The following is a 57,671-nucleotide window of genomic DNA, read 5'->3' as shown; positions in this document are numbered from 1 at the left end:
CGATCGATGCCGCCGAAACGATCCTCTCGCTCGCGCCCGAGACCAACGGCGAAGTCGCCGTGAAGGCGTGGGAAGCGCTCGGCAGGATCACGGGCCTCGAGCACGCGCATCTGGCCGAGGCGCGCGCCGACGAGAAGATCCGCTTTCGCGACATCCAGGCCCAGCCGCGCAAGATCATTTCGTCTCCCACGTGGAGCGGCATCGAGTCCGAGCACGTCTCGTACAACGCGGGCTATACGAACGTGCACGAGCTGATCCCGTGGCGCACGCTGAGCGGCCGGCAGCAGCTCTACCAGGATCACGAATGGATGCGTGCATTCGGCGAGGCGCTGTGCGTCTACAAGCCGCCCATCGATACGGGAAGCTACGCGCGCATGATGGGTTCGCGCTCGAACGGCAACCCGGAGATCGTGCTGAATTTCATCACCCCGCATCAGAAGTGGGGGATTCACAGCACCTATACCGACAATCTGCTCATGCTCACGCTTTCGCGCGGCGGGCCGATCGTCTGGATTTCGGAGCTGGATGCGCAGGCGATCGGCGTGGCCGACAACGACTGGATCGAGTGCTACAACCTGAACGGCGCGCTGTGCGCGCGCGCCGTGGTGAGCCAGCGCATTCCGCGCGGCATGGTGATGATGTACCACGCGCAGGAAAAGATCGTGAACACGCCCGGCTCCGAGATCACCGGCACGCGCGGCGGCATTCACAATTCGGTCACGCGCGTTTCGCTCAAACCCACGCACATGATCGGCGGGTATGTGCAACTGGCCTACGGCTTCAACTATTACGGCACGGTCGGATCGAATCGCGACGAGTTTCTCATCGTGCGCAAGATGAAGAAGGTCGACTGGCTCGATGCGGAAGAGACGCCGGCGGAGGCGCTGCCGTCCGCTATCCGCGAAGGAGAAACGTCATGAAGGTACGCGCGCAGATTGGCATGGTGTTGAATCTCGACAAGTGCATCGGCTGCCATACGTGCTCGGTCACTTGCAAGAACGTCTGGACGAGCCGAGAAGGCATGGAATACGCGTGGTTCAACAACGTCGAGACGAAGCCCGGCATCGGCTACCCGAAGGAGTGGGAGAACCAGGCGCGCTGGCGCGGCGGCTGGGTGCGCAAACCCGACGGCAAGATCGAGCCGCGTCTGGGCAACAAGTGGCGACTGCTCGCGCAGATCTTCGCGAATCCGCGTCTGCCCGAGATCGACGATTACTACGAGCCTTTCACCTTCGACTACGCGCATCTGCAGGATGCGGGCAACACGCGCGCCGCGCCGGTCGCGCGGCCGCGTTCGCTCGTGAGCGGCGAGCGCATGGAAAAGATCGAGTGGGGGCCGAACTGGGAGGAGATTCTCGGCGGCGAGTTCGAGAAGCGCGCGAAGGATTACAACTTCGAGAGCGTGCAGAAGGAGATTTACGGTCAGTTCGAAAATACGTTCATGATGTATTTGCCGCGCCTGTGCGAGCACTGTCTGAATCCCGCCTGCGTGGCCGCCTGTCCGTCCGGGTCGATCTACAAGCGCGAGGAAGACGGCATCGTGCTCATCGATCAGGACAAGTGCCGCGGCTGGCGCATGTGCGTGTCGGGCTGCCCGTACAAGAAGATCTACTACAACTGGCATAGCGGCAAGGCGGAGAAATGCATCTTCTGCTATCCGCGCATCGAGTCCGGACAACCCACCGTGTGCTCGGAAACCTGCGTGGGCCGCATCCGCTATCTGGGCGTGCTGCTCTACGACGCCGATCGCATCCGGGAAGCCGCCGGCGTGGCCGACGAGCAGGACCTGTATCAGGCGCAGCTCGACGTGTTTCTCGATCCGTTCGACCCCGAGGTGATCGCGCAGGCCCGGCGCGACGGCGTGCCCGCTTCGTGGATCGACGGCGCGCAACGCTCGCCGGTCTACAAGATGGCGCTCGACTGGCGCATCGCGTTTCCGCTGCATCCCGAGTACCGCACGCTGCCGATGGTCTGGTACGTGCCGCCGCTTTCGCCCATCAACGCCGCCGCGAACAGCGGCGAGCTCGGCATGAACGGCTGGCTGCCCGACGTGCAGTCGCTGCGCATTCCGCTGCGCTATCTGGCGAATCTGCTCACGGCCGGCGACGAGCGGCCCGTGCAGGCGGCGCTCGAACGGCTGCTCGCGATGCGCGCATTCATGCGCGCGCGCCACGTGGATCGCGTGGACGCCATATCGGTGCTCGATCAGGTGGGGCTTTCGCTGCATCAGGTCGAGGAGATGTACCGCTATCTCGCGATCGCGAACTACGAAGATCGCTTCGTGGTTCCGACGACGCATCGCGAGTATGCCGAGAACGCGTTCGATTTGCGTTCGTCGTGCGGTTTCTCGTTCGGTAACGGCTGTTCCGACGGCCGCAGCGAGGCGAGTCTGTTCGCGCCGAAGAGCGGCCGTCGCCGGATTCCGATTCAGGAGGTCTGAGATGCTCGTGTCCTTTCCCGATAGCCGGACGTTCCGGCTGCTTGCCGCGTGCCTCGAATATCCGGACGAGGCAATGACCGCCTCGCTCGACGAGGCGCGTACCCATCTGCAAGGCGACAGCGCGATACCGCGCGGGACGCGCGAGCGTCTGCTGCGCTTTCTCGATTATCTCGGTTCGCGCGATCTGCTTGCGTTGCAGGAGAACTACGTGGCGCTTTTCGATCGCGGCCGCGCGACGTCGCTGCATCTGTTCGAGCACGTGCACGGCGAATCGCGCGACCGAGGTCAGGCGATGATCGACCTGAAGCAGATGTATGAGCAGCATGGGATGCTGCTCGGCCCGGGGCAGTTGCCCGATTATCTGCCGGTGTTTCTCGAATATCTGTCGATACTCGAGGCGAACGAAGCACGCTCGCTGCTCGGCGAAACCGAAGCGATCCTGCAGTCGATCACGACGGCGCTGAGCCGCCGCAAGAGTCACTACGCCTACGTGACCGGTGCCGTACTCGCGCTCGCGGGCAATACCGATCCCGCCCTGCCGGAGGACGCGCACGACGACGATGCGAACGCACCGCACGACAGCGAGGGGCTGAACGCGCTCGACGCCGACTACAGCGAAGAGCCCGTGCGCTTCGTGGGGGCATCGCAGCCTGCCGTGGCGCCGGTGCAGTTTCATGCCGCGCCGCCGGGCCGGGCGTCGGCGTAGTCGCGATAAAACTCACGCGCGGCGCGAAATACAGTGCAAATCAGCAAGGAGCAGTCATGGGTCACTATTTCCATCAATTCCTGTTCGGTATCTATCCGTACATTTGTCTCTCGGTGCTGCTGCTCGGATCGCTTGCCCGTTTCGATCGCGAGCAGTACACGTGGAAGAGCGACTCGTCGCAACTGCTGCGGCGCGGTACGCTGCGCATCGGCAGCAACCTCTTTCATTGGGGCATTCTGGTTGTGGTGGCCGGGCATTTCGGGGGATTTCTTGCGCCGCATTGGCTGGTCGCCCCGTTCATCTCCGCCTCCGCGCACCAGTTGATCGCGATGGTCGCGGGCGGCCTCGCGGGCTTGTTCGCGATCGTCGGCCTTTCGATGCTGATCGTGCGGCGCCTGGGCGACACGCGCATTCGCCGCAACAGCAAGGGCTCGGACATTGTCATCGTGCTGATGCTCTGGGTGCAACTGGCGCTAGGGCTCGGCACCGTGGTGCTCTCGGCGCACCACACGGACGGCGCGATGTTCGAGCAGCTCACCGACTACGTGAAGGGCGTGGTGACCTTCCAGGGCAACCTCGCGAGCCTGCTCGACGGCGTGCCGGTCGTCTATCAGACGCATATCGCGCTGGGTTTCACGATTTTCCTCGTCTCGCCGTTCACGCGCATGGTGCACATCTGGAGCGGCATCGCCTCTGTTGCCTATCTTCTGCGCCCGTATCAACTCGTGCGCAAGCGCTGATCGTTCCGGGAGCCGCGCGATGAACGTCGAGCAGCCAGCCATGGCGGGCGACTTGCCTGCCCGCGTGAACCATGTGGAAATCGATCGTGAAGCCATTGCCTCGGAGAGCCGCCATCATGCGGACGAGGCCGATCCGCTGCTTGCCGCGCGTCGCGCGCTGGTCGTGCGCGAGCTGTTTCGCCAGCGTGCCGCCGAACTGGCGCTGATCGATGCCGATGCGCCGCTCGAGGACGATGCGCTCGAGGCGCTGCTCGAACGCGAATTGCGCGTGCCCGAGCCCACGACCGGCGATTGCCGGCGCTTTTACGAGCGGCGTCCCGAGCGCTTCGTGCGCGGCGAAATCGTCTACGCAAGCCATATTCTCTTTGCCGTAACGGAGCGGATGCCGCTCGCGCAACTGCGCGGCAAGGCCGAGGCGACGCTCGGCGCGCTGCTGGGCGAACCGCACACTTTCGAGGCGCGCGCGGGCGAACTGTCGAATTGCCCGTCGGCGCGCGTGGGCGGCAGCCTCGGTCAGTTGATGCGCGGCGATACCGTGCCCGAGTTCGAGCGCGCGCTGTTCGGTAGCGACGAGCTGGGCGTGCTGCCTCGACTGGTCAGCACCCGCTTCGGCTTTCATCTCGTGCGCATCGAGCGCCGCGAGGCGGGATACCCGGTTGCGTTTGAGGTTGCCGAACGCGACATTGCCCGCTTTCTTGCGGAGCGCGTGCGTCATGAGGCCATCCGGCAATACGTTGCGATCCTCGCATCGGAGGCTTCGCTGGAGAATGCCGCAATCGACGCCGCCACGAGCCCATTGCTTCAATAGCCGCCGTGCCGGCAAGGGGGAGACCGCATGAGTCGGCCTGACAAAGCGCTTCGGACGGTTGCTTCCGCGTCCGTCGTTTCGGACGCGAGAGCGTGGTCCGTGCTGCTCGCGAGCACGCTCGCGTTTCTGGTCTGCTTCGTCGTGTGGATGATGTTCGGCGTGCTGGGCGTGCCGCTGCGCGACGAACTCAAGCTCAACAGCACGGAGTTCGGCCTGCTCACGTCGACGCCCGTGTTGACGGGCGCCGTGATGCGTCTGCCGCTGGGCGCGTGGACCGACCGCTACGGCGGACGCAACGTCATGACGGTCCTGCTCGTGGCCTGCGCCGCGCCCGTCTATGTCGTCAGCTACGCGGACCGGTTATGGCAGTTCCTCGCGATCGGCCTCTTTCTCGGCTGCGTGGGCGCCTCCTTCGCGGTGGGCACGCCCTATGTCGCCCGCTTCTTTCCGCCCGCCCGACGCGGGTTCGCCATGGGCTTTTTCGGCGCGGGCACGGCGGGCGCCGCCGTCAACCTGTTCGTCACGCCGGTGTTGCAGTCGCTTTATGGCTGGCGTTTCGTGCCGCGCCTCTACGCGGCGGCGTTGCTCGTCACCGCGGTGATCTTCTGGTTCGCTTCCGCGCGCGATCCGGGTGCGGGCAAGAGGGGCGGATCGTGGCTCGACGCGTTCAGGGTACTGGGCGACGCACGCGTCTGGCGGCTGTGCCAGTATTACTCGATCACGTTCGGCGGCTTCACGGCGCTTTCGCTATGGATGCCGCAGTATCTGAAGGCCGAATACGGCATGTCGCTCGTGACGGCCTCGGCATTCGCCGCGGGTTTCTCGCTGCCGGGTTCGGTGTTGCGCGCCGTGGGGGGCATACTCGCAGACAGGTTCGGCGCGCAGGCCGTCACGTGGTGGGGCTTGTGGGTCGCGTGGATTGGCCTGTTCATTCTTTCGTATCCGGCCACCGATTTCGTGATCCACACGTTGGACGGTACGACCACGCTGCATATCGACATGCCGCTCGCGGGTTTCGTCATCCTCACGTTCGTGCTCGGCGCGGTGTTCGCGTTCGGCATGGCCTCGACTTTCAAGTACGTCGCCGACGATTTTCCGGAGAACATGGGTGTCGTGACCGGCGTTGTCGGTCTCGCAGGCGGGATGGGCGGATTTTTGCTGCCGATCCTGTTCGGCGTGCTTCTCGACACCCTCAAGATCCGTTCGAGCTGTTTCATGTTGCTCTATGGTGTTGTGTGGGTTTCGCTTATCCTGATCTATGTTTCCGAAGTGAAGCGCGCGCCGATTCTCGGCGACAGGTCACGCTGAAGCGTTTTGATCGAGGGAGTTCCAAAGTGAAAAGACATGTTTCCTTTCTATTCGCCGTGCTTCTCGTCGGTAGCGCACCCGTGTTCGCGGCGACGTCCGGCGCGAGTGCGCCCGAGCCTTCGTTACAGGAGGCGCAGTCGGCGGCGGCGAAGCTCGGGCAGCTTTACGACAGCAACTATGCGACCAAAAATGCCGATGCGATGGCGCGGCTCTATGCCGAGGACGGCGTGCTGGTGTCGCCGGCCGGGAACGTCATCAAGGGACGCACGGCACTGAGGCAATACTATGAAAAGCGCTTCAGCTCGGGCGCGAAGGCGCATCACATTCAGGTGATCGAGGCCGGCGTGCAGGGCAACGGCGGATTCAGCATCGCGAATTTCTCCGTCGAAGTTCCGAAAGGCGACGGGACGTTCAGGCAGGAGAGCGGACACATCATCGCCGTGTACGTGAGGGACAGCGATGGCTGGCATTTCCGGGCGCTGGAGCCGAGCGTAGCCGCGAGAGAATAGGGTGCGAACATTCCGCTTCTGTTCGGACCGATGGTCGGACAGACGGCCGGACCGCCCGGCAGCCCCGTCACCTGTTCCCTTGCGTATTGGCCGCCAGGGCGAGCAACGCATCGGCAAACGCGCCGGGCGCTTCCTGAGGCAGGTTGTGCCCGGCGTGCTTCACGAGGCGATATTCATACGGGCCGGTGAAGCGGGACGCATGATGCGCCGTGCCGCCGACGGCCAGGACGCCGTCGTCTTCGCCGTCCAGCGAGATCGTCGGCACCTCGATCGCCGGCAGCTTCGCAAGCTGCCGCTCGATGGCTTCATAGCGCGCATCGCCGGGCACGAGCCCGTACCGATGCCGGTAAGAATGAATCACCACGTCGACGAAGTCCGGATTGTGGAGCGCGGCGGCCGTATCGGCGAAACGCGCGTCGTCGAAGTGCCAGGTGGGCGACCAGAGTCGCCATAGCAGCCGGCAAAGCGCTTCCCGGTTTTCGGACAGTCCCGCGCGCCCGCGTTCGCCGTGAAAGTAATACTGATACCAGTAGCGATATTCGTTTTCCGGCGCGGCCGGCCGACCCGACGCGGCGATGTCCTGGATGTTGTAGCCGTTGACCGTCGCCAGCGCCCTGACCCGTCCGGGGTGCAGCGCGGCGACGATGCATGCCGCGCGTCCGCCCCAGTCATAGCCGCCCAGCATCGCGCGTTCGATGTGCAGCGCGTCGAGCAGCGCGAGCAGGTCGGCGCCGAGCGCCGCCTGCTGGCCCGAGCGCAACGTCCCGGCGGACAGGAACTGCGTTTCTCCGTAGCCGCGAAGGTAGGGCACGATCACGCGCGCGCCGGCCGCCGCCAGCCGGGGCGAGACTTCGTCGTATGCGTGTATGTCGTAGGGAAAGCCGTGCAGCAGCACGACCGGCCATCCCTGCGGATGGCCGGTTTCCACCAAGGCCACGTTCAGCAGGTCGGTACGAATGTGCTTGATCGTCATCGCTCCTCCTTCCTTGACGGATTGTGCTCCGGCGGTTCCGTTAACTGCGCGGGCCGATGCAATGTCCCCACGGGTCCTCCAATCGGCGAAAATCCGCCCGATACCCGTCCAGTGCAGCCGGCACATCGGGCACGTAAATGAGCACCGCAGATATGAGGGCGTTCATCGAGGCATTCCGTCGAGCCGTTAGTGGGATGATACAAGTCGCACGGGCAAGCGGCACGAACCGTCGACCGACAGACTTGGAGCGATAGAAACGCTTGCGCCCGCCCGGGAAGCGGCGCGATGAATACTGCGGTCGTCATCGCGCCTGTCGGCCTGGCTGGAACGCGAGGATGTCGTGTCAGCCGGCCGTTCCTCTGAGTCGCCTGACAAACCTGGCCGGGCGGCCGACTTCGGGACACGAGAGTCTACGCGTCGATTCGTTGAGGCGAGGGCGCCGGCCGGGGATCGCTGCGCAGCAGTCCGTACAGGGCGCTGTCCGACACTTCGTCGCCGATTATCCAGCGCTCGCGCAGCAGGCCTTCGCGGCTGAACCCCAGCCGTTCGAGGAGCCGGGCTGACGCGAGGTTGCGCGGGTCGATGTCCGCCTCGATTCGATTCAGAATCACGGTATCGAATGCGTGCGCAATGAGCGCGGACGCCGCTTCGGCCATGTAGCCGTTTCCCCAGTGCCGGCGTTTCAGGCAGAAACCGAGTTCGGCGCGCCGGCATTGCGCATCCGCATGGAATAAAGCGCAATCGCCGAGTGCTTCGCCCGTGGCCTGTAATTCCACGGTGCAAACCAGGTCTTTGCCTTCGGCGCACGTCTTCAGCAGACGGGCCAGGCGATCCGTTGCCTGACCGATGCCGGTCATGGCCGGGAACGAGAAGTAACGCATGGCCTCGGCATCGGACCAGATTTCGAAAAAGGCGTGAACGTCGTCGTGGCGAAGCGGGCGAAGTTTCAGGCGCGCAGTGGTGAGGATGACGGGTTCAAAAAGGCGCATGTCGGGCGGAATGCGGGAATAAGCCCGATTAAACCACGAAGTATTTTCGCTAACCGGAAAGATTTTGAATTCCGGAATTTTTATGGAAAACGGAAATCGGTTATCGTTCGCCCAATGACGACCGACTTGCACAATCCGTTGCCGATACAGATATGAGCCTGATCCAACTCAATCGCGTAGTTCGCGGCGACGCCGCCGACCTGATCTCCGCCAACCGCGAAAATCGGCATTACCACCTGCCGTGGGTCGTCGCTTTCACGGATCGGGCGGGTTTCGACGCCTGGTTCGCGCGCTGCCTGACCGGACCGAACGTCGGCTTCGTGGCCCGGGAGCGGATTTCCGGGCAGATCGTCGGCGTCGTCAATATCAACGAAATCGTTGCGGGCGCTTTCCAGAGCGCTTATCTCGGGTATTACGGAATGTCGAAATTCAGCCGGAAAGGGCTGATGACCGAAGCGTTGCGTTTCGCGGTCGACCATGCGTTCGACGACCTCGGATTGCATCGGCTGGAAGCCAGCATCCAGCCGGAAAATCGCGCGTCGATAGCGTTGGTGCGCCGGCTTGGGTTTCGGAAAGAAGGCTTTTCGCCGCGCTATCTGCGCATCGACGGAGAATGGCGGGATCACGAGCGATGGGCATTGCTCGCCGACAGGCCCGAATCACGGTGAGAGGCGATTGCCGGGCGCCTCAACGTGCCCGCGCGCGCACGAGGCGCAATCCCCAACCGGTATGGACGCGTCCCTGATCGTCCGTCAAATCAGATAATGCGGGAATCGATTCGTCCGGCAAACGGGCGACGGGCACCAGTGTCTCCGATGCGGCCGGGCTGGCCGAAGCAGCATGAACGCCATCGGCTTTCGGCACCAACCACGCGCCGCCCCCGCGCAAAACCGTGCAAATCCGAAAGCCGCCCGCACGCGGAATCTTCAGACTTGGCCGTGCGTTCCGGGCAGTCCCGTCCGGCGCGACCTCCAAGGAGACGAAAGATGGCCAAAGTTCTATGCGTGCTCTATCCGGACCCGGTCACCGGCTATCCGCCGCGCTACGCGCGCGACGACATTCCGCTCATCACGCGCTACCCGAACGGGCAGACGGTGCCCTCGCCCGAGGGCACGCTGGGCTTCAAGCCGGGCGATCTCGTCGGCTGCGTGTCCGGCGAACTCGGCCTGCGCCAGTACCTGACGAGCCTCGGCCACGAGCTCGTCGTGACGAGCGACAAGGAAGGGGCCGACTCGACGTTCGAGCGGCATTTGCCGGACGCCGACGTCGTCATTTCGCAGCCGTTCTGGCCGGCGTATCTGAGCCCCGAGCGGATCGCGAAGGCGAAGAAGCTGAAGCTTGCCCTGACGGCCGGCATCGGTTCCGATCACGTCGATCTGAAAGCCGCCGCGCAGCACGGCGTCACGGTGGCCGAAGTCACGTTCTCGAACAGCATCAGCGTGGCCGAGCACGTCGTGATGATGGTGCTCTCGCTCGTGCGCAACTACCTGCCGTCGCATCAGTACGCGGCCAACGGCGGCTGGAACATCGCGGATTGCGTGAGCCGCAGCTACGACCTCGAAGGCATGCATTTCGGCACGATCGCCGCCGGGCGCATCGGTCTCGCGGTGCTGCGCCGGCTCAAGCCGTTCGACGTGCATCTGCACTATTACGATCCGCACCGTTTGTCGGCCGACATCGAGAAGGAACTGAACCTCACGTATCACGACACGCCGCAGTCGCTCGTGAAGGTCTGCGACGTCGTCAACCTGCAAACCCCGCTCTATCCCTCGACCGAGCACATGTTCGACGACCGGATGTTCGCGCTGATGAAGCGCGGCACTTATCTGATCAACACCGCGCGCGGCAAGCTTTGCGATCGCGATGCGGTCGTGCGCGCGCTCGAATCGGGGAAGCTCGCCGGCTATGCGGGCGACGTCTGGTATCCGCAGCCTGCGCCCGTCGATCATCCGTGGCGCCGGATGCCGCATGAAGGGATGACGCCGCACATCTCGGGCACTTCGCTCTCGGGGCAGGCGCGCTATGCAGCCGGCACGCTCGAGATTCTGCAATGCTTCTTCGGCGGCAAGCCGATCCGGCCGGAATACCTGATCGTCGACGGCGGCAATCTCGCCGGCACGGGCGCCGGTTCGTACAAGCTCGACTGAACTGCGCGGGCGACGTCTCAGGCGACGGGCCGCGTATTGCGCCCGTCGCCGGTTTCATCGCATCGGGGAACCCTGTGCCGACGTTCCGTGCGCCAGCGTCCCGGCGGCATGCCGATGAGCGAGCAGAATACGGTCGTGAAATGCGCCTGCCCCTGGAATCCGACTGCCTGCGCAACCTCGGCGATCGTCATGCCCTGCGATATGAGCGATTTCGCGCGTTCGATGCGCCGTTCCATCAGGAACGCGTGGGGCGTTCGGCCCGTCGCCAGCCGGAACTGCGCCGCGAAATGCATGCGGCTCAATCCGGCGTGCAACGCGATGTCGTGCAGCGTCAGGGGTTCGGCGAGATTCGCGTCGATGTAGTCGACGACCCGCCGCAGCCGCGGTCGGGACAATCCGCGCGTCTGCGTTGCGCGCGCGGATTCGCGGACGTAGCGCGACAGTACGTGATGCAGGATTTCGCGTACGGCGTCGTTGCCGTCGGGCCGCGAGCCTGGCCGAAGACCGCCGCGCTCGCGCGCGGACGCGCAGCGCTGCGCGAACGGCACGAGTAGCGGATCGACGCGAAACGCGGGGTCGTCAAGGCGCGGCGCCGCGCCATGCTCGGCCTCGACGAGAACGGCGGGAAAAAACAGATGCAGCGCTTCGTTCTCGCCGCGAAAGGCGCAGACGACCCGTTCGCCGGGCGCGGTCAACTGCAGTCCGCCCGGGCCGCCGGTGCCGCGGGCGAGGAGGCGTCCGTTCTTGTAGCAGTCGACGCTCGCGCGGCCCAGCAGAATGCTGACGGTATAGTGCCCGTCGAAGACGGGCGCCGTCAGCTCGCGCCGCCCGATCCGCCCGTCGGCCCAGTGCCCGATCGCGACGTGATCGAGTGCCCGGTGGGACGAACGGTACGGCAACTGTCGCCAGGCCGGCTCGTCCGCCAGCACGCTTGGCAATCCGGCAGCGGTGTGGCAGGCATTCGCGTGCATGGGCGTCTCCTTCCTGTTTCCGGGCGATCCCGATTCGGGAACGGGTGTCCACGCAGAATACGGACCCGCCCGGGCGGGCACGAAAACAGTTTTCGTGTGCCGTCCGGAGCACAGTTCGAACGGTCGGCCAAGGGCGGCCTGTGCTGCTTGAAACTGGCTTGAACCCCGCCTGAAACGCGCAGCGCGTCAGGCGAGCAGATCCTCGTAGAACGCGCCGAAAGGCCGGGTCGGATGAGCGAGCTGGATTTCCAGAATCCAGAGCCCGATGTCGGGACAGGCATCGAAATCGCCGAGATCGCCGGCCTGGTATATCGCGTGCGGAAAATCCGACACGCGATGCCCCTTGACGTCGAGATTGAGCCGCCAGCCGAGTTCCGCCGCGCGCTGCTCCGCAAACGCGTACAGTTCGACGCCCGCCACGCCGCCCGTCTGCCAGCGGCGCTTCACTTCCTCGAACAGCGTTCGCGCGGCTTCGGCGCAGGCTTTCATCCCGGCGTCGTCGCCCACCACGAACGTCGCGCCGGCGTCGCCTTCGTGTCCGTGCCAGACCACGCCGAGATCGATGAAGAAGATGTCGTTCTCGCGCAGGCGCGGATCGCCGTCCGAGCGCTGCCTGAACGTCTTCAGCGTGTTCGGTCCGAAGCGGACGATGGCCGGATGCCATATCCGGTCCATGCCGAGCTCCTGCAGCATGACCCGGCAATGGGCGACCGCCTCGGATTCGCACATGCCCGGCTCGATCCGTCTTGCCGCCCAGTCGATGACTTCCCAGGTCCTGTCGCGGGCGTACAGCATCTGCTCCAGCACGTATCGGCTGCCCACCGCCTGCCTTGTGTCTATGTCCACGAACCGCTCCACAACCGTTATATCCGTAAAAATATAACGATGTCCGGCGCGTGTCCATAGCGGTGCCGGGACGGCCGGGGGTCGGCTGGCCTGTGCCACGTTGGACGGATGCCGCCGTATGATGCCGTACGCCTCCGCCAACGCGCGGCCGCCGGCACGGGCTGCCCGCCGCCCGGTCGCGGGGCGGGGGCGTCTTTTACGGAAATTGGGGGGATCGGTGTCGTTCGAGAAAATCAGTCGTCGTTTTCGTTTTCATGCCGCTGCGGCGTCGATATGCCTGCTCGGGCATTGCGTGGTCGTCGCCGCGCAGGCGGCGCCGGCCGTCGCGGACAGCCAGGCCGTCGCCGCGCCGGCCGACGCCCGGGAAATCGTCGTCCGCGATTTGCCGCTGGCGGACGGGGCGCGCCAGCGGGTGCTGTTCTATGGCCCGAGGACCGCGCTGCGCGGCATCATCGTGATGTTTCCGGGCGGCGCGGGCGACATCGGCATCGGGCGCGACGGCGACATCCGGCACGGCGAAAACTTCGTCGTGCGCACGCGCGAGCTATGGGCCCGGCGCGGCTATGGCGTCGTGATCGTCGACGCCATCGGCCATCGGTCGATGCGCGGGCAGCGCAGCACCGCCGCGTACGCGGCCGTCATCGGGCAGATTCTGGCTTTCGCCCATTCGCTATCGGATGTCCCGGTCTGGGCGATGGGCACGAGCCAGGGATCGATTGCCGCCATGAGCGCGGCTTCCCACGCCGGGCCGGATCAGTTGGCCGGCGTCGTCCTGACCGAATCGGTTTCGATCCTGGGCCACTCTCACGAGACCGTGTTCGACGCGCAGCCGGCCGACGTCCGCGTACCCGCGCTCGTCGTGGCGAACCGCGACGACGCCTGTCGCGTCGCGCCGCCTTCGATGGCGGCCGACATCGCGCGCTCGATGAGCCATGCGTCGACGACGGTGCTGCTGGAGCAGGGCGGTACGGCCGAGTCCGCGAACGCCTGCGGTTCGTTATCGCCGCACGGCTATTTCGGCATCGAGGAAAAAGTCGTCGACGATATCGACGGCTGGATGCGCCGCGTAGGCGGGTCCCGTCCTTGAGCGACCGGACGGCGCGATGCGCGCGCGCTTTTCCGGCCCCGGGGTCGCAACGCTGCTTTCGACGCCTCAGTCGGCCGCGACGCTCTCGAGCACGAAGTCCTTGATGTCGCGCCGGACTTCGTCGGACAACTGCACGATTTCGAGCCCGTACTTGAACAGGTCGCCTTCCTGCCGGCGGTTCCGGACTTCCACGACCACCGAAACGAGCCGATGGCGGTTGTCTATCGGGAGGTTCATCGCCAGGTGAGCGTTCTGTCCCACGGAAAGGCAATCCTCGCCCGTCGAAATACCCACGCCGACCGAACTCATGTCTTCGACGACGACGTCCACGATCGGGCGCTGGTATTCGTTGGTGCGCAGCTTGCCGGCGATCGAGGTCGAGACGCGGTGATGCTTGCGCACGACGGCATGGGAAACGGATTCGGGGTATCGGAGGAAATAGCAGCCCAGCGGGCCGGCGCTGTCCGGCAGCAGCGCCGTCGAGAACTTGAAGACTCGCGAGCCGGTAAAGAGCCGGGCCTCGTAGACCGTTCCCGCCGCCAGCATCGGCGCATCCGGCCTCGCGTGGCGGGCGATCAGCGCCGCGTCGGGAATGACGCCGGCGAGTTCCATGCGCAGGGCGTCCGCGCTGCCTGCGCGCGTCAGATGGAAGAACTCCACTTTCTCCTGGAGATTGGGCAGCGTCGCGGTTTTCTTCGGCGCGGCCGGCGTCTTGTCCGGTTGCACGGGGTCCAGATGGGCCGTGCCGAAGAGCAGCGCGTTGGGATCGGCGCCGCCCGGGTACGCATGGGCATGCGCGTGCGCCGCGCCGCCGCCGCCGGCTTCCGTGTCCTTACGGTATCCGAGACGATAAAGCTGCTGAAGCAATCCCTCTGAGTCGATGACATGCCCCTTCTGAAGCAGGAGCTTGCCGTCGTTGCTGTAGACCGCAAAGTCGGTTGGCTGGCCAAGCCCAACGTCGCCGGTGGAGAGTTTGATGAGCATATTTTTTAAGCACTCTGTCGGGACAATGTCCAGATTCGCCGCGTCGCCACAGGTGCGGCACTGCGCTTCGGCTGGACCGTCCATGTCGAACCGATCGTACTCCTTCAGTTAATCGGGTTTGCACTGCTGCACGCCGCCGACCGGGCTTCGTCACGGTCCGTCCTCTTTGCCCCGGAGGCCGGCCCGAGTGTCGGCTGGCGTGAATTTTTCGCCGGCGCTCCCGCGCCAGCGGCGCAAGCATACCTTCATGCTGTTTCGCCGTTGTGACGCGGATGCCGGCATTACGCCGCCTTGCTGCTAAATCCAGCCGTAAATCCTTAAAGTTATTCCGGACTTATTTTCCGTAAAATCGGAAAATATCCGATCCGGAAATCAGGACTGTTTCAGAAAGGGAGATATATCGAGTTTCGCCGCGCGGATTCCGATGGCGGCGAGTCGGTGAAATATTCCGGCTTCCGGGATGCTGTGAATTGCCGTTCGCAATGGCAAGGCATCGTTGGGGACCCCCGATTAAACCTTCGTCTCTCGTTCTAAAAATTCCATCATGTCGCCGCATGATAGTCCAGAAAGCTATGCAAAAACAATTTTCCGGCGCCGCTCGTCCTGTCGTCGAATTAAAGTGGCAGATCAATTGCCGGTTTTCATTCGAAGCTGGCAATCGTGACAGGATCGGCTATGCGCCAGTAGGGGTAGATCGGGAGTGTCGGTCCCCTTATGGCCTGCCTATAGTGACGTGTCCACGCAGTCGCGAGCGAAGCAGCGAAGCGCGGGCCGTGCCGCGCGCACGCTTGGGCATTCGCAGGAATTAAACAGCACAAGGAGAGCTTTGATGGCGGGAGACAACGTCAGCCGACGCGAAATGCTGGCCCTGTTGGGAGGGCTGGCCCCGTTGCTGTTGACCGGCACGGCCGAGGCCAGTCCGATCAACACCAGCGAGACGATGTACACGCTGCCCAACGACATCGAATTCACCCGGCAGGCCGGCTCGCCGCCGAAGAGCGTCGAGAACGCGCTCCTCTACAGCAGCCCGACGAAGGAAGGCATCTACTACACGTTGTTGCGCTGGTATCCCGGCTACATGAGCGCGCCGCACAGCTACGCGTCGGACCGCCTGTGCGTGGTGCTCTCCGGCACCTGGTGGATCAACAGCGGCGCGGACTTCGACCCCGGGCACACCGTTCCGGTGAAGGCCGGCACGTTCGTGCGGCGCATCGCGCGAACCTGGCATTACGACGGCGTGCGTCGCGGCGAACCGGAGCCCGTCGTCATTGCCATCTGCGGGATCGGTCCCGTGGACATCCGTCTCGCGGAGCCGGACAAGCCGCTGGTTCGGGCCGTGTGACGCAACGGCGCGACCGCGGGCAGACGAACGGCGCCGCGTTCGCGCCGGATTTTCCGGGTCAGGGCAGATTCCCGGGATTTTCCCGCGTGAAGAAATCCGCCGCGTGCCGGCGCGTGGGCAAAGCGTCGAGCGTCGCCCGCGGGTCGAGGCCGTAACGGCGGGCCGCGCCCGCGACGAGGCTCTTCTGCAGATCGTTGAGCGGCTGCGAAAGCGCGTCGGCCAGCAGGTCGGCGAGCAGAGGGTTCGCCGGTTTCGCGATTGCGGGCAGGTCGCCGCGCGGCGCGGCGAGCGTCAGGATCTGCTCGAACGTCGGCGCCGCGGCGACGCGCGCGCTCGGCAGCATGTCCGCCGCCGGAATGTCGAGCCAGTCGCGCAGGGTGGCGAGAAGCGACGCGTGATCGTACGGCGTGTCCGTCGGCGAGCGGAACACGGTGCCCGGCGCGATGTACGGCGAGACGGCCACGAACGGCACGCGCACGCCGAACCGGTCGAACCCGAATCCCTCGTCGCCGGGGGCGCTGGCCTTGTCCGGCGCTTTTGCGCGGTCGGGCGGCCGCACGTGGTCGAAGCAGCCGCCGTGCTCGTCGTAGGTGATGAGCAGCAGCGTGTCGGGCCATGCCGGGGACTGGCTGACCGCCGTCCAGATGTCGTGGAGGAAACGCTCGCCCGCGCGGACGTCGTGGGGCGGGTGCTGGTCGCTGGGATCGATGAGAAAGCGCGGCTCGAGGAACGAATACCGCGGCAGCCGGCCCGTCGCGCAGGCGTCGACGAACGCGTCGAAGCGCTGGAAATTCGCGGAAAACCGCTCGTCCCACAACGTCGGGAACATCGTTCGCGTCAGCGACGGCCCGACGAGCGAGTCCGAATACACGGCCCAGCTCGTGCCGATCGCACCGAGCACGTTGAAGATCGTCGGCACGTTCCAGACGAGCGGATCGGGCACGTCCCCATTGTTCACATGACCGTTCGACGTGCCGGCGTGCGCGAACGACCGGTTGGGCCAGGTCTGGCTCGGCACCGAGGCGAACCAGGCGTCCGATACCGCATACGCGCGCGCCAGCGTCGAGAGCACCGGCAATTGCGCGGGCGTATGGATCTGCATGATCTGGCTCGCGTCCTTCGTGGAGGTCGTCTCGTAGTTGACGACGAAGCCCGACATCGGCGGCCACGGCGCGTCGGGCGCATTTGCTGCGGGGCCGAATATCTGCGCGGTGACGTTGTCGAAGGTTTCCTGCGGGTCCGGGTTCGGCACCGTGGGGCCGGTGGCCGGAAACGAGACCGGCACCGGCTGTCCCGAGCCGGACGGATTCCACATGCCGGGCCGGATGCCGTCGAACGCGGGCGGACTGCCGGCCGGCAGCACCCGCTCCGGCAGCGCGCCGTCCGGATACAGCAGGCCGAGCATCGTGTCGAGCGAACGGTTCTCGAACATCACCACGACGATGTGCCTGACGTTCTGCAGGATCTTCGGCATGTCGGCGCCTCCTTGCCCGGTTCAAACGGCTAGTGTATCGGCCGGTCGGCGGCAGGACTGTGTCACGGTCGCGCCCGTCGATTTTCTCCCCCGGCCGTTCCCGCGGGTCCTGCCCGCCGTCCTCCATCGGTTGCCGCGATCGTCGCGGGGCTTCGTCGGTCTTTCATGGATGTTTCGTGGGTTTTCGCGGATCGTGCCCCGTCGCGCGCATCGCGGCCTCATTTCGCGCAGCGATACCGGCACCTGGCGCAGCCAAGCCGCCGTTCGGGAAAACGCGTTGAATTGCTGCGTTGCATTGTGAAATGCTCGGCATCAGGCGGACGACAACAAGGAGACAGCGGTGATTCCCCGGCCATTCGAATATCACGCTCCGCGGACCCTGCCCGAAGCGCTCGCGCTGCTCGGCACGCACGGCGACACGGCCAAGGTGCTGGCCGGCGGCCACAGCCTGCTGCCGATGATGAAGCTGCGCTTCGCCGAGCCCGACCACCTGATCGACCTCGGCAGGCTCGAGGAGCTCAAGGGCATCCGCGACGACGGCGACACGATCTGGATCGGCGCGATGACGACCGAGAACGAGCTGATCTGGTCGCCGGTGCTGCAATCGCGCTGTCCGCTGCTCGTCGAGGGCGCGCGGCTCATCTCCGATCCGCAGGTGCGCTATCGCGGCACCGTCGGCGGCGACCTCGCGCACGGCGACCCCGGCAACGACCACCCGGCCCTGATGATCGCGCTCGACGCCTCGTTCGTGCTGAAGGGCGGCCAGGGAGAGCGCACGGCGCGCGCCGACGGCTTCTTTCTCGGCACCTACGCCACGCAGATCGAACCTGGCGAGATTCTGGCCGGCATCCGCGTTCCGGTGCCGCCGCCCGGCACCGGCTACTGCTACGCGAAGCTCAAGCGCAAGACCGGCGATTTCGCGACGGCGGCGGCGGCCGTGACGCTGCGCATGGCGAACGGCGTCGTGAGCGAGGCGCGCATCGCGCTCACGAACGTCGGCGACACCGTCATTCATGCGACCGACGCCGAGGCGGCGCTGGTCGGTCAGCCGTTCGACGCGCAGTCCGTCGACGAGGCGGCGCGTCGGGCCATGGCCGTCTGCAATCCGGCGCCGGACCTGCGCGGCGACACCGAATACAAGACCGCGATGGCCGGCGAGATGACGCGCCGCGCGCTGCACACCGCGTATTCGCGTTCGGCGCATTGAGCGTGCCGGCGGGCATCGGATGCCTGCGGGAAGAGATTGGGGGAGACCCGGGAGAAAGCGAGATGGTCAAGAAAGTCATGGTGTCCTTCATGCTGAACGGCAGCGAGGCCGACGTGGTCGTCGAGCCGCGCGAGCTGCTCATTCACACGCTGCGCGAGAAGTGCCTGCACACCGGCCCGCACATCGGTTGCGACACCTCGCATTGCGGTGCCTGCACGGTGGATTTCGACGGGACGTCCGTGAAATCCTGCACGGTGCTGACGGTGCAGGCCGAGGGCGCTTCGATCGTTACCGTCGAAGGGCTCGCGAAGGGCGGCGAGCTGCATGCGATACAGGAAGGCTTCATGCAGGAGCACGGGCTGCAATGCGGCTTCTGCACGCCGGGCATGCTGACGCGCGCCTGGCGCCTGCTGCAGGAAAATCCCGATCCGTCCGAGGAGGAGATCCGCTACTGGATGGCCGGCAACCTGTGCCGCTGCACGGGCTACCAGAACATCGTGAAGGCCGTGCAGTACGCCGCGCGCAAGCTGCGCGGCGAAGCGCCCGAAACGTCGCATCCGCTCATCGAAGCGGCCGCGCATTGAGGCGAGGGAGACAATCATGGGCCATCTCGATGCCGATCTCGAACGTCTCGCCGCGCTGGAAGGCATGGGCTGCTCGCGCAAGCGCCGCGAGGATCCGCGTTTCATTCAGGGCAAGGGCACCTACGTCGACGACGTCAAGATGCCGGGCATGCTGTTCGGCGTCATGGTGCGCAGTCCCTATGCGCACGCGCGCGTAAAGAAGATCGACAAGTCGCGCGCGCTCGCGTATCCCGGCGTGCACGCGGTGCTGACGGCCGACGACCTGAAGCCGCTCAAGCTGCACTGGATGCCGACGCTCGCCGGCGACGTGCAGGCCGTGCTCGCCGACGAGAAAGTCTGCTTCCAGAACCAGGAGGTGGCGTTCGTCGTCGCCGACGACCGCTACGTGGCCGCCGACGCGGCCGAGCTGGTCGAGGTCGAGTACGAGGAGCTGCCGGCCGTCGTCGATCCGTTCAGGGCGCTCTCGCCCGACGCGCCCGTGATACGCGAGGACATCCGCGACAAGCAGGCGGGCGCGCACGGCGCGCGCCGGCATCCGAACCATATCTTCACCTGGAACGTCGGCGACAAGGACAAGACCGACCGCGCGTTCGAGAACGCCGAAGTCACGGTGAAGCAGGACATGCTCTACCCGCGCGTGCATCCGTGCCCGCTCGAAACCTGCGGCTGCGTCGCGTCGTTCGACAAGGCGCGCGGCGACCTGACGGTCTACATCACCTCGCAGGCGCCGCACGTCGTGCGCACGGTGGTCGGCATGCTCTCGTCGATTCCCGAATCGAAGATCCGCATCGTCTCGCCCGACATCGGCGGCGGCTTCGGCAACAAGGTCGGCGTGTATCCGGGCTACGTGACGGCCATCGTCGCCTCGATCGTGCTCGGGCGGCCCGTCAAGTGGATCGAGTCGCGCTCGGAAAACCTCAGCAGCACCGCGTTCGCGCGCGACTATCACATGACGGGCGAACTGGCCGCCGATCGCGACGGGCGCATCAAGGCGCTGCGCGTGCACGTCACGGCCGACCACGGCGCGTTCGACGCCTGTGCCGATCCGAGCAAGTGGCCGGCGGGCATGTTCCACGTCTGCACGGGCTCGTATGCGATACCGAACGCGTTCGTCTCGGTGGACGGCGTCTACACCAACAAGTTTCCGGGCGGCGTGGCCTATCGCTGTTCGTTTCGCGTGACCGAGGCCGTCTATCTGATCGAGCGGATGGTGGACGTGCTCGCGCAGAAGCTCGGCCTCGACAAGGCCGAAATCCGGCTGCGCAACTTCATCCGCAAGGAACAGTTTCCGTACGCGACGCCGCTCGGCCTCGAATACGACTCCGGCAACTACGAGCCGGCGTTGCGCCAGGTGCTGGCCGCCGTCGACTATCCGGCGCTGCGCGCCGAGCAGGCGAAGCGCCGGGCCGACCCCGACGCGGAATGGCTGATGGGCATCGGCATCGTGAACTTCACCGAGATCGTCGGCGCGGGGCCGTCGAAGATGTGCGACATCCTCGGCGTTGGCATGTTCGACTCGTGCGAGATCCGCGTGCATCCGGACGGCTCGGCCGTGGCGCGGATGGGGACGATCACGCAGGGGCAGGGCCACCAGACCACCTACGCGCAGATCATCGCCTCGGAGGCCGGCATTCCGGCCTCGCAGATCGCGGTCGAGGAGGGCGATACGTCGACGGCGCCCTACGGCCTCGGCACCTACGGCTCGCGTTCCACGCCGGTGGCGGGCGCGGCCGTCGCACGGGCCTCTCGCAAGATTCGCGAAAAGGCCCGCAAGATCGCGGCCCATCTGCTCGAAGCCAGCCCCGACGACGTGGAGTTCGACCTCGACCGCTTCGTGCTGAAGGGTTCGCCCGACCAGTTCAAGACGTTGAAGGAAGTCGCCTGGGCCGCCTACAACAACGTGCCCGAGGGGCTGGAGATGGGCCTCGAGGCGGTCGACTACTACGACCCGCCGAACTTCACGTTCCCGTTCGGCGCCTACGTCTGCGTGCTCGACGTCAACCGCTACACGGGCGAAATCCGCGTGCGCCGGTTCTACGCGCTCGACGACTGCGGCACGCGGATCAATCCGATGATCATCGAAGGGCAGATTCACGGCGGGCTGACCGAGGGTTTCGCGGTCGCGCTCGGCCAGGAACTGCCCTACGACGAGTCGGGCAACCTGCTCGGCGCGACGCTGCTCGACTATTTCGTGCCGACTGCCGTCGAGACGCCGCATTGGGAAACCGATTACACGGTGACGCCGTCGCCGCATCACCCGATCGGCGCGAAGGGCGTGGCCGAGTCGCCGCACGTCGGCTCGATCCCGTGCTTCACCTCCGCCGTCGTCGACGCGTTCGCGCATCTGGGCGTCACCCACATGAACATGCCGCACAACGCCTGGCGCGTCTGGCAGCAATGCCGCGAGCTTGGGCTCGCGCGGCCGTAACGCCGGCCGCGCCCGTTTCGGGAGCGCAAGGAACCGGCAAGGGATGGTTCGATGAAAGTCACACTCGACAAGGTTTATCCGCTCGCCGCCACGGCGGACAACGCGTGGCGGCTGATGCAGGACATCGAGGCCGTGGCCGGCTGCATGCCGGGCGCGCAGATCACCGAACGCGTGGACGACACGCACTACCACGGCACGATTACCGTGCGGCTCGGGCCGGCGACGATGTCGTTCAAGGGCGAGATCGAGGTGCTCGCGCTCGACGGCGCGCTGCGGCGTCTCCATCTGCTCGGCAAGGGCACGGACACGACCGGGGCCTCGGCGGCGTCGATGGATCTCGAGGCCCTCGTGCGCGAGGCCGGCGAAGCTGGGGCGGCCTGCGAGCTGGCCGGCAAGAGCGAAGTGACGATGACGGGCAAGGCCGCCGCGCTCGGCGGGCGGTTGATGGGCCCGGTCGCCGAGCAGATGCTCAAGCAGTTCGTCGCGAACTTCTCGGCGCGGCTCGACGCGGCGCGATCTCAGGACTCGCAGGCCCCACAGGGCGCGGCGACGACGACCGGCGCCCGGGCCGCCGGCGCGACGACGGGCGACGCGGCCGGTTCGCCCCGTTCTCCGGCCGACCGCGAAGCGGAAAGCACGATGTCGGCGCCCGCGTCCCCGGCGCCCCGCGCCGAACTGAACGGCCTTGCGTTCGCCTGGGCCATCCTGCGCGACTGGTTGCGCGGGCTCTTCTCGCGCAAGGCCGCGTGAGCGGCGGCGAGAGGCGACCATGGCGACCGACCGGATGCCCGACGTCGTCGATCTGCAGGCGAAGCTCGCCCTTCACGGCTTCATCGCCGAGCGCAGTTTCGCCGCCGCGCTGCTCCTGACGATGGAGATGCGCCGGCCGCTGCTGCTCGAAGGCGAGGCCGGCGTCGGCAAGACCGAGGTGGCGAAGGCGCTCGCGCGGTTGCTCGACACGCGGCTGATCCGGCTGCAATGCTACGAAGGCCTCGACGCCCACGCGGCGCTCTACGAGTGGAACTATCAGCATCAGCTTCTGGCCATCAAGCTGCTGGAGCAGGACGCGCGGCCCGTGCCCGAGAAGGAGCGCGACATCTTCTCCGAGCGCTATCTGCTCAGGCGGCCGCTGCTCGAGGCGATCACGACCACGCCGGCGCCCGTGCTGCTCATCGACGAGATCGACCGTACCGACGAAGCGTTCGAGGCCTATCTGCTCGAGCTGCTCTCGGACTTCCAGTTGTCGATTCCCGAGCTCGGCGTCATTCGCGCGACCGAGCGTCCCTACGTGATTCTGACCTCGAACGCCACGCGTGAAATTTCCGACGCGCTGCGCCGCCGCTGCCTGTATCAGTACGTCGATTACCCGAGCTACGAGCGGGAGCTGCTGATCGTGCAGACCCGCGTGCCCGAGGTGCCGCAGCGGCTCGCGCGCCAGGTGGTCGAGTTCGTGCAGTCGGTGCGGCAGATGGAATTGCGGCGCAAGCCCGGCCTCGCGGAAACGCTCGACTGGGTGGCCGCGCTGCTGCGCCTCGGCATCGGCGGGCTGGAGGAGGACGGCGTCGAGCGGATCATGGACTCGCTCGCCGCGCTCGTGAAAACGCGCGAGGACCGGGCGGGCTTCACGCGTCCCGTCGTGGAAAAACTGGTGGCGTCATGTTGACCGGCATCGATTGCGGGATCGAAGGCAGACCGCGGCGCGCGCCGGACGCGAGCCTCGAGGAGACGCTCGTCGCGCGCTATGCGGGTTTCGCGGGCTGGCTGCGCGCGAACGACTTCGGCGTGACGAGCGGCGACGTGGCCGCGTCGATGGAGGTCGCGCACCGGATGGGCCAGCTCGACCGCGACGTGTTGCGCTGGAGCCTGCGCGCGCTGCTGTGCTCGCGCGCGAGCGAATGGCGGCGCTTCGACGAACTGTTCGACGCGTATTTTCTCGCGCCGAACCGGCGCCGGCTCGTGCGCACGCAGGCCTCGGGCGCGGGCGCGCTCGAACGCGACGAGGCCGCGTCGTCGGCGCCGGACGCGAGCGAAGGCATGCCGGTGGCGCTGGCCGCGCGCGACGACGACGGCGGCTCGCCCGGCGAAGGCGGGGCCGCCGACGAGGGCGCGAGTTCGGCGGCTTCGCTCGCGCAGGCCGACTTCCGCCATCTGAACGAACCCGACGCGCTCTTCGCGATCGACGACGCGATCCGGCGTTTCGCGCAGCGGCTGCGCGGCATCCAGATGCGCCGCGAGCAGCGCGCGAACGCGGGCCGCTCGATCGACCTGCGCCGCACGATCCGCCGCAGCCTGTCGCACGGCGGCCTGCCGCTCGACCTCGCCTGGCGCCGCAAGCGCCGGCAGCGTCCACGCCTCGTGCTGCTGCTCGACGTGAGCCGCTCGATGAGCCTCTACAGCTTCTTCTATCTGCGGCTCGCGCGCGTGCTGGGCGCGCGCGTCTCCGACGTCCACACGTTCATCTTTCACACGCAGCTCGTCGGCGTGGACGCGGCGTTGCGCGACCCGGACCCGTGGCGCTCGCAGGAGCGCCTGCAATTGCTTTCGGCGGGCTGGGCTGGCGGCACGCGCATCGGCGAGAGCCTGGAGGCGTTCGAGCGGCTCCACGCGGCGCGCCTGCTGCACGCGCGCACGGCCGTCGTGATCGTGAGCGACGGCTACGACGCGGGCGACCCTGCGCGGCTGCAACAGGCGCTCGCGTCGATCCGGCGGCGTTGCCGCGCGCTCGTCTGGCTCAATCCGCTCGCCGGCCGGCCCGGCTTCACGCCGGCGAGCGCCGGCATGCAGGCCGCGCTGCCGTATCTGGACCTCTTCGCCGGCGCGCGCGACCTCGCGAGTCTCGAGAAAATCTTTCCCCAGGTGCTGTCCGTCCTGCAATGAAATGAATACCGAAACCGACACCGATACCCTGCTGCAACTCGAACAGCGTCTCATCGACGCCGCCGAGCCGTTCGCCGTCGCGACCGTGATCCGTGCCGCGCCGCCCACCTCGACCTGGGTCGGCGCGCAGGCGCTCGTGGAGGCCGACGGCACGCTGCACGGCTGGATCGGCGGCGGCTGCTCGCGCGCCATCGTGATCGAGGCCGCGCGGCAGGCCATCCGCGCGGGCCAGCCGCGGCGCGTGCGCATCAGCAACGAGCCGCAGGCGCCGGACGAAGGCGTCGAGTCGCACGCGATGCCGTGCGCGAGCAACGGCGCGCTGGAGCTGTTCATCCAGCCGACCGTGCCCGCGCCGCTCGTGCTCGTGCTGGGCGCCACGCCGGCCGCGCTCGAGGCGTGCATGCTCGCGCAGCGCGCTGGGTTGCGCGTGGGCGCGGCCGTCGGTTCGGCGCTCGGCGTGGCGACCCAGTCGTTCGCGGCAGCGGGCGTGTCGCACGTGATGCCGGGGTTCGACGCGGCGGCGATGACGGCGATGGCGCCGCTGCTGGCCCTCGTCGCGACCCAGGGCGACGGCGACGAGGACGCGCTCGAAGCCGCGCTGCATAGCGGCGCCGCGGCGGTCCTGCTGATCGCGAGCCGCCGCAAGGCGGACCGGTTGCGCGAGACGATGCGTCTGCGCGGCATCGACGAGGCGCGGCTGGCGGCGCTCCATGCGCCGGCCGGGCCGCCGATCCACGCGCAGACGCCGCAGGAGATCGCGCTCGGGGCGGTGGCGGGGCTCGTGGCGATGCGCCGCGAGCTAGAGCAGGCCGAGGCGGGCGCCGCCGGGCAGGCGGCAGGCCCTGCTGCTTCCGGCGGGGCCGCCCGTACGCACGCCGCGCTCGCGAGCGAGCGCGTGCCACCGCTGATGCCGTGCGGCGAGGTGAGCGAGCCTGGCGAATCCGGCGACGAACCGGCTGCCAAACTCGGCGGCGTGCCGCAGGCCGCCGGGGGACGCTACGTGAACCCCGTCTGCGGCATGAGCGTCGAGATCGCGTCGGCGAAGCACGTGATCGAGCACGGCGGGCAGAAGGTCTATTTCTGCTGCGACTGCTGCAAGGTCGAGTTCGAGAAGACGCCCGAGCGGTACATGAGCATTGCCGCAACGGCGTCCATGGGAGCCGGACGATGAACGCATGCGCATCTTCCCCATCCCCCGCCGCGACGGCGTTTTCGGCCGTGGTGCTGGCGGCGGGACTGTCGAGCCGGATGGCGGGCCGGCACAAGCTCCTGCTGCCGCTGCGCGGCGAGCCTGCCGTGCGGCGCACCGTGCGGGCCGTGCTCGACGCCGGGCCGCGGGAAGTCGTCGTCGTGACGGGCTTCAACGGCCGCGCGATCTTCGAGGCGCTCGACGGCCTGCCCGTCACCTTCCGCGGCAACCCGCGCTACGCGCAGGGGCAGATGACTTCGGTCGCGGCGGGCGTGGCCGCGCTGCAGTCGCCCTGCGATGTGGTCATGATCTGCCTCGCCGACCAGGTGCTGCTCGAAGCCGCCGACTATCGCGAACTCGTCGAAGCCTGGGCGGCGAGGCCGCGCGGCTCGATTCTCGTGCCCATGTCCGGCGGGGAGCGCGGCAATCCCGTGCTGTTCGCCGCGAGCTACACGCCCGAGGTCGTCAACGGACACGTCAATCCGGGCTGTCGCAAGCTGATCGCCGAGCATGGCGACGAGGTGTTCGTCCACGAGGCGGCGCACGATCGCTTCACGACCGACATGGATACGCCCGAGGACTACGCGCGCATCGTCGCGCGGCTCGGCGGGGAGGCAGGCGTCGGTGAGACCGGCGCTGCGTCGGGCGGCGCCGACCCGACGGGACGCATGCCGGTTGTCTCCGCTACCGAACACGGTTGAGTCGTCTCGCGCGGGGCGTCATCTCCTCGCCGCCGCCGCAAGCCTATCCGCCGTCACGCACAACGGCTGTGCCGCGTTGCACCATAGTCGGGACCGAATCCCGCGCGTCGGGCGGCCCCGTTTTGCTTTTCCGTGCGCGTTCTTTCGCGCCGCCCCGGTTCCCGGGCGGTTTGTCCGCATGGCTCGAATGTTGCTTTTGATCCTCCGGCCGGAGCCAGAGTCGATTCCGGTTGTGCAGACATTCGTAGCGACAGCTTGAGCAGCTTGAGGACAACGGCGTCCTGCCCGTTCCGTCATTCCGACGGAGCCGGCAGGACGCTTTTTTTATTGGCGGGACGGAAAGCAAAGTGACGGCATGGGCAATTCGACGGCGCGAGCGGGCGGAGCGGCGGGCATGAGCGGCGAGACCGTCCATACCGTCTGTCCGTACTGCGGCGTGGGCTGCGGGATGGTCCTGCACGTCGAGGGCGGCGAGGTCGTGCGGATCGCTGGCGACCGCGATCACCCCGCGAACTTCGGGCGGCTGTGCACGAAGGGCTCGTCGGCGCACGTCGCGCTGCGCCGCTCGGGCCGGCTCGAACACGCCTTCGTGCGGCGCGCGCGCGAGGCCGACCCGGTACCGCTGGCGATGGACGAGGCGATCGCCGACACCGCGCGCCGCCTGCGCGCCGTGCTCGACGCGCACGGCCCCGACGCGCTCTCGTTCTACGTCTCGGGCCAGATGTCGATCGAGGCCCAGTATCTCGTCAACAAGCTCGCCAAGGGCTTCGTCGGCACGCGCCACATCGAGTCGAACTCGCGGTTGTGCATGGCGAGCGCCGGCAGCGGCTACAAGCTCTCGCTGGGCGCGGACGGGCCGCCGGGCTCGTACGGGGATCTCGACCGCGCCGACCTGTTCTTCGTGATCGGCGCGAACATGGCCGACTGCCATCCCATCCTGTTCCTGCGCATGATGGACCGCGTGAAGGCCGGCGCGCGCCTCATCGTCGTGGACCCGCGGCGCAACGCGACGGCCGCCAAGGCCGATCTTTACCTGCCGATCAAGCCCGGCACCGACCTCGCGCTGCTCAACGGCCTGCTGCACCTGCTGCATCGCAACGGCCATACCGATGCGGCCTTCATCGAGGCGCACACCGAGGGCTGGGACGCGATGCCCGCGTTTCTCGACGACTATCCGCCCGAGCGCGTCGCGCAGATCACGGGCCTCGCCGAGGCCGACATTCGCCAGGCCGCGCAATGGATCGGCGAGGCGCCCGAGTGGACGAGCCTCTGGACCATGGGCCTGAACCAGAGCACGCACGGCACCTGGAACACCAACGCGATCTGCAACCTGCATCTGGCGACGGGCCGGATCTGCCGTCCCGGCAGCGGGCCGTTCTCGCTGACGGGCCAGCCCAACGCGATGGGCGGGCGCGAGATGGGCTACATGGGGCCGGGGCTGCCGGGCCAGCGCTCGCTGCTCGTCGACGAGGACCGCGCGTTTGCCGAGGCGCAATGGGGCCTCGCGCCCGGCACGCTGAAGGCCGAGGCGGGACAGGGCACCATCGACATGTTCGGCCGCATGGCGGCGGGCGAGATCAAGGCGTGCTGGATCGTCTGCACGAATCCGGTCGCGACGGTCGCGAACCGCCGCAACGTGATCGCGGGCCTGCAGGCCGCCGAGCTCGTGATCTGCCAGGACGCGTTCCTCGACACCGAGACGAGCCGCTACGCCGACGTCCTTCTGCCCGGCGCGCTCTGGGCCGAGGCCGAGGGCGTGATGGTGAACTCCGAGCGCAACCTGACGCTGATGCGTCGCGCGATCGCGCCGCCCGGCGACGCGCTGCCGGACTGGCAGATCATCGCGCGCGTCGCCTGCGCGATGGGGTTTGCCGACGCGTTCAGCTACGCGAGCGCTGAAGAAGTCTTCGCCGAGCTCGCGCGCTTTTCGAATTCGAAGACGGGCTACGACCTACGCGGCGTGAGCCACGCGAGCCTGCGCGACGCTCCGCAGCAGTGGCCGTGTCCGCCGGACGATGCGCAGGCTCGCCACCCGGTCCGCTATCTGAACGACGGCGTGAGCCAGACGCCGAAGCAACGGGAGGACGGCAGCCGTCCTGCGCTCGCGTTTCCGACGCCCAGCGGCAAGGCCGTCTTTTTCGCGCGTCCGCACGTCGAGCCGGCGGAAATGCCCGATGCCGCGTTTCCCGTCGTGCTCAACACCGGCCGCCTGCAACACCAGTGGCACACGATGACGAAGACGGGCAAGGTTCCGATGCTCAACAAGCTCAACCCGAGCCCGTTCGTCGAGCTGCATCCCGAGGACGCCGCTGCGCTCGGCGTCGCGCCGAAGGACAGCGTGGAAATCCGCTCGCGGCGCGGGCGGGCCGTGCTGCCCGCCGTCGTGACCGACCGCGTGCAGGCGGGCCAGTGCTTTGCGCCCATGCACTGGAACGACGTGTTCGGCGACGACCTCTGCATCAACGAGGTCACGCACGACGCCGTCGATCCGGTTTCGCAGCAGCCCGAACTCAAGTTCTGCGCCGTCGCGCTGAGCCGCGTCGAGGCGGGGCCGGCCGGCGCGCCGGCAAACCGCGCCGATGCGCCGGCGCGTGCCGCGGCCGAACCCGTTCTCCGGGGGCTCGCCCAACCCGATCAATTGCCCGCAAACCTCGACCAGGCGCTCGCAGAACCCGCTCGGGAGACCGCGCCATTTTCCGGGGAACAGGATATGTCCCGCATCGATGCTTTCATGACCCTGCTCGGCATGCAGGAGCGCGCCGCGCCCGAACTGGACGACACGGAGCGCGCCTACGTTTCCGGCTTCGTCAGCGGCCTGCGTCTGCCGCAGGCGCGCCGGACCGGCGTGCCGACGCTGCCCGCCGACGCGCCGCTGCGCCCGTTCGCGCGGGTGTGGATGAACGGCGTGCTGGCCGGGCTGTTCAGCCGCGGCGAGGCTTCGCCGGCAGACAATCCGGCGTTGCCGCAGGACACGGAGCATCCCGTGACGATCGGCCATGCGCGGCCGCGCGTGACGTTGCTCTGGGCGTCGCAGACGGGCAACGTCGAATCGCTGACCGAGCGCTACGCCACCGCGCTCATGGAGGCCGGCTTCGAGATACGTATGGCCTGCATGGCCGACTACGACGTCGCGCTGCTCGCGAAGGCACAGTTCGTTCTGCTGATGACGAGCACGTTCGGCGACGGCGATCCGCCCGACAACGGCCTGGACTTCTGGCAGGCGCTCAGGGACGGGAACGCGCCGCGTCTCGACGGCGTGCATCACGCCGTGCTCGCGTTCGGCGACCGCAACTACGACCAGTTCTGCGGGCACGGCCGCCATCTCGACGCGCGCATGGCCGAACTCGGCGCGACGCGCCTGCTCGTTTGCGCCGAATGCGACACCGACTTCCAGGGGCCCGCCGACGCCTGGCTCGAACGCGTCGGCGCGCGCATCAAGGAAGTGGATGCCGAGCTTCACGCCGTGCCCGCGGGCGGCAGGGTGCCCGAGCGGTCGTCCGGCGCCGCGCCGACCAAGGCGCGGCCCGCGGCCTCGCGGCTCGTGACGAATGTGCGGCTCAACGGCGAAGGCGCGGCCAAGGACACCCGCTACGTCTGCCTCGCGACGGCGGACAGCGGGCTCGAATACGAGGTGGGCGACGCGCTCGGCGTCTGGCCCCGCAACTGTCCCGAGCTCGTCGACGAACTGATCGACCTGGCCGGGCTCAGCGCCGACGCGCCGGTGACGGTGAGCGGCGTCGGCGAAGTGCCGCTCGCCGAGGCGCTCGGCAGCTACTACGAGATCGCGCGGCCGGGGCCCGATGCGCTGGCGTTCATCGCGTCCCGCAGCGAGAACGGCGCGCTCGGCGCCTTGCTCGCGGAGGACCGCAAGGCGGAGCTCAAGCAATGGCTCTGGGGCCAGCAACTGGCCGACGTGCTGCACGAGTTTCCGGTGACGCTCTCGGCGGCGGAGCTCGTGGGCATGCTCAAGCGGCTTCAGCCGCGTCTGTACTCGATCGCGTCGAGCCCGCTCGCGCATCCGGGCGAGGTGCATCTGACGGTGTCGGCCGTGCGCTACAGCAACGGCCGGCGCGCGCGCAAGGGCGTGGCGTCGACGTTCCTCGCGGACCGCGCGGGCGGACACGACGTGCCGGTGTTCGTCCAGAAGTCGACGCACTTTCGCCCGCCGCGCAGCGGCGACACGCCGATCGTGATGGTCGGGCCCGGCACCGGCGTCGCGCCGTTCCGAGGCTTCCTGCACGAGCGGCTCGCGCGCGGCGAGACCGGGCGCAACTGGCTGTTCTTCGGCGAGCAGCACGCGGCGACGGACTTCTACTATCGCGACGAACTCGAATCGATGCGCGAGAAAGGCCTGCTCACGCGCCTCGATCTCGCGTTCTCGCGCGACCAGGCCGGCAAGGTCTACGTGCAGGACCGCATGCTCGAAAACGGGGCCGAGCTCTGGGCGTGGCTCGAAGAGGGCGCGCATTTCTACGTCTGCGGAGACGCCGCGCGCATGGCGAAGGACGTGGACGCGGCGCTCCGGACCATCGCGGCCCGCCACGGCGGCATGAGCGACGCACAGGCCGCCGAATACGTGAGCCGGCTCGCGAAGGACAAGCGCTACGTGCGCGACGTGTACTGACTTTCCCCTTGCGTTCTCCTTGCCGGCGGCGCCCGGTTCGGCGACGACCCGCTGCATTCCGTACTATGCTCGCAGGTGCTCGCCGCTGCCGGACGTTCGCTAACGATGCGCGTCCGGCTTGCCGGCCCGGCAGCGACGACGGTCCGGTAATTAATCGATCGGTCGAGTCGGTCAACCGCCCGCGCGACGCATGGAAACGATGCCGCGCGCCATACGTACCATACGCACGATCACCGCCTCGATGGCAGGAGAAACGCCCATGTGCCGCTGGCTTGCCTACACCGGCAATCCGATTCAGCTCGAAACCGTCCTGTTCCGCGAAAAGCACTCGCTGATCGACCAGAGCCTGCATTCGCGCCTCGGCGCGACGACGACCAACGGCGACGGCTTCGGCGTCGGCTGGTACGGCGAGGCGCACGAGGCCCCGTTCCGCTACCGCAGCGTGAGCCCGGCCTGGAACGACCGCAATCTGCGGGAGGCGGCGCGCGCCATTCATTCGCCGCTGTTCGTCGCGCACATCCGCGCGGCGACCGACACGCCGGTGCAGGAAACCAACTGCCATCCGTTTCGCCACAACCAGTGGCTGTTCGTTCACAACGGGCAGATTCGTCACTATCAGACGCTGCGCCGCGACCTGATGCTCGGCATCGACCCGGGGCTGTTCGGGGCGATCGAGGGTTCGACCGATTCCGAGGTCATGTTCTATCTGGCGCTGACCTTCGGGCTGAATCAGGACCCCGTGGCCGCGCTCGAGCGGATGGCGGGCTTCGTGGAGCAGACCGCGGCGAAGCACCGGGTCGAGGCGCCGCTCAACATGACCGTCTGCGCGACCGACGGCGAGCGGGTCGTCGCGGCGCGCTATTCGAGCGACGGGCGCTCGCGCACGCTTTTTCACAGCACCTCGTTCAAACATCTGCACGAGCTCTATCCGCACGACCCCCGCATCGCCGCGGTGGGCGACGACGCCTTTCTCGTGCTGTCCGAACCGCTCGTCGATCTGCCCGACGCCTGGGAGGCGATCGAGGAGGGCACCGCCGTCGTCGCGCATCGCGGCGAGCTCCGCCAGCGGGCCTTTGCTCCGCGCACGAGAAGCTGAGGCCCCGAACGCCGCCCGGTCGCCCCGCCGCCACCCGGCCCGGGCGGCGCCTTCGTTCATCGCTCACCGTGGCAACGCGATCGCCGCGCTTGCGGTAATCTTCCTCACCGCGTGCCGAACCCCGGCTTCGCCCATGTCGTTCGCATCACCAGGCGTCGACGGGGTTTCCCGTCTTTCCGCAACGGATCGACGGCGCTATGCTTTTCGCAGTCGTTCAGCAGAGCCCTTTCTGGTCGGGATGTTTGCAAGCGTGTGATATCCCCGTCCGCCAACGCGTGGAAAATCTCTTGCCGGAGGCGCCATGGTCGAGTGGTCCAGCAGAATCCAGGAGTTTGTCGACGGAATCGAGGCGAGCGTCGCCATCGTCGGGCACGACGAGGGGGGGCAACTCATCGTGCCGGCCTGCAACGACGGATTCTTCGAAATGACGGGCGGCCGGCGGGCGGGCATCCGGACGTTTCCGATTCCGTTCGATACGCTCGTGCCGAACTACGCCCGCAGCCAATTCAGGATGAAGTTGCAGGAATGCTTCGATTCCGGCATCGCCCAGGAGCTGGAGCAGGCCTACGACCTGAGGGACGGCACGCACTGGTGGCGTCTGTCGCTCAAGCCGTTCAAGCATTCGAACGGCGGCGCCACGGTGCTCGAGATCCTCGTCACGGGGCTCGACATCACGCCGAAGATGTACCTGACGCACGAGCTCGAGGTGACGACCTCCCGTTTCCGCTCCGTCGTCGACGCGGCCTACGACGCGATCATCACGATCGACCAGCAGCACAACATCACGCTGTTCAATCGCGCCGCCGAAAATCTGTTCGGTTACTCGTCGGACGAGGTGATGGGCCAGTCGATCGAGAACCTGCTTCCGCCCAAATACCGGCCCAACCACTCGCAGTACGTCCAGCAGTTCGCTCGCTCGCCGGTCCGCTCGCGGCAGATGGACGAGCGCAACCGCGTCTACGGGCAGCATCGCGACGGGTCGCTGCTGCCCGTGGAAATCGCGATCTCGAAGATCAACGTCGACGGGCTGATCGAGTTCACTGCCGTCATTCGCGACATCACGGACCGGGTGCGCCTGATGGACCTGCTGCAGAAGCAGGCCGTGACGGACGAGCTGACCGGCCTGCCGAATCGCCGCGAGTTTCTGGAGGTCGTCGACAACATCCTGGTCTCGGACGAGATGCTCTCCGTCTTCATTCTCGACATCGACTACTTCAAGAAGATCAACGACTCCTACGGCCACGACATCGGCGACGAGGTGCTGCGCATCCTCGCGCGGGTGGGCATGATGTCGAGCCGCAAGGAAGACGTGTTCGCCCGTTGGGGCGGCGAGGAGTTCGTGGCCGCGATGCCGGGCCTCGACGCCGAAGCGGCGCGCGAGCAGGCGGACCGGCTGCGCCTCATCTTCGAGCGCCAGGAGTTCAGCCACAACTGGCGGCTCGGCAAGCCGATTCCGTTTACCGTCAGCATCGGCGTGGCGCAGCGCCAGCCCGGCGAGCGCGAGGTGGAGGTCATCCTCAAGCGCGCGGACCAGGCGCTCTACCGGGCCAAGGAAACGGGCCGCAATCGCGTCGAGATCGGATAGGCGGGGCGGGGCCGTCCGCCCCAACGCCCCACGTCGTCACGAAGCGCTCGCGACGACGTGGGTGTCGATCCACTTCAGGATCCAGTCCGCGACTTCCAGGTTGTTGCGGTCCTGCATCATCATGTGCGTGTTGCCGCGAATGCCGACGTCGGGCAGCCGCACGAGCGCTGCGTGGCCGCCGGCCCGGTCGGTCGCCGCGACGAAGGCCCGGCAGGCCTTCAGGCGCGGCGCCCAGCGCGGCGAGAGTTCGACGTAGTCGCCGAACAGCACGAGAATCGGCATCTTCGTGTAGGGCGTGAGGTCGCCGGTCGGGGACGGGCATTCGGCCGGCTCCACGGCGACGATGCCGGCGATGCCGCGCGTGCTGATCGCGGCGGTCTGGAACGGGTAGATGCCGGCCTGCGAATGGCTGACGAGCACCGTGTCGCCGAGCTTCGCCGCCAGTTGCGAGAGCGCGGGGACGGTCGGATTCGGCGTCGGCAGCGAGGCGCTCCAGTCGGGCACCATCTGCTGCCAGAGGCCGGCCTGCGCCTCGACGGGGAACTGCTCGCCCGTAAATAGTTCGGGGTACTTCGGACCGAAGCGGAAGATGCTCCAGGCGGACTCGTGCGAGGCGGCGAACACGGTGGGCAGTTGCGAGGGCGGCGTCCGGCCGAGCTTCACGCTGTTGATGGCGCTGATGTCCGCCGCCGAGCGTCCGCGGTCGGACTGGTCGATGACGTAGGTCGGATAGCCGCGGCGCACGAAATATTCTTCCCAGCCCATGCGGCCGTCGGGCGTCGTCTCCCAGGTCTTGCCGGTCAGGCAGCATCCGTGGATGAGCGTGAGCGACAGCGGTTTCGCGCCGACGGGCACCTGGTAATGCACGTACATCTGGTCGACCGTGACCGTGCCGGAGGCGGCGTAGTTCGGCAGCGTCGATAGCGTGTCCGAATGGACGTCGCGTCCGCCGATGAAGAAACTGCCCTGTTTCGCGATCGAAAGCGGACCGGATAGGCCGGCGGCGCGATCGGACGTCGTCTGCGAAACGCAGGACGCGAGCGCAAAGGCGAGCAGCGCCGTACAGCAAAGGCGGCCGGCGAGCGATGCGGGATCTCTCATTGTTTCTGTCTCCTTGATTGTCGGTGTTCGTCGTACGCGAAGGCGTGCGCAGTGCCGAGAATACCGAAAACGGCCGCGGCGGGCCGGCCCGGGCGGCAACCTGGAAGTCTATTGTGTTATGTTATAACGTATAAGACGAGCAATAGCCGACCTTCCAACCTGCTTTCAAATCCGTCCGATGAAAAAAATCACCGCTTCGCTTTATTCCGTTCTTCCGTCCGGTTTAGCCGGTCGTTTTCAACGCCGGTCGACTTCGTCTTCGCGCCGTCGCGGCCGCCTGCTGGCCGGTTCCGTCGGCGCATGGGCGGCGCTGCTGGCGTTGCACGGCGGCAGCGCGCTGGCCGCGCCGGCGCCGCGCGTGATCCATGCGGTCGGGGTGGAGAACGAATACGCCGACGTCATTGCGCAGATCGGCGGCCGGTACGTGCAGGTCACGGCCATCGAGACCGATCCGAACACCGACCCGCACACGTTCGAAGTGAATCCGCAGGTCGCCCGGCAAATCGCCTCGGCGGACCTCGTCGTCAAGAACGGCGTCGGCTACGACGCATGGGCCGACAAGATCATCGCGGCGGCGCCGGCGGACGGACGCACGGTGATCGACGTCCAGCACCTGCTCGGCCTGCCCGACAGCACGCCGAACCCGCACCTCTGGTACGACCCGAAGACGATGCCGGCCGTCGCGAAGGCGATCGCGGCCGGGCTGAGCGCGCACGACCCGGCCGAAGCCGCCTATTTCTCGGCCAACGCGCGCAAGTTCGACGCCTCGCTCAAGCCCTGGCTGGCGGCGATCGCGTCGTTCCGGGCGAAGTACGGCAGCACGCCGGTCGCCGCGACGGAGCCCGTCGCCAACTACATGCTGCAGGCCGCCGGCACGACCATCCTCACGCCGTTCAGCCTGCAGGCGGCCATCATGAACGGCACCGATCCGTCGCCGCAGGACGTGAGCACGCAGAACGGGCTCTTCACGGGCCATCGCGTCAAGGCGTTCGTCTACAACCAGCAGGTCACCGACGCGCTCACCCAGTCCTTCCTCAATCTCGCGAAAGAGAACGGCATTCCCGTCGTCGGCGTCTACGAGACGATGCCGACGCCAGGCTTTACCTATCAGTCGTGGATGCGTGCCGAAGTCGAGGCCCTGCGCCGGGCCGTGGCGAGCGGGACGTCCACCGAAACGCTGCAGGCGCGCAAGTGAACGGGGCGGACCCGTCGGGCGGCCTGCTCGCGGTCGACGGCGTGAACGTGTCGTTTGCCGGGCGCCGCGTGCTGGAGGACGTGACGTTCCGGCTCGGGGCCGGGCAGTTCTGCGGACTGATCGGCGCGAACGGCTCGGGCAAGACCACGCTGTTGCGCACGGTTCTCGGCTTCCAGCGGCCCCAGGCGGGCAGCGTGAGGATCGGCGCGGACGGCGGCGGGGCCGCCTCCGTCGGCTATGTGCCGCAGAAGATCCTGCTCGATCCGTACCTGCCGCTGCGCGCGCGCGATCTCGTGTCGCTCGGGCTCGACGGTCATCGACCCGGGCTGCCGTGGCCGTCGAGAAAGCGCGACCAGACCGTCGACGCCATGCTCGCGGCCGTCGACGGTCTCGCGTTCGCCGATCAGCGCGTCGGCGATCTTTCGGGCGGCCAGCAGCAGCGGGTGCTGATCGCGCATGCGCTGGTGCGCCGTCCGCGGCTCTTGCTGCTCGACGAGCCGCTCGCCAATCTCGACATTCGCAGCGCCTCGGAAATCGTCGCGTTGCTGCACCGGCTTTGCGTGGGACAGGGCATTGGCGTGCTGCTGTCCGCCCACGACATGAATCCGCTTTTGCCCGTCATGGACCGGATCGTCTATCTCGCGGGCGGCCGGGCGGCGAGCGGGCCGGCCGACGAAGTCGTGCGCAGCGAGGTGCTGAGCCGGCTCTACGGCTATCGCATCGACGTGATCCGCGTGCACGGCCGGGTGCTCGTCGTCGCCGCGGGCGCCGAAGAGGCCGAAGACGCGGCGCTGCCGGCGTTGCGGCACCGCCCCGATCACGCCGTGCAGGCGTACCACTGACGTTTTGTTTTGCCGATGAAGCCCCTGTTTGCCGCCCTGTTTTTCGCGCCCGGCTTTTTCGCGAGCGAGCCGGTTCGTACTGCGCTCGTCATCGGCGGCGGCGCGGCGCTCGTCTCGGCCGTCGTGGGCGTGTTCGCGGTCATGCGCGGCCAGTCGTTCGCTGGTCATGCGCTCGCCGACGTGAGCAGCGCCGGCGGCGCGGCGTCGTTCCTCGTGGGCCTGAATCCGCTGCTCGGGTTCGGGATCATGGCGGTGGCGGCCGCGTTCGGGATGGAACTGGTCCGGGTGCGTCGCGCGCGCGAGCGCGATCTCGTCACCGGCGTCGTGCTCGGCGCGGGGCTCGGACTGACGGCGCTGTTCCTTTACTTCGACGTGACGTCGATGAGCACGACCGGCGCGGCGATCACCGTCCTGTTCGGCTCGATGTTCGCGATTCCGGCCTCGATCGTGCCGCCGGCGCTCGCCGTCGGCGCCGTCGCGCTCATCGCGTCGGCGGCGCTTTACCGGCCGCTGCTGCTGTGCGCCGTCGATCCCGAGCTGGCCGCGCTGCGGGGCGTCCGGGTGCGCGCCGTCGGCCTCGCGCACATGGTGGTGCTGGCGCTCGCCGTCGCGCTCTCGGCCATGACGGTCGGCGCGATTCTCTCCACGGCGCTGCTGATCGGGCCCGCCGCGATCGCGCTGCGGCTCGCGAGGCGGCCCGGCGCGGCGCTGGCCTGGGCGGCGGCCATCGGCGTCGGCGCGACCTGGGGCGGCATTCTGCTCGCCTACGACAGCTACGCCTGGACGCCCGGACACGGCTGGCCGGTGAGCTTTTTCGTGACCACGCTGATCTTCGCCGGTTACGCGGCCCTCAGCCTGATCGCGCCGGCCGGGCGGCTCGGGCCGGGGGCATCGGTCCTGCCCGACGACGCCGAAACGGACGGAGCCTGACGATGTTTGCGAGTTTCATGATCAACACATGGATCGTGGCGAGCATCGTCGCGGTATTGACCGGCATCGTCGGGTTCTTCGTCGTGCTCCGGGGCGAGTCGTTCGCCGCCCACGCGCTGCCGCTCGGCGCGTTTCCGGGCGCGGCCGCGGCGACGCTCGCGGGCCTCGATCCGCTGCCGGGCCTCGTGCTCTTCGCCGGGCTCGGCGTGCTCGGCATCGGCTGCCTGGGGCGCCGCGGGCACCACGGGGTCGCGACCGCGCTGTGCCTCGTGGCCCTGCTGGGCGTCGGCGCGCTGCTGCTGAGCATGACCCGCGAGTATTCGCAGGCCGTCTACGCGTTGCTGTTCGGCGAGGTGCTGGGCGTGAGCGACGCCGACCTCGTGCCGGTCGCCGTCGTCAGCGCCGTCGCGGCGGCGGCGACCCTGCTGCTGTTCCGGCCGCTGCTGCTCAGCGCCGTATCGCCGGAGCTGGCGGCGGTTCGGGGCGTGGCGAGCCGCCGGATGGATGTCGCGTTTCTTGGCATCCTCGCGCTGGCGACCGCGATGGCGCTGCCCGTGGTGGGCGCGCTGCTGGTTTTCAGCCTGATGGTCGGTCCGGCGTCGGCGGCGCGCCTCCTGAGCGTGCGGCCGCTGCGTTCGGTCGCGATTTCGGTCGGGCTCTCGCTCGCGACGGTGTGGACCGCCATCGCGCTCTCGTGGCTGACGAACTGGCCGGTCGGTTTCTTCGTCGGGGCGCTCGGCGCGGGCTGCTATGGTCTGGGGCGGGCCGCCGGGGCGTGGCGGGGCCGCCCGGGCGCCCGCGTGAGGGTGGGCCGGGCGTAGGGCGCGGCGGGACGGCCGGTTTGCCGAGGCCGGCTTTTTGAGGCGGAACACCCTAAATAAATCGAAAGAGCCGCCGATATAGGAGGGTGAGCTCCGCGGGCGGCCCGAACAAGGGCGGCCGCGGTATCCGGATACGGCAGGACGGAACCTCGACAGTCGAATGTCCCACCATACGATCAACAGCGCAGCCGGCGGCCTTTATCCGCTGATTTACCCGCCCGGCCGGGAAAACGCGAGCGGCGCCACGTCCGGGCTGGACGAGGCCGGCGGCGGTATCGGCGGATTTTCCTCGCTGATTCCCGAGCCTTCGCTGGAAGGCACGGGCGATACGGCTGCCGGGCAGCTCGATTCGGCGTCGCCGCTTTTGCTCGAGGCGAGCGCCGACGCGGCCGAGGCCGCCTCCAACGTCGGTCAGTTCAGCGACGCGTTCGTGCAGGCGATGCAATCGGCCACCACGGTCGATCCGACGACGGGCCAGAGCGAACTGCAAGGCGGCTCCGCCTCGCAGTTGGCGGCCGCGTTGAACACGATGCTCGTGAACGCCGGATTCAGCGCCACCCAGGCGGCCTCGGCGACGTCCTCGTTCGAGCAGCAGCTCGCGCAGGGCGGGGAGGTCAACCTGAGCGCCAGCTTCAGCCGGACGACGGCCCTGCCGTCGGCGAACAGCGGCAGCGGCTGGCAGACGATGCCGCCGTCCGCGGTCGTCGTCAACGAGCGTTCGGGATCGGTGTCGATCCAGCTCGATCCCGGTACGGGCCAATTGTCGGTCTCGCTCAACGAGCAGCAGGTGTCGAGCTACACGGCGACGGCGCAGACGACGGGCTCGGGCATCGACGCGGGCCTGCTCGTGCCGACGCTTTCGCCGTTCCTGATGTTGTTGTCCTCGCCCGGCGCGACGGGCGACGGCGGCTCGCAGACGGGCGAGGCGGAGGGCGATGCGCAACCGCTGGCCGGGGCGTCGGCCCAGAGCCCGGCCGACGATTCGGCGGCATCGGCGTCCGGGGCGTCGAGCGACGACGGGACGGGCGATACGTCGTCGGGCGAGAGCGAAATCCTGGATCTGCTCCGGCACATGGCCGACGTGGCGAACGCGAACAGCGCATCGGGCGGCAGCGATGAAGACGCGGCGGCCGGCGAGCCCGTTTCGGAGGCGGGCGACGCTTCAGGTGCTGCTTCCGGCGCCGATACCGCCGGCGCAGCGCAGGCGCTGGATGCGTCGGCGACGATCACGGTCGTGGTCGGTTTTTCGCAGGCCCTGTCGATCCAGTCGAAGGATTCGCAGGGTTACGGCACGACGCTGTATCAGCGGCCGGACGGCACGACCGGCGCGATGTCGTTCGAACCGTTGCGCACGGCGGCCTGAGCAACGCCCGGGCCCGCCTTTCCTCTTTTTTCCTTTCCCGGCATCGGGTTTGCGCGCGCCCTGGGCGCGCGAACCCGACCGCATCGACTGCCTCAATCCTGCTGCGCAGCAGTCTGCCAGCCGAGCCCGAGGCTCTTCTGCAGCGAGACGAAGTCCTTGAGCAGCTCCGCCTGTCCCGCGACGACGTCCTGCTGGGCCGAGAGTTGCGTGCGCTGCGTATCGAGCAGGTCGATCAACGTCTCGACGCCGGCCGTGTAGCGCTGCCGCATGAGTTCTGACGAGCGGTCCGCCGAGCGCTCCACGGCTTCGAGGCGCACGAGGTGCTCGCGTTGGTGCCCATAGCGCGAGAGTGCGGTGTTGGCGTCCTGAAGTGCGCCGAGCACGGCCTTTTCGTAGTTCGCGAGCGCCTCGTCGCGCGAGGCCCGCGCGCCGCGCACGCTCGCGGCGGTGCGGCCGAAGTCGAGGATGTTCCACTGCAGGTACGGCGCGCCGATCCAGGTGAAATTGCTTTTGCGAACGAGGTGGCCCGGATCGGACGCGCTGAAGCCGAGGTCGCCGAGCAGCGTCAGCTTCGGAAAATAATCGGCGATGTGCTCGCCGATCTGCGCGTTGCTCGAGGCGAGCTGCCGCTCGGCGGCGCGGATGTCGGGCCGCTGGCGCAGCAGGGCGCCCGGGTCGCCGACGCTCACCTCGGCCGGCAGCGTGGGCAATGCGCCGCCCGATGCCAACTGGCCGTCGAGCGCGCCCGGCGGCTGGCCCGTCAGGACGGCGAGCGTATCGAGCGATTCGGTGACCTGGGCGTCGAGCGGAACCAGCGTCGCGCGCGTGTTCTCGACCTGGCTCGTCAGCCGTTCGACGTCCACGTCGGCTGCCGTGCCGAGCGCGCGGCGCTGCTCGGTCAGCGCGAGCATCTGCTGTTGCAGCGCGGCCGCATGCTGCGCGATCGCGAGGCGCTGCTGCTCGTCGCGCAGGTCGATGTAGGTCTGCGCGACTTCGGCCGCGAGCGAGACCTGGGTGTCGGCCAGATTGGCGTCGACGGCGCCCGCCTGATCCGAGGCCGCCTCGATCGCGCGCCGGGTGCCGCCGAACAGGTCGATTTCCCAACTGGCGTCGAAACCTGCCGTGTAGAGCTGCAGCGGGCCGCCGCTGCCGAGCGGGATCGCGCTGCCCTGGCCGCCTTCGTCGCCAGTGTCCGGCAGCAGCGAGCTGAGCGACGACAGATCGGGCTCGCGCATGCGCAGCGCGGCGGCGCTCGCCGAGACCTTGGGCAGTTCGTTGGCCTGCTGCTGGCGCAGTTGCGCGCGCGCCTCGAGCAGGCGGGCCCGGGCGGCGTGGACGTCGGGATTGTTGCGCAGCGCGGTGTCGATCAGCGCGTCGAGCTGCGGGTCGCCGAGCGCGCGCCACCAGTCGCTCGGCGGATGCGATGCCGCGACGACGCCGCTCGCCGGCGCGCGGACGAACGTGCCGGCCTTCAGCGCGTCGGCGGCGACGGGCGGCGCGCCGCGATAGTCGGGGCCGACGGCGCAGCCGGCCAGCGCGCAGGCGGCGAGGAGCGTCGGGATCAGCGGGGGAAGGCATGCGGGAAAGAGGCGGGATCGCATCGTCGGGAACCGGAAGATCGTCAATGGCCGGCGGACGGCCGGTCGCCGCCCTGCGGCGCGGCGGTCTTGAGCAGGAGCGCGAGCGGAATGCAGGCGAAGAGCGCGATGGCGAGCACGTAGAACGTCTCCGAGTACGTCATCACCGTGGCCTGCGTCTGGATTTGCGCGGCGAGCTGGCCGAGCGCGCGCATCTTCGAGTAGGCCATGTCGCCCGTCTGTGCGAACCAGCTCGCGGCGTTGGCGGCGATGCGATCCTGCCCCAGCACGGAATTGGCGGTGAGCGAATCGCGGATCGCCGCCGTGTGGAACGTATTGCGGCGGTCGATCAGCGTGCCGATGATCGCGAGACCGACGGAGCCGCCCAGATTCCGCGCCATGTTGTAGAGCCCCGCCGCGTCGCCCGAATCCTCGCGCGAGACGGCCGCCATCGAGGCCTGGTTGAGCGGCATCATCGCGAGGATCTGGCCCACGCCGCGAATGATCTGCGACCAGGTGAAATCGTGGCCGACGCTCTGCGCGGTCAGGTCGATGTCGATGAGGCAACTGAACCCAAAGCAGAGCAGCCCGGAGATGACGAGCACGCGGTAGTCGAAGCGGCCGAGCAGGCGTGGCAGGAGCGGCATCATCAGGAATGCGGGCAGGCCCGAGAGCAGCATGACGGCGCCCGACTGCTCGGCGTTGTAGCCGGCCACCTGGGCGAGGAACTGCGGCAGCAGGTACGAGACGCCGTAGAGCCCCGCGCCGACGGCCGAGACGATCAGGATGACGCTCGCGTAGCTCGGGTTGCGCAGCAGCGAGAGCCGCATGATGGGCCGTTTCGCGGTGAACTGCGAGACGGCGATCAGCACCATGCCGAACGCGGTCGCGGCCGAGAGCCAGCAGATCATGTCCGACTCGAACCAGAGCTCGCGCTGGCCTTCCTCGAGCACGACGGTGAGCGAACTCAGGCCGACCGAGAGCCCGGCGATGCCGATCCAGTCCGCGTTGACGAACTCGTGCCAGTGCGGCCGGTCGGGCGGCAGCGCCACGATCAGCAGCGTGATGAGCGCCGCGCAGACCGGCGCGTTGATGAAGAAGCACCAGGCCCAGTTGATGTTTTCCGCGAGCCAGCCGCCGAGCACGGGCCCGAGCAGCGGCCCGAGCAGCACGATCAGGCCGAAGATCGTCATGCCGACCGGCATCTGGGCGCGCGGCAGCCGCGTGCGGATGATGGTCTGCGCGGTCGGGATCATCGCGCCGCCGGTGAAGCCCTGGCCGATGCGGCCGGCGATCATCTCCGGCAGCGAATGCGACAGCCCGCACATCATCGAGAACAGGATGAAGAGTCCCGAGGCGCCGAGCAGGAAGTTGCGCAGGCCGAACACGCGCGTGAGCCACGCGGCGAGCGGGATCATCACGATTTCCGACATCAGGTAGCCGGTCGAGATCCAGGTGCCTTCGGTGCCCGTCGCGCCGACTTCGCCCTGGATTTGCGGCAGCGCCGAGTTCGTGATCGAGATGTCGAGCGTCGCCATCAGCGCGCCGAGCGCGCCGGCCGCGACGGCGGCCCAGTCGGTGGCCGTCGCGCGGCCTTCGGGCGAGGCCGGCGCGGCGCCGTTGTTGCCGGCGTTGCCGTTGACGGTCGGGGTGTCAGCCATGATTCGCGTTCCCGGTGCCCGGGTTGCCCGAATCGCCCGGGTGCGTCGGCGAGGACCGCGTGTCCACGTCGACGGTGACTGAAAGGCCCGGCAGCAGCCGCTCGCGCGTCTGCGAGTCGGTGTCGATGCGGATGCGCACGGGCACGCGCTGCACGATCTTCGTGAAGTTGCCCGTGGCGTTCTCGGGCGGCAGGAGCGCGAACTGCGAGCCGGTGCCGGGCGCGAAGCTGTCGACGACGCCGTGCACGTCGACGCCGGGCAGCGCGTCGACGTGCAGCGTCGCGCTCTGGCCGGAGCGCATGTCGCCCACCTGGGTTTCCTTGAAGTTCGCCGTCAGATAGATGCGTTGCACGGGCACGATCGTCATCAACTGGGTGCCGGGCTGTACGTACTGGCCGATACGCACGGTGCGATCGCCCACGCGGCCCGCGAACGGGCTTTCGAGCGTGGTGTCGTGCAGGTCGAGCGCGGCCGAGCGGACGTTCGCCTCGGCCGCCTCGAGCTGTGCGCGGGCCTGGTCGATCTGCGCAAGCGTCGCGGCAATCTGCGTCTGTGCGGCGTTTGCGGCCGCCGTATTCGCGGCGAGCGTCGCGCGTGCCTGGTCGCGCGTGCTCACGAGGTCGGAAAGGCGCTCGTGCGTTTCCGCGCCCGTTGCCGCCAGCGGCGCGTAGCGGCGCACGTCCGATTCGGCATGCTGAAAGTTCACGCGCGCGACTTCTTCCTGCGCGCGGGCCTGCACGACGTTCGCGCGCTGCTGCGCGATGTCGGCTTCGGCGCGCTGGATGTCGGCCTCGCGTTCGCCGACGGTCGCCTTCGCCTGGTCGAGCGAGGCCTGGTACTGGCGCGTGTCGATCCGCACGAGCGGCTGGCCGGACTGCACGGCCACGTTGTCGCCGACGAGCACCGCGGTCACGTAGCCGCCGACGCGCGGCGAGATCGTCACGCTGTCGGCCTGCAGATAGGCGTCGTCGGTGCTTTCGATGTAACGGCCCACGGTCCACCAGCGAAAGAGCCAGATGCCGCCGGCGATCAGCGCGATGAGCCCGACGACGAGGAGGACGTTGCGGGTTCTCGTGCGCCGCTCGGGCGCGGCGGTCGGGTCTTTGGGGGCTGCGCCTTGCGGCGGCGATCCTGCGGTTGCGGACATAGGTCGATCCGTGGGTGGTCGGGCGGCCACAATTATTCCATCTGATAAATATGTGTCAAGTGGTATATTTCTACCGGGATCGCAGGAGAGACCTATGAACGACACGAAACGTCCGAGGCGCCCGACGAAGGGCGGCTATGCGCGGGGCGACGAAACCCGCAGGCGGATCATCGAGGCCGCGCTCGACCTGTTCGGGGAGTACGGCTACGACGGCGCTTCCACGCGCGACATCGCCGCGCGCGCCGGCGTCAACGCGCCGGCGCTGCAGTATTACTTCGAGAGCAAGGAGGGCGTCTATCGCGCCTGCGCCGACTACATCGTCGAAACCGTCTGGAGCAGCTTCGAGCCGGTGGTGCGCCGCGCGTCGGCCGCGCTCGAGCGCGGCGCCGACACGGCCGGGCTGATCGATGCGTTCATCGGCATCCAGGAGGTGATCGCAGACAAGATGTTCATGAAGTCGGGTTCCGCCAACCACCGGCTGTTTTTCGCGCGCGAACAGACCGGCCACGAGCCCGCCATCGCGTCGGACATCCTGCAGGAACGCCTGCGCAATCCGCTCAACGCGATCGGCGCGGCGCTGGTGGCGCGGATCACGGGCCTCCCCGCCGACGACCCGGTGACGCTGATCCGGCTCGTGAGCCTGTACGGCCAGTTGATGCTGTTCCACATCTCTCCGCGTTCGGTGCTGAAGCTGCTCGGCTGGAGCGAGATCGACTCGGAGAAGGCCGAGTTGATGAAAGCGACGGTCTGCGGCCAGACCCGCGTGTTGCTCGAGCTCTGGGCGGCCGGCCGCGATGCGGATCGAACGCGGGCACGGGCGGCGGCCGATTCGGGGCCGGCCGCGTCCGCCTCGCGCATGGAGGCGAAAGGGGAAAAAAGGGGGAAAGGCCGGCGCGGCGTCACGATACGCGAGAAGGCCGACTCCGGCGCGGCGTGAGGCCGCCGGCATTGCACGGGTTTTTCGGGTTTGCGCGTCGTCGATGCGAAACCGGCCGGTCGCCATGAGCGGGCGGCCGGCCAGTTCGCCGCGTTTCGTTTTTTCGTTCCGTTCGCAGGCGGCCGGGCGGAATCAGCTACCCGACGACGCGTCGGACATGACGATGTTGACGGTCTTGCTCGGGTCGCCGGCGAGGCCCATCGCGTTCGCGTCGTCGGTCGAGTACATGTAGGGGGTGATCGTGTCGCCGTCGCCTGCCGTCCTGCCGTCCGACAGCGTGACGGTCATGTTCTCGTTGTTGCCGTAGTAGTCCTTGTCGCCGTCGACCTTGCTGACGTCGGGGTTGCCCGCGCCCGCGGCCTGGCCGTTCGCGGCGCCGCCGTCCTCGTAGAGGACTTCGTCCGGATTCGTGGCGCCCTGGGCATTCGAGGGCGAGATCCGCACGCCGATGTCGGACGAGCCGGCGACGAACGTGCCGGTCTGGCCGGGCTGCAGCGTGAGGGTCGCCTTGTTGTCGCCCTGCACGGAATACGTGAAGGATTCCGTGCGGTTCGTGTCGTTGGTGACGTTGAAGGTCTTGTCGTTTCCGGTGCCGGTATTGACCACCTGGGACGAGTTCGGGCTGACGCCGCTGATGGCGGCGGCCTGCGGTACGCCGCCGGCGTTGTTCGCGATGCCCGGCGTGGCGCCGCTGCCGCCCGTATTGCCGTCGTTGTCCGTGCTTGTGCCCGTGTCCGGTGTCGGGGCGGGGGCGGGCGTCGTGGCCGGCGGTGTCGTCGCCGCGGGCGTGGCCGCCGCGCCGGCGCTGGACGCCGGGCTGCCGCCGGCTCCCGTACCGCCGGCCGGAACGGCCATGTCCTCGGTGCCCGCGGGCGGATCGGCGTCGGCGAGCGTCGGCATGCTGCCGGACGAGCCGCCTGCGCCGCTGGCCGGCGACGTGCCGTCGCCGGAATTCTGCTGCGAGGCCAGCATCTGCAGCAGTTCTTCGAGCAGGGTCTGGATGAATTGCGCCAACTGGTCCGGGCTCGTGCTGTCGCCCGTCGTTCCCAGGCTGGAAACGCCGTTGGTGTTGCCGGCATAGCTCGACGCGGACTGTAGCGCGTCGGTCGGAAGAAGGGTTAGCGTGGACATGTCGTTCTCCGGCTTGGGGGCGGGAAACGCCGGGCGCGGCTAGTCGGCCCGATCGTCATGTCAGCGAATGTAGCGCGTCGCGCCGGAGCAGATGCCGGCAACGCGAAGTCATTGACCGATTGGCGAAGTCCGGGCGGGAAGCCGGCGCGATGACGGAGGGAAAGCGCTGAGACCCTGCGTCAGCGCCGGACTATTCCCGGGGGCGGCCCACCTCGCGCTCGACGCGCATGCGACCCGGGGGCTCGAAATACGTACCGAATCGCACGAGCCCAGCCTTTTTCAGGTGACAGGTCATCTCGTAGCTCACCGCGACGCCGGGATCGTGGTTTTCGATGATCTCGACGTCGATCGCCCGAATGCGCGGCTCGTATTTCAGCAGCGTGGCTTCCATTTCCTTTTTCAGCAGATGCGACGACGCGGGCAGGGCCTTGAAGATGTTCGTCAGATCCGGCAGACCGAAATCGGGCAGGTGCTTGAGCGCCCCCGCGCGCGTATTGAGGATGCGGCGGATATTCTGCTGGACGCTCAGGATCTCGAGTGTCCTGTCGTCGTAGGCGCTGAGCGGTTCGCTGCCGATGTGGCCGAGCAGCATGTCGTACAGGGAGGGACCGGCGGGCATCGTCCGGTCCTTTTAGCGGTCGCCGGCAACCGGGCGGCCGGCGGTCGCGTCGGCTGCCGGCAGCACGTCGCCGCGATCGACGAAATCGATGACGAGACGGCTTTCCGGCGACGCCCCGAAGGACGTCTCCTTGGGGGCCATCGACAGGCGAATTCCGGCTGGCATCCCGCCGGGACTTCCTTCGGGCGTGGCGCCCTTCACCATCCGCGAGAGCAGTTCGCGCGACACAGCCGGAAGGACGCGCTGGTTCAGGAACGCGTCGACGTTGCGAGCGCCGGACTCGCGTGCAAGACACCACTGCGCGAGCGAGTCCGTCAGCGCGTCGTCCGGGGTGAGCACGATGTCGTACTGACGACGCAGACGTTCGGCGATCTTCGCAACCTTCAGGCGCACGATCGACGCGAGCGCGGCGGCGTCGAGCGGCCGGTAGACGAGCGTCTGGAAGCGCGCGAGCAGCGCCGGCTGGAAGTGGGCAACGAGCGACGGATGAATGGCCTCGAGCAACTCGTCCTGCGAGATGGCCGGATTCTCCGCTGTGACCTCGTCGATCTGCGCGCTGCCCAGATTGGACGTCATCAGGATCACGCAGTTGCGGAAGTCGATTTCCCGTCCTTCGCCGTCGCGCATCGTGCCGCGATCGAACACCTGATAGAACATGTCGAGCACGTCCCGGTGAGCTTTTTCCACTTCGTCAAGCAGCACGACGCTGTATGGGCGTTGGCGTACCGCCTCGGTCAGCACTCCGCCGCGGCCATAGCCAACGTAGCCGGGGGGAGCCCCCTTTAGCTGGGACACCGTATGCGATTCCTGGTATTCCGACATGTTGATGGCGATTAACGCCGTTTCGCCGCCAAATAGCAGATCCGCCAGTGCCAGCGCCGTCTCCGTTTTGCCCACTCCGGACGGACCGGCCAGCAGGAATACGCCGAGCGGCGCATGTTCGTTCTTGAGCCCCGCCTTCGCGGTGCGGAGACTTTCGGCGAGCGCCGCGAGCGCATCGTCCTGCGCAACGACGCGCGCGGCGAGATTCCGCTCGATCGCCAGAAGGCTGCGGAGTTCGTCGTCGACCAGATGGCCGGCCGGCACGCCGGTCCATTGCGCAACGACGCGTGCGATTGCCGGCGCATCGACGTCGGCAAAAATCAGTGGTGCCTTGCCCTGCGCGTCGATTAGCGCGCGCTGCGCAGCCGCGAGTGCGGTGCCGGGTTCGCGCCCGGCGTCACCTGTGTTCCGGTGCGCTTCGCGCTGCGCATGCAGCGCGTTGACCCGTTCGAGCTCATGGGCATAGCGTGCCTGAAGCTCTTCGAGTTCGGACTTTGCATCGACAAGGGCGCCCGACAGGGCATCGTGACGTGCCTCGAGATTCCCGACGCCGGCCTCGACGTCGGCAACGAGCGTCGCAAGCTCCGTTTCCAGCGCGGCCACCGATGCACGGGCGCGTTGCAGTTCGAAGGGCGGCGATTCGAGCCCCATGCGAACCTGCGCCGCCGCCGTGTCGATCAGATCCACGGCCTTATCCGGCAACTGTCGCGCCGGGATGTAACGGCGCGACAGTTTAACGGCCGCAACGATCGCCTCGTCGCGGATATGCACGTTGTGGTGCTTCGCATAGCGACCGGCCAGGCCTCGCAGCATCAGGCACGCGGCGGCATCGTCCGGCTCGTCGACCTTGACAGGCTGGAAGCGCCGCTCGAGCGCGGCGTCGCGCTCGAAATGTTCCTTGTATTCGGACCAGGTGGTCGCCGCGATCGTGCGCAGCGCGCCGCGCGCGAGCGCAGGCTTGAGCAGGTTCGCCGCATCGGCGCCGCCGGCGGCGTTGCCCGCGCCGATCAACGTGTGCGCTTCGTCGATGAAGAGCAGGACCGGCACCGGCGAGGCTTGTACCTCGTCGATCACGTTCTTCAGGCGCTGTTCGAATTCGCCCTTCACGCCCGCACCGGCCTGCAGCAGGCCGAGATCGAGCGTGAGGATGCGCACGTCGCGGATCACGTTCGGCACGTTGCCCTGGGAGACGCGCAGCGCGAGCCCCTCGACGAGCGCGGTCTTGCCGACCCCCGGCTCGCCGACGAGGATCGGGTTGTTCTTGCGGCGGCGGGCGAGCACATCGATCGTCTGTTGGATTTCGCGATCGCGGCCGAACACGGGATCGATTTCGCCGCGACGGGCTTTCTCCGTCAGGTCGATCGCGAAGCGGGTGAGCGCGTCAGGCTCCTGCAAGGGGACTTCTTTCCCACGGGGACTTTCGCTGGTCGTCGGGGCGTCCGTGGAGCGTCGGGCGGCGTCTGTCGGCCGCTGTCTGTTCGTGCCGGTCGAATCTGCATTGGCTCCGGCTGCTGCGAGCCCTTCGTCTTGCCGCGCAGCGCCGCCGGCCGCTGTTTCGTTCGCGCGTTGCTGTGCGCCTTCGGCCGAGCGCCGGTCCAGTTCGGGCAGCAACCGCTGGATTTGCGTCGCGCCGACCGACAGCAGCGGCCAGGCGTGGGTCGCACGCAGCCCATGCGGTGCATCCGCGATTGCCTGCAGCAGGTTTGCCGAGCGGATCGGCTGTGCCGTATCTCCCGCCGACGCGTAAAGCCACGCGCTTTCGAGGATGCCCACAAGCGACCGTGACAGGGCTGGCTTGCCGCGCAGGTCTCGGGGAGCGCGGTCGATTGCCGTGAGCAATGCGTCCCACACGCCGTCGATATCAATTTCGTAGCGCCGCAGGATGGTGGGAATATCGCCATCGCCCGCCTCAATGAGCTTCAGCAGCCAGTGCTCGACGGTGATCTTGCCGGCGAGGCGCGCTTGACACAGACTGGCCGCGCCCTCGAGAGCGGCCGCGCAATGCGGGTTGAGCTTGCGAAGCAGGTGAGTGGAATCGCGCATGGTCATGGTGGAACCCGGTCATGGGGCGCGGCGGAGCTCTGGTCCGCCAGCTACAAAAACGCCAACCTGCCGAGGCGAAGCTTCAGAGGCTGGCGAAAAGAGGGCCGGCACTTAACGGATACGTGAGCCCCGGGGCCAGTGCCGACTTCCAGGGCGTATCGCGAGGTCGTTTGAACGCCCGTTTAAGCGCGTTCGTTCCAGCTATCCGCGTGGATGATGTTGCCGTCCTTGTACGACCAGGTGATCTTCTCGTAGCGCAGTTCGACCTCTTCGAGGTGGTTGTGCTTCTCGTACGCCGGGTTCTTGATGTCGAGCATCTTCGGCGTGACGCCGACGATCTTGACGTTGTCGAGCTTCGTGTTGAAGTACTCCTTCTCCTTGCCCGCGTCGTCGATCCTGTACCACTTGATCTCGACGGACTTCAGCGTCTGGCCGCTCGTCACTGCCTTGTACAGATACGGCGTGGCCGCATCCGTTTCCTTCGTCAGCCTGATCGGCTTGTGCACGCGCGTACCGGTGAGTTTGCCCGTGTTGCTGTCGGTCGGGATGTTCACGCTGTGGTCGAACGCGACGAGCTCGACGCTGCCTTCGCGGCCCTGCACGGTGACGGAGCCCTTGACGTCCGAACCGCCGTCATCCTTGATCCACATATAGGCTGGAATTGCCATATTTTCTACTCCTCACAGGTATTGCGACAATCGCCCGGAGCTTGCCCCCGAGCCTTGAATTCCCGAAACGCGTCAGCGGCTTCGGGGGCTGAAAAAATTCTGCGCTATTGCGGGTTCGCCGTGGTGCTGGTCGCTGTATTCCCCTGAGGGACGTCCTTCTCACGGGGATTTCCGCTGGGCGTCGGGGCATCCGGCACCAGCGTGATTTCCACCCGCCGGTTTCTGGCACGACCGGTATCGGTGTCGTTGTCCGCAATGGGTCGCGTATCGCCGTAGCCCTGGATCGCGAACCGCGTCACCGGAATTCCTGACGCCTCGATCAACCAGTCACGCACGGCACCCGCGCGTGCAAGCGACAGCTTCTGGTTGAACCCGGGGTTGCCTACGGCGTCCGTGTAGCCCGCGACGAGCACCCGCTTGTCCGGATGCGCCTTGATCATCTCCAGTGCGCCGACCATCGCCCGCGTCGAGCCGGGCTTGAGCTGGGCGCGACCGCTGTCGAACAGGGACATGCTGTCGAGCGTCACGACTGCCGGTGGCGGAGCGGGGGCCTGATACGAGGCGATCGCGTCGTTGAGCGCGGGCGTCAACGCCGCCGCGCGGTACATCCCGAACGACAGACGCGTTGGCACGCCGGTACGCGAGAAGCGGTCGAGCTGGTCGCGGTCGGCCGCGAGCGAGTGCAACGCATCGCGTCGCGCGTTGTCGTGATCAGCCGGAATCATGGCAAACCGGCCGAGATCGGCACCGATGTGCGTGAGTAGCGCCTGGTTGTTTCTGGCGGCGCCCCACATCGCCAGTGCGCCGGCGCAGGCGAGCAGGGCGATGGTGTGTGCAAGTGCCGCCATGCGGGGCGATACCCACAGTCGGCGGGGCATTGCTTCGATCAGCGGCTGGGGCAACGGCCAGGGGGCAAGGGACGCGGCCATCGCTGGCGGGACGATCGCGGTCTGCCTTTCGACGTCGCGCGCCCACGGTGTCCCCGGATGACTGGCCGGTCCGCAGTCGATCCAGCCTGCCCCGAAAAGCGTCCATGGCGCGGCGGGCTGTCGTGGGTCGGTCAGAACGCCGATCGCAACACGCTGCGTCCAGCCCACGACAGAGGCGAGGCTTGCGGCACGGGCGGCGGCAGCGGATCTGGTCCGATCGGGATCGCCATGCTCGCGCTGGACTTCCCATTCGGCGGCCCGTATCACTTCTTCAAACCGCTGTGCGCCCGTGAGCCGCATGGCCGCCGAGACGCCGTGCCATCGCGGGATGTCATGCGTCACCGGGGCGACGGTCAGCCGCTGGTAAACGGCGACGTAACCGGGTAGCCGTGTGCCAAGCATGCGCGACGCATCGCTTGCCGCCTGGCGCGCGACGCGCAGCATCTGCGTTAGTGCTTCTTCGTCTGCATGCAGCGCAGGGGCGATCGCCAGCGCGACGCCGTCGGGTGCACGGCCGTCGCGCCACTGTTTTACGGCCACCGCGAGCCGGGGCAGATCCTGCGCCCGGTCAACCCGCAACCAGATCGCGCCATCGCCAACCTGAGCGAGTCGCTCGTCGCCGTCACCGCGATCGAATATCTGTGCGAGCGCGTCGCCCGTCACCAGGACGAGCGGCATCCGCGTGCGCAGGCTCGCCGGAAGGTCCGCGGTGGTCGTTCCGAGCGCGGCCAGCATATGTGCGCTTTGCGTATGGGCACGCGCGAGCTGGCGGGTACGCCCGGTGACGAGGAGAAGGGCGAATGCCGTCGCGATAGCCGCCATCGCCCACGCGGAACCGCGGCTGACCGGCTGGACAAGAAACAGCACGGCGATCACGAGTGTGGCCGCGATGATCACCATCGTGCGGAAGGGATAACCCGGATGCAAGTCGAACATCAGCGCCTGCCGGATAGCGATGGCGTCAGATGGGCGAGCTGCGTGTCAAGCACATGGCTCCAGATCAGGTAGACCAGCGCAGCGGCCACGCAAGCCAGTCCGGCGATTGCCCACGGCGAAAGTCGGTAGAACCAGTCTGCCAGACGTTTGTCGCGGCGATCGGCGATGAGTGTGCGCGTGGCAGCGGGGCGTAGCGCCTGTAGCTGGGCATCGAGCGAAGCGAGCAGCGAAGTGCGTTGCGCCTGCCCTTCGCTCGCTCCGGAGGACGTCCCCCTGGGGGACGCGTAGCGCCCCATGAAACCGAGCCCAAGAATCGCGGCGTAGCATTCGAGCAGATCCGCGTTCGGTGCCGCTTCGCGCATGCGTTCCGTGAGACGTTCAAACACGCGCTCACCGGCGTCGTGTTTCCCGAAGCGCTCGACCTGCAGCGGCTGCGCGTCCCACCTGGGCTTGTCATCCATCGGCAGTGCCCGGAGCACGGCCTCGTCGAGCAGCCCGCACTGTGCATAGATCGCATCGTCCCGCACGTCCGCCGCCACGCCGCGCTGCTCCAGCGCTGCGGAAAATTGGGCCATCAGATGCTGGCAACGCTGGCGCAACACCATCACGGATTCCGGCTTGCCGCCCTGCGAGAGGGTCGTCACGAGCAGCGCCGTGTCGCGCAGCAGGTCCCGTATGCCGGTCTGCTGGATACGCTTGTCGTCGGGCTGGCGATCCCCCGGGGGGACTTCTTTCCGGGCGTCCACGAAAGATGTCATGACCGCAGCACCGCATAGAGTTCGAGCGAGGCCTCCGGCACCGTCGTCGGCAGGTAGATCTGACAGGCACGCGCGGCGAGCATTCTCTCGTGTGCCGGATCGCTGGCATCGAGCGCAAAGTAATGGTTGTCGAGGCGCACCGGAATGGCGGCGGGCACGCGCTGGACTGCCTTCAGCGGAATGCCGGCGAGCGCGGAATTCACGATGTGCTCGACGTCGTCGGGCGCGCCGATCTTGCACAGCCGCGGCAGTTGCTCGACCAGTTCGAAGGGCGCGAGTCTGGCGTTGACCGACAGGTAATAGTCGGCGCCGGCGCGCAGCCGCTCGTCGAGGAACTGGCCTGTCCACGTGGTTGGGCTCTTGCGGGTTAGCCCGATTGGCACCACACGCGACGGAATGATCGCGTCGAGCAAATCGCGGATCAGGGTCTCGAGCTTCGCGAAAACCTCATGCGCACGCGCATGCTCGTAGACCGGGATGTCCGTGAGCTGGGCGCCGGTCGAGAAGGTCATCAGCACGCCGGCCAGTTCCGCAAGTGCGCCGTAGAGCCGTTCCGGCGGCTGGCTCGGATGGGTGGCGAAGAATCGCAGTTGCGGCCAGTACGTGTGAACGGCGTGCAGCAGCCAGAAGAGCGACACGTCCGCCACGCCATATTCCGCGACGTCGTCGATGCGCTCGCTCTTGCGCGCACCCAGCGCGGCACTCTTCGCCTGCAGGATGTCGGCGAGACGCTTTACGCGTTCGATGTGCAGGGGATGACCGGCAAGCGTCAGACACGGCGGCACATAACGCGGGTCTACCTCGAACTGGCCGCCTGCACCGCGTGCGAGCTTCGCAATTGCACAAACCGTGTCGTCCGCATGCGGCTCGAAGTCGAACAGGAGCCGCACCGCATGGCGTTCGGCAGCGATCTCGACCTCCGACGTGCCATTCAGATCCGTGACGTTCACGAACTCGCGATACGAGCGGCGCGGACGCGCGAGCGACGTTTCATCGAAGCGGCAGTTGCTGCCCGTCGCATTCAGAAGCGGTAATGCGGCGAGTACCACGAAACTCTGGACATCGCCTGGCACGCTCTGCGCGAGATCACGCGCGGGAGGTAGTGAATCGGCCACTGCGGTGTCGATCGGCGTGCCGTCGGGAAAGCGTAGTTGAAGATGCGAAAACTTCAGGCGGCCCATGCGCAACGCCTCTTCGTCGAGCCTGACGCCGAGCGCGCCCCAACCTTCCGCGACCACGGCCGAGGCGAACTGTCGGTGCGCGAAGTTGATCCAGCGTTCCTGCTGCTGAAGGTGGTGATGTCTGAGTCCCACCCCCTCTGACCAGAGCGGTTTGTCGATTCGCATGGATGTGATTTTCGCCGTGTTGTTAGTCGTTTTCGGTGGCGGATTCTATACGCGATTGATGGCGCTCGTATACTCTTCATCGTTAATTCGATATGCGAATTGTTTAGATATTTAACCTGTGAAATTGACGTCGAGGCAAAGTCGACATGAATCGTATTAATTCAATGCGATATATCAAGAGATTTTCCGGTAAAACAGGATTTATCTCATTGACAAGCCGGTGGATGGCTTGGTAATCGGAGTCGATTTTTCATGGAGTTGTGCACGATCTTATTGATCTGTCTACAAGAAAGTGATTGGGGATCGTCATGTTCTTAAAAAATCACAATCTTTGACGTTCCGGTTGTCGTGGACCTTTTGACTTCGCGTAGGACTACCGTGTCTAATGCGGGGCGACATAAAAATATCGGAAGGCGGAGTCGAGCTTTCGGAAATGTTCTTCGATAAGCCGGGGCGTACACGGAATGTCCGGCCGAGCGAAAGAGGGAGCCGAATCGAATAGGATCATCTTTGGAGATGACCTTGGTGAATTTATTTTTTTAAGGATTACGAATGGATAGTTTTCAGCGGGAAATTCCGAAAAGTCGCGTATCAATCACCCTGGATCTGCATACGGGCGGCGCCCGTAAGAAGGTCGAGCTGCCGCTCAAGTTGCTGGTCGCGGGTGACTTCAGCGCGGGCAAGGAGCAGGCGCCGCTCGCCGAGCGAAAGAAGGTCAATATCGACAAGAACAACTTCGATGCCGTTCTCGCCGACTACTCGCCAGAGCTGAAGCTTGCGGCCCACAACACGCTGGCCGGCGACGGCTCCGATTTGCCGGTGAACCTGTCGTTCAAGTCGATCAAGGACTTCGAACCGGAACAGGTGGCTCGCCAGATCCCAGAACTGCAGGCGCTGCTCGCAGTGCGCAATCTGCTTCGCGACCTCAAGTCGAACCTGCTCGACAACGGCACCTTTCGCCGCGAGTTCGAGAAGATCCTGAAAGACAAAGGCCTTTCCGACCAACTGCGCAGCGAACTCGCACAGATCGCGACGACCGTAGGAAGTCCCAGCGGGACGTCGGCGACCCAGCCCGAAGGCCATGCCTGAGCGCGTGAGGGCCGGGCATGCTGGTGTGTCTCGAAGCAGGCGCACCTTTACCGCATCCCGAAACCAGGTAGCGATAGCACCGTAGACAGGACAGTAAATGAACCCCAATGAAAGTCTGCAGGGCAGCACGGCACAAACCACCATGCTGGATGTCCCGAAAGAAGTCCCCTTGAGGGGAAACGACAGCATCTATGCATCACTGTGCAGCAAGATCAACCTCAATCCCGTGAGCGAAGCACGTCCGCTCGAAGCGTTTCGCGACAACGACCTCCTGTCCGAGTCGTCGGTCGACGAACGGATTGCGCGGGGCATGAGCGCGTTCCTCGATCTCGTCTCCAGGGCCAGCAGGCCAGTCGATCGCCTCGACAAGTCGCTGCTCGATTTCCATATCGGCCAGATCGATCGTCAGATCGGCCGGCAGCTTGACGCGGTGATGCACACGCCCGAATTCCAGGCACTCGAAGGCCGCTGGCGTGGCCTCAAGATGCTCGTGAGCCGTACGAATTTTCGCAAGAATGCGCGCATTGAAGTGCTCGACGTATCGAAGGAGGCACTCATGCGCGACTTCGAGGATACGCCCGAGATTATCCAGAGCGGACTGTATCGCCTCACCTACATCGAGGAATACGACACCCCGGGCGGCCAGCCGATCAGCGCGATGATCAGCGACTACGCGTTCACCAACTCGCCGCAGGATGTGGGTCTGCTGCGTAACCTCTCGAAGGTGGCCGCCGCCGCGCATATGCCGTTCATCGGCTCGGTTGGCCCGGCCTTCTTCGGCAAGCAGTCGATGGAAGAGGTCGCCGCAATCCAGGACATCGGCAATTACTTCGACCGCGCGGAGTACATCAAGTGGAAGAGCTTCCGCGATACCGACGACGCCCGCTATGTGGGCCTGACGATGCCCCGCGTACTGGGGCGCTTGCCGTACGGCAAGGATACGACGCCGGTGCGCGCATTCAACTACGAGGAGGCCGTCAAGGGTCCGGACCACGACCGCTATCTGTGGGTCAACGCGTCGTTTGCGTTCGGGGCCAACATGGTGCGCAGCTTCACCAGCAACGGCTGGTGTGTCCAGATCCGGGGCCCGCAGGCGGGTGGCAAGGTGGAAGACTTGCCGGTTCATCTGTATGACCTTGGCACCGGCGCCCAGCCGAAGATCCCGACCGAGGTGCTGATTCCCGAGACGCGCGAGTTCGAGTTCGCCAATCTGGGCTTCATTCCGCTGTCGTTCTATAAGAACCACGACTTCGCGTGCTTCTTCTCGGCCAATTCGGCGCAGAAGCCGGCGCTGTACGAGACGAAGGAGGCGACGGCGAACAGCCGCATCAACGGGCGCCTGCCGTACATCTTCCTGCTCTCGCGCATTGCGCACTACCTGAAGCTGATCCAGCGCGAGAACATCGGTACGACCAAGGACCGCCGTCTGCTGGAGCTCGAGCTCAATAGCTGGGTCAAGGGTCTCGTGACCGAGATGAAAGATCCGGGCGACGAACTGCAGGCGTCGCACCCGCTGCGAGAGGCGAAGGTGACGGTGGAGGACATCGAGGACAACCCGGGGTTCTTCCGCATCAAGCTCTTCATCATCCCGCATTTTCAGGTCGAGGGCATGGACATCGGCCTGTCTCTGGTGTCGCAAATGCCGAAAGCCAAGAGCTGATGAAGTGAGTTCGGGGTAGCTCATGTAGCGCGCCGGGGCACGTGCGGAGAAGATCGATGCCGCGCTCCGGCTTTGCCGTCTGTGGCGCTAACGTTCAACGGAGTGATGGATGGGGTCGACGAGGGGTTCGATGGTTCTGCCGTCCCAGGCTTACGAGGTGAAGCTGGTGCCTCATCCGGCGCCGCTCTCGGTGGTGAAGTTCCGCGGGTTTGACCGAATCAGCGAGCTGTACCGGTACGAGATCGAATTCACGAGTCCCGTCGCGGGCATCCCGATGGACCGGGTGCTCGGGCGGCCCGCGAAGTTCATCATCGATCCCGTCGACCCGAACATGGACTATCTGCGCCGGATGTTCGGCGAGAGGGCGGAGCAATTCAGCGACAAGCCGCCGGCGCGGGCGATCCACGGCATCGTCACCCAGTTCGACGAGTTCGGTACGTCGGCTGACGAAACCCGCTACGGGATCGTCATCGAGCCGCGC

The 57,671-nt window shown here is 67.0% G+C and carries 48 protein-coding genes (2 of these 48 only partly in view); 31 read left to right on the top strand and 17 right to left on the bottom strand.

What is annotated here, in order from left to right:
- The 7 genes in view from CY652_RS03675 to CY652_RS03645 are tightly spaced (at most 56 nt apart) and all read left to right on the top strand, a layout consistent with a single transcriptional unit that may run on beyond the window.
- Positions 1-920: the final stretch of a nitrate reductase subunit alpha gene (locus CY652_RS03675; protein WP_102129319.1), read on the top strand. 2,863 nt of this gene lie to the left of the window's left edge; the window shows 920 of its 3,783 coding nt (coding positions 2,864-3,783); its start codon lies off the left edge, out of view; its stop codon occupies positions 918-920.
- On the top strand, positions 917-2,440 hold the full coding sequence (gene narH, locus CY652_RS03670) for a nitrate reductase subunit beta (RefSeq protein ID WP_102129318.1): 1,524 nt from the start codon (positions 917-919) through the stop codon (positions 2,438-2,440). Before CY652_RS03675 ends, narH begins: the two co-directional genes overlap by 4 nt.
- A 1-nt stretch (position 2,441) precedes the next feature.
- The gene (gene narJ / locus CY652_RS03665; protein ID WP_102129317.1) at positions 2,442-3,146 is read left to right on the top strand and encodes a nitrate reductase molybdenum cofactor assembly chaperone; all 705 of its coding nucleotides are present in this window, start codon (positions 2,442-2,444) and stop codon (positions 3,144-3,146) included.
- 56 nt (positions 3,147-3,202) lie between these two features.
- Positions 3,203-3,886 (top strand): respiratory nitrate reductase subunit gamma, encoded by a 684-nt coding sequence (gene narI, locus CY652_RS03660; RefSeq protein WP_102129316.1) that lies wholly within the window; start codon positions 3,203-3,205, stop codon positions 3,884-3,886.
- Positions 3,887-3,905: 19 nt separating this feature from the next.
- On the top strand, positions 3,906-4,694 hold the full coding sequence (locus CY652_RS03655) for a peptidylprolyl isomerase (RefSeq protein WP_102129315.1): 789 nt from the start codon (positions 3,906-3,908) through the stop codon (positions 4,692-4,694).
- 27 nt (positions 4,695-4,721) lie between these two features.
- Positions 4,722-6,002, top strand: coding sequence for an MFS transporter (locus tag CY652_RS03650; protein WP_102129314.1), 1,281 nt, complete (start codon positions 4,722-4,724; stop codon positions 6,000-6,002).
- Positions 6,003-6,028: 26 nt separating this feature from the next.
- Positions 6,029-6,511, top strand: coding sequence for a YybH family protein (locus CY652_RS03645; RefSeq protein WP_102129313.1), 483 nt, complete (start codon positions 6,029-6,031; stop codon positions 6,509-6,511).
- Between the two features lie 67 nt (positions 6,512-6,578).
- On the opposite strand, the gene CY652_RS03640 is transcribed toward CY652_RS03645, so the two are convergent.
- Together CY652_RS03640 and CY652_RS03635 are read right to left on the bottom strand one after the other, a co-directional pair.
- Positions 6,579-7,484, bottom strand: a complete 906-nt coding sequence (locus CY652_RS03640; protein WP_102129312.1) for an alpha/beta fold hydrolase — start codon at positions 7,482-7,484, stop codon at positions 6,579-6,581.
- A 410-nt stretch (positions 7,485-7,894) separates the two neighbouring features.
- The gene (locus tag CY652_RS03635) at positions 7,895-8,473 is read right to left on the bottom strand and encodes a GNAT family N-acetyltransferase (RefSeq protein ID WP_102129311.1); all 579 of its coding nucleotides are present in this window, start codon (positions 8,471-8,473) and stop codon (positions 7,895-7,897) included.
- A gap of 152 nt (positions 8,474-8,625) precedes the next feature.
- Between CY652_RS03635 and CY652_RS03630 the strand changes: the two genes are divergently transcribed.
- Together CY652_RS03630 and CY652_RS03625 are read left to right on the top strand one after the other, a co-directional pair.
- Positions 8,626-9,141, top strand: coding sequence for a GNAT family N-acetyltransferase (locus tag CY652_RS03630; protein ID WP_102129310.1), 516 nt, complete (start codon positions 8,626-8,628; stop codon positions 9,139-9,141).
- Between the two features lie 318 nt (positions 9,142-9,459).
- Complete coding sequence (locus CY652_RS03625; protein ID WP_102129309.1) at positions 9,460-10,620, top strand: NAD-dependent formate dehydrogenase; 1,161 nt, start codon at positions 9,460-9,462, stop codon at positions 10,618-10,620.
- A gap of 17 nt (positions 10,621-10,637) precedes the next feature.
- Here CY652_RS03625 and CY652_RS03620 read toward each other — a convergent pair whose 3' ends face one another.
- A complete protein-coding gene (locus CY652_RS03620) occupies positions 10,638-11,591 on the bottom strand; it encodes a helix-turn-helix domain-containing protein (RefSeq protein ID WP_102129308.1) in 954 nt (317 codons plus the stop codon).
- Between the two features lie 186 nt (positions 11,592-11,777).
- Positions 11,778-12,437 carry a M24 family metallopeptidase gene (locus tag CY652_RS03615; RefSeq protein WP_219723699.1) on the bottom strand — a complete coding sequence of 220 codons (660 nt, stop codon included), beginning with the start codon at positions 12,435-12,437 and terminating at the stop codon, positions 11,778-11,780.
- A 217-nt stretch (positions 12,438-12,654) separates the two neighbouring features.
- Between CY652_RS03615 and CY652_RS03610 the strand changes: the two genes are divergently transcribed.
- Positions 12,655-13,524, top strand: coding sequence for an alpha/beta hydrolase (locus CY652_RS03610; protein WP_219723698.1), 870 nt, complete (start codon positions 12,655-12,657; stop codon positions 13,522-13,524).
- Between the two features lie 66 nt (positions 13,525-13,590).
- On the opposite strand, the gene CY652_RS03605 is transcribed toward CY652_RS03610, so the two are convergent.
- Positions 13,591-14,508, bottom strand: a complete 918-nt coding sequence (locus CY652_RS03605) for a PilZ domain-containing protein (RefSeq protein ID WP_180970392.1) — start codon at positions 14,506-14,508, stop codon at positions 13,591-13,593.
- Positions 14,509-15,337: 829 nt separating this feature from the next.
- On the opposite strand from CY652_RS03605, the gene CY652_RS03600 reads away from it, so the two are divergent.
- Positions 15,338-15,850 carry a cupin domain-containing protein gene (locus tag CY652_RS03600; protein WP_219723697.1) on the top strand — a complete coding sequence of 171 codons (513 nt, stop codon included), beginning with the start codon at positions 15,338-15,340 and terminating at the stop codon, positions 15,848-15,850.
- Positions 15,851-15,908: 58 nt separating this feature from the next.
- Here the strand turns inward: CY652_RS03600 and CY652_RS03595 are convergent, their stop codons facing one another.
- A complete protein-coding gene (locus CY652_RS03595) occupies positions 15,909-17,324 on the bottom strand; it encodes an alkaline phosphatase family protein (RefSeq protein WP_102129306.1) in 1,416 nt (471 codons plus the stop codon).
- Between the two features lie 340 nt (positions 17,325-17,664).
- On the opposite strand from CY652_RS03595, the gene CY652_RS03590 reads away from it, so the two are divergent.
- From CY652_RS03590 to CY652_RS03540, 11 genes are all read left to right on the top strand, one after another.
- Positions 17,665-18,531 carry an FAD binding domain-containing protein gene (locus CY652_RS03590; protein WP_102129305.1) on the top strand — a complete coding sequence of 289 codons (867 nt, stop codon included), beginning with the start codon at positions 17,665-17,667 and terminating at the stop codon, positions 18,529-18,531.
- A 62-nt stretch (positions 18,532-18,593) separates the two neighbouring features.
- Positions 18,594-19,115, top strand: coding sequence for a (2Fe-2S)-binding protein (locus CY652_RS03585; protein WP_102129304.1), 522 nt, complete (start codon positions 18,594-18,596; stop codon positions 19,113-19,115).
- A 16-nt stretch (positions 19,116-19,131) separates the two neighbouring features.
- Entirely contained in the window at positions 19,132-21,543 is a 2,412-nt protein-coding gene (locus tag CY652_RS03580; protein ID WP_102129303.1) for an aerobic carbon-monoxide dehydrogenase large subunit, read from the top strand.
- A 51-nt stretch (positions 21,544-21,594) separates the two neighbouring features.
- A complete protein-coding gene (locus CY652_RS03575; RefSeq protein WP_102129302.1) occupies positions 21,595-22,293 on the top strand; it encodes an SRPBCC family protein in 699 nt (232 codons plus the stop codon).
- Positions 22,294-22,312: 19 nt separating this feature from the next.
- A complete protein-coding gene (locus tag CY652_RS03570; RefSeq protein WP_102129301.1) occupies positions 22,313-23,206 on the top strand; it encodes an AAA family ATPase in 894 nt (297 codons plus the stop codon).
- A complete protein-coding gene (locus tag CY652_RS03565; protein ID WP_102129300.1) occupies positions 23,200-24,420 on the top strand; it encodes a vWA domain-containing protein in 1,221 nt (406 codons plus the stop codon). The genes CY652_RS03570 and CY652_RS03565 overlap by 7 nt, the downstream gene beginning before the upstream one ends.
- A gap of 1 nt (position 24,421) precedes the next feature.
- Complete coding sequence (locus CY652_RS03560; RefSeq protein WP_102129299.1) at positions 24,422-25,591, top strand: XdhC family protein; 1,170 nt, start codon at positions 24,422-24,424, stop codon at positions 25,589-25,591.
- Entirely contained in the window at positions 25,588-26,310 is a 723-nt protein-coding gene (locus CY652_RS03555; RefSeq protein WP_102129298.1) for a nucleotidyltransferase family protein, read from the top strand. The genes CY652_RS03560 and CY652_RS03555 overlap by 4 nt, the downstream gene beginning before the upstream one ends.
- A gap of 394 nt (positions 26,311-26,704) precedes the next feature.
- Positions 26,705-30,934 carry a bifunctional nitrate reductase/sulfite reductase flavoprotein subunit alpha gene (locus CY652_RS03550; protein ID WP_102129357.1) on the top strand — a complete coding sequence of 1,410 codons (4,230 nt, stop codon included), beginning with the start codon at positions 26,705-26,707 and terminating at the stop codon, positions 30,932-30,934.
- 259 nt (positions 30,935-31,193) lie between these two features.
- A complete protein-coding gene (locus CY652_RS03545) occupies positions 31,194-32,030 on the top strand; it encodes a class II glutamine amidotransferase (protein ID WP_102129356.1) in 837 nt (278 codons plus the stop codon).
- Between the two features lie 301 nt (positions 32,031-32,331).
- Positions 32,332-33,615 (top strand): sensor domain-containing diguanylate cyclase, encoded by a 1,284-nt coding sequence (locus CY652_RS03540; protein ID WP_102129297.1) that lies wholly within the window; start codon positions 32,332-32,334, stop codon positions 33,613-33,615.
- A gap of 36 nt (positions 33,616-33,651) precedes the next feature.
- Here the strand turns inward: CY652_RS03540 and CY652_RS03535 are convergent, their stop codons facing one another.
- On the bottom strand, positions 33,652-34,716 hold the full coding sequence (locus CY652_RS03535; protein ID WP_102129296.1) for an esterase: 1,065 nt from the start codon (positions 34,714-34,716) through the stop codon (positions 33,652-33,654).
- A 178-nt stretch (positions 34,717-34,894) separates the two neighbouring features.
- On the opposite strand from CY652_RS03535, the gene CY652_RS03530 reads away from it, so the two are divergent.
- From CY652_RS03530 to CY652_RS03510, 5 genes are all read left to right on the top strand, one after another.
- Entirely contained in the window at positions 34,895-35,911 is a 1,017-nt protein-coding gene (locus tag CY652_RS03530; protein WP_180970390.1) for a metal ABC transporter solute-binding protein, Zn/Mn family, read from the top strand.
- On the top strand, positions 35,908-36,753 hold the full coding sequence (locus tag CY652_RS03525; RefSeq protein ID WP_219723696.1) for a metal ABC transporter ATP-binding protein: 846 nt from the start codon (positions 35,908-35,910) through the stop codon (positions 36,751-36,753). The genes CY652_RS03530 and CY652_RS03525 overlap by 4 nt, the downstream gene beginning before the upstream one ends.
- Positions 36,754-36,768: 15 nt before the next feature.
- Positions 36,769-37,683, top strand: a complete 915-nt coding sequence (locus CY652_RS03520; protein WP_102129295.1) for a metal ABC transporter permease — start codon at positions 36,769-36,771, stop codon at positions 37,681-37,683.
- 2 nt (positions 37,684-37,685) lie between these two features.
- A complete protein-coding gene (locus CY652_RS03515) occupies positions 37,686-38,504 on the top strand; it encodes a metal ABC transporter permease (RefSeq protein ID WP_102129294.1) in 819 nt (272 codons plus the stop codon).
- Positions 38,505-38,664: 160 nt separating this feature from the next.
- Complete coding sequence (locus tag CY652_RS03510) at positions 38,665-39,867, top strand: hypothetical protein (protein WP_102129293.1); 1,203 nt, start codon at positions 38,665-38,667, stop codon at positions 39,865-39,867.
- 92 nt (positions 39,868-39,959) lie between these two features.
- On the opposite strand, the gene CY652_RS03505 is transcribed toward CY652_RS03510, so the two are convergent.
- The 3 genes from CY652_RS03505 to CY652_RS03495 are packed head-to-tail and all read right to left on the bottom strand — an operon-like array spanning position 39,960 to position 44,252.
- Complete coding sequence (locus CY652_RS03505) at positions 39,960-41,468, bottom strand: efflux transporter outer membrane subunit (protein ID WP_102129292.1); 1,509 nt, start codon at positions 41,466-41,468, stop codon at positions 39,960-39,962.
- Positions 41,469-41,488: 20 nt separating this feature from the next.
- Positions 41,489-43,105 carry an MDR family MFS transporter gene (locus tag CY652_RS03500; protein WP_102129291.1) on the bottom strand — a complete coding sequence of 539 codons (1,617 nt, stop codon included), beginning with the start codon at positions 43,103-43,105 and terminating at the stop codon, positions 41,489-41,491.
- A complete protein-coding gene (locus tag CY652_RS03495) occupies positions 43,098-44,252 on the bottom strand; it encodes an HlyD family secretion protein (RefSeq protein WP_102129290.1) in 1,155 nt (384 codons plus the stop codon). The genes CY652_RS03500 and CY652_RS03495 overlap by 8 nt, the downstream gene beginning before the upstream one ends.
- Positions 44,253-44,346: 94 nt before the next feature.
- Between CY652_RS03495 and CY652_RS03490 the strand changes: the two genes are divergently transcribed.
- On the top strand, positions 44,347-45,189 hold the full coding sequence (locus tag CY652_RS03490; protein ID WP_102129289.1) for a CerR family C-terminal domain-containing protein: 843 nt from the start codon (positions 44,347-44,349) through the stop codon (positions 45,187-45,189).
- Positions 45,190-45,321: 132 nt separating this feature from the next.
- Here the strand turns inward: CY652_RS03490 and CY652_RS03485 are convergent, their stop codons facing one another.
- The 7 genes from CY652_RS03485 to tssK form a co-directional block, all read right to left on the bottom strand.
- Entirely contained in the window at positions 45,322-46,320 is a 999-nt protein-coding gene (locus CY652_RS03485) for a hypothetical protein (protein ID WP_102129288.1), read from the bottom strand.
- A 190-nt stretch (positions 46,321-46,510) separates the two neighbouring features.
- The gene (tssE, locus tag CY652_RS03480) at positions 46,511-46,939 is read right to left on the bottom strand and encodes a type VI secretion system baseplate subunit TssE (protein ID WP_102129287.1); all 429 of its coding nucleotides are present in this window, start codon (positions 46,937-46,939) and stop codon (positions 46,511-46,513) included.
- 12 nt (positions 46,940-46,951) lie between these two features.
- The gene (gene tssH / locus CY652_RS03475) at positions 46,952-49,810 is read right to left on the bottom strand and encodes a type VI secretion system ATPase TssH (protein WP_102129286.1); all 2,859 of its coding nucleotides are present in this window, start codon (positions 49,808-49,810) and stop codon (positions 46,952-46,954) included.
- Between the two features lie 176 nt (positions 49,811-49,986).
- Entirely contained in the window at positions 49,987-50,472 is a 486-nt protein-coding gene (locus CY652_RS03470) for an Hcp family type VI secretion system effector (RefSeq protein WP_102129285.1), read from the bottom strand.
- A gap of 104 nt (positions 50,473-50,576) precedes the next feature.
- Entirely contained in the window at positions 50,577-52,337 is a 1,761-nt protein-coding gene (locus tag CY652_RS03465; protein ID WP_258002176.1) for an OmpA family protein, read from the bottom strand.
- A complete protein-coding gene (locus tag CY652_RS03460) occupies positions 52,337-53,095 on the bottom strand; it encodes a DotU family type IV/VI secretion system protein (RefSeq protein WP_102129284.1) in 759 nt (252 codons plus the stop codon). Before CY652_RS03460 ends, CY652_RS03465 begins: the two co-directional genes overlap by 1 nt.
- Positions 53,092-54,441: a type VI secretion system baseplate subunit TssK gene (gene tssK, locus CY652_RS03455; protein WP_102129283.1), complete on the bottom strand. Its 1,350-nt coding sequence runs from the start codon at positions 54,439-54,441 to the stop codon at positions 53,092-53,094. Before tssK ends, CY652_RS03460 begins: the two co-directional genes overlap by 4 nt.
- 552 nt (positions 54,442-54,993) lie before the next feature.
- Between tssK and tssB the strand changes: the two genes are divergently transcribed.
- The 3 genes from tssB to CY652_RS03440 form a co-directional block, all read left to right on the top strand.
- On the top strand, positions 54,994-55,530 hold the full coding sequence (gene tssB, locus CY652_RS03450; RefSeq protein ID WP_102129282.1) for a type VI secretion system contractile sheath small subunit: 537 nt from the start codon (positions 54,994-54,996) through the stop codon (positions 55,528-55,530).
- 97 nt (positions 55,531-55,627) lie between these two features.
- Positions 55,628-57,190, top strand: coding sequence for a type VI secretion system contractile sheath large subunit (gene tssC / locus CY652_RS03445; protein WP_102129281.1), 1,563 nt, complete (start codon positions 55,628-55,630; stop codon positions 57,188-57,190).
- Positions 57,191-57,320: 130 nt separating this feature from the next.
- On the top strand, positions 57,321-57,671 hold the 5' end (the start) of the coding sequence (locus CY652_RS03440; protein ID WP_102129280.1) for a type VI secretion system Vgr family protein. 1,983 nt of this gene lie beyond the right edge of the window; 351 of the gene's 2,334 nt are visible here — the first part of the coding sequence; the start codon lies at positions 57,321-57,323; its stop codon lies off the right edge, out of view.

The organism is Burkholderia sp. WAC0059, from assembly GCF_002870125.1.
In the GTDB taxonomy this organism is placed as follows: Bacteria; Pseudomonadota; Gammaproteobacteria; order Burkholderiales; family Burkholderiaceae; genus Paraburkholderia.
This window is presented reverse-complemented; position numbering and strand designations above follow the sequence as displayed.

Coding starts and splice junctions, on each gene's coding strand:
- narH (WP_102129318.1), top strand. CDS start 917: ATGAAGGTACGCGCGCAGATTGGCATGGTGTTGAATCTCGACAAGTGC.
- narJ (WP_102129317.1), top strand. CDS start 2,442: ATGCTCGTGTCCTTTCCCGATAGCCGGACGTTCCGGCTGCTTGCCGCG.
- narI (WP_102129316.1), top strand. CDS start 3,203: ATGGGTCACTATTTCCATCAATTCCTGTTCGGTATCTATCCGTACATT.
- CY652_RS03655 (WP_102129315.1), top strand. CDS start 3,906: ATGAACGTCGAGCAGCCAGCCATGGCGGGCGACTTGCCTGCCCGCGTG.
- CY652_RS03650 (WP_102129314.1), top strand. CDS start 4,722: ATGAGTCGGCCTGACAAAGCGCTTCGGACGGTTGCTTCCGCGTCCGTC.
- CY652_RS03640 (WP_102129312.1), bottom strand. CDS start 7,484: ATGACGATCAAGCACATTCGTACCGACCTGCTGAACGTGGCCTTGGTG.
- CY652_RS03635 (WP_102129311.1), bottom strand. CDS start 8,473: ATGCGCCTTTTTGAACCCGTCATCCTCACCACTGCGCGCCTGAAACTT.
- CY652_RS03630 (WP_102129310.1), top strand. CDS start 8,626: ATGAGCCTGATCCAACTCAATCGCGTAGTTCGCGGCGACGCCGCCGAC.
- CY652_RS03625 (WP_102129309.1), top strand. CDS start 9,460: ATGGCCAAAGTTCTATGCGTGCTCTATCCGGACCCGGTCACCGGCTAT.
- CY652_RS03620 (WP_102129308.1), bottom strand. CDS start 11,591: ATGCACGCGAATGCCTGCCACACCGCTGCCGGATTGCCAAGCGTGCTG.
- CY652_RS03605 (WP_180970392.1), bottom strand. CDS start 14,508: ATGCTCATCAAACTCTCCACCGGCGACGTTGGGCTTGGCCAGCCAACC.
- CY652_RS03600 (WP_219723697.1), top strand. CDS start 15,338: ATGGCGGGAGACAACGTCAGCCGACGCGAAATGCTGGCCCTGTTGGGA.
- CY652_RS03595 (WP_102129306.1), bottom strand. CDS start 17,324: ATGCCGAAGATCCTGCAGAACGTCAGGCACATCGTCGTGGTGATGTTC.
- CY652_RS03585 (WP_102129304.1), top strand. CDS start 18,594: ATGGTCAAGAAAGTCATGGTGTCCTTCATGCTGAACGGCAGCGAGGCC.
- CY652_RS03580 (WP_102129303.1), top strand. CDS start 19,132: ATGGGCCATCTCGATGCCGATCTCGAACGTCTCGCCGCGCTGGAAGGC.
- CY652_RS03575 (WP_102129302.1), top strand. CDS start 21,595: ATGAAAGTCACACTCGACAAGGTTTATCCGCTCGCCGCCACGGCGGAC.
- CY652_RS03570 (WP_102129301.1), top strand. CDS start 22,313: ATGGCGACCGACCGGATGCCCGACGTCGTCGATCTGCAGGCGAAGCTC.
- CY652_RS03565 (WP_102129300.1), top strand. CDS start 23,200: ATGTTGACCGGCATCGATTGCGGGATCGAAGGCAGACCGCGGCGCGCG.
- CY652_RS03560 (WP_102129299.1), top strand. CDS start 24,422: ATGAATACCGAAACCGACACCGATACCCTGCTGCAACTCGAACAGCGT.
- CY652_RS03555 (WP_102129298.1), top strand. CDS start 25,588: ATGAACGCATGCGCATCTTCCCCATCCCCCGCCGCGACGGCGTTTTCG.
- CY652_RS03550 (WP_102129357.1), top strand. CDS start 26,705: ATGAGCGGCGAGACCGTCCATACCGTCTGTCCGTACTGCGGCGTGGGC.
- CY652_RS03545 (WP_102129356.1), top strand. CDS start 31,194: ATGTGCCGCTGGCTTGCCTACACCGGCAATCCGATTCAGCTCGAAACC.
- CY652_RS03540 (WP_102129297.1), top strand. CDS start 32,332: ATGGTCGAGTGGTCCAGCAGAATCCAGGAGTTTGTCGACGGAATCGAG.
- CY652_RS03535 (WP_102129296.1), bottom strand. CDS start 34,716: ATGAGAGATCCCGCATCGCTCGCCGGCCGCCTTTGCTGTACGGCGCTG.
- CY652_RS03530 (WP_180970390.1), top strand. CDS start 34,895: ATGAAAAAAATCACCGCTTCGCTTTATTCCGTTCTTCCGTCCGGTTTA.
- CY652_RS03520 (WP_102129295.1), top strand. CDS start 36,769: ATGAAGCCCCTGTTTGCCGCCCTGTTTTTCGCGCCCGGCTTTTTCGCG.
- CY652_RS03515 (WP_102129294.1), top strand. CDS start 37,686: ATGTTTGCGAGTTTCATGATCAACACATGGATCGTGGCGAGCATCGTC.
- CY652_RS03510 (WP_102129293.1), top strand. CDS start 38,665: ATGTCCCACCATACGATCAACAGCGCAGCCGGCGGCCTTTATCCGCTG.
- CY652_RS03505 (WP_102129292.1), bottom strand. CDS start 41,468: ATGCGATCCCGCCTCTTTCCCGCATGCCTTCCCCCGCTGATCCCGACG.
- CY652_RS03500 (WP_102129291.1), bottom strand. CDS start 43,105: ATGGCTGACACCCCGACCGTCAACGGCAACGCCGGCAACAACGGCGCC.
- CY652_RS03495 (WP_102129290.1), bottom strand. CDS start 44,252: ATGTCCGCAACCGCAGGATCGCCGCCGCAAGGCGCAGCCCCCAAAGAC.
- CY652_RS03490 (WP_102129289.1), top strand. CDS start 44,347: ATGAACGACACGAAACGTCCGAGGCGCCCGACGAAGGGCGGCTATGCG.
- CY652_RS03485 (WP_102129288.1), bottom strand. CDS start 46,320: ATGTCCACGCTAACCCTTCTTCCGACCGACGCGCTACAGTCCGCGTCG.
- tssE (WP_102129287.1), bottom strand. CDS start 46,939: ATGCCCGCCGGTCCCTCCCTGTACGACATGCTGCTCGGCCACATCGGC.
- tssH (WP_102129286.1), bottom strand. CDS start 49,810: ATGACCATGCGCGATTCCACTCACCTGCTTCGCAAGCTCAACCCGCAT.
- CY652_RS03470 (WP_102129285.1), bottom strand. CDS start 50,472: ATGGCAATTCCAGCCTATATGTGGATCAAGGATGACGGCGGTTCGGAC.
- CY652_RS03465 (WP_258002176.1), bottom strand. CDS start 52,337: ATGTTCGACTTGCATCCGGGTTATCCCTTCCGCACGATGGTGATCATC.
- CY652_RS03460 (WP_102129284.1), bottom strand. CDS start 53,095: ATGACATCTTTCGTGGACGCCCGGAAAGAAGTCCCCCCGGGGGATCGC.
- tssK (WP_102129283.1), bottom strand. CDS start 54,441: ATGCGAATCGACAAACCGCTCTGGTCAGAGGGGGTGGGACTCAGACAT.
- tssB (WP_102129282.1), top strand. CDS start 54,994: ATGGATAGTTTTCAGCGGGAAATTCCGAAAAGTCGCGTATCAATCACC.
- tssC (WP_102129281.1), top strand. CDS start 55,628: ATGAACCCCAATGAAAGTCTGCAGGGCAGCACGGCACAAACCACCATG.